The organism is Delftia sp. CH05 (genome assembly GCF_009827015.1).
Lineage (GTDB): Bacteria > Pseudomonadota > Gammaproteobacteria > Burkholderiales > Burkholderiaceae_C > Comamonas > Comamonas tsuruhatensis.
Genome location: NZ_WUMG01000008.1, coordinates 1 through 55,854 on the forward strand (window position 1 = coordinate 1; position 55,854 = coordinate 55,854).

Consider the following 55,854-nt stretch of genomic DNA (forward strand, 5'->3'; position numbering starts at 1 on the left):
TGGCACGCGCTCTGGGCCTGAAGCCCATTAACACTCCCGTCTGCAGCCCGCAGAGCAACGGCATGGCCGAGAGCTTCGTCAACACCTTCAAGCGCGACTATGTGGCGCGCATGGACCTGAGTGACGCGCAGACGGTACTGGCGCAACTGCCAGCGGCCTTCGAGCACTTCAACGAGGTGCATCCGCATTCTTCGCTGAAAATGCGGTCGCCTCGGGAGTTCAGGCGGCAACACGCTGCAGGGGCTGACCAGCTGCTTTATTGCGAATAGGGTGGGGTCGGGAATACGGGGGCGACATCAAAGAGGCGATGCGCAAGCGCTCGGGTCGAACGATATGGAAGAAATGGCGCTACTGCCAACGGCGCAGCGTTGTGGAGACGAAGAAGAACTTGCTTTAAGCGGCTGGGCGAAATGGTGACCGTACGCATGTTCGACTGCCAGCTTGTGGAACTGCATGTCCACGTCGGCTTGCTCAATCGCTTTAGCCAGATTGGCCACTCTCGAGCCGCATTCTGTATGTGCACCAGAACCGACGTCAGTAGGGATGTCTATCTGGAGCGGGCGATGGGAATCGAACCCACGTCTTGAGCTTGGGAAGCTCAGGTCCTGCCATTGAACGACGCCCGCCTTGGCCAAGCCATTGTCGAATCATGCATTTCTTCGCCAAGGGCTTGCATTTCTTGGAAATTTCACGGCGCGCTTGCCGCAGAACCTCAACTTGGCACCCAGCGAATCCATCTTCACTTACGAACTTGGCGTAGGTTCTGGCGTAGGTTTTTGCTCCCTACGCCGTTGGCAATAAAACCTACGCCATGACTCTGGAAGAGATTCTAGTGCTATTCGGTCCGCGTTCTTTCAAGCAGCTTGCTGCGTGGGCACGGGACTCACGGAGTGGTCGAGCATACGAACCTGGGCGGTCTTCGTCAGGGGCTTGCCAGGGGACGGTACGGTCGATGAGGTAGCCAGGAGGAAAGTCTTGGGCGTTATGGAGTTCGCGCGGCACCAGCATGCGCAACGTGATAGCCACGATCCTCCCAAGGCTCGCCCTTGAGCCACACGGTCGCGAACGCCAGGCGGTCGCGCGTGGTGGTCGTGTTCATGGGGTCGCGCAGGTCGCGGGCCGGCGTGCTGTTGAACCCGCCGTTGGCCTGGACCATGAAAGCAGAGGCGAGGTTTTGGCCGCCGCCGCTGGCCGTCGCGGGGCCCAAGGAGCCCTTGATGTATTTGGCGCCGTGGCTCCAGCGCTTGTTGCCGTCCTTGCCCTCGCCGTGTTCCGGACAGGCCAAGTCGTCATAGACAGCTTGATGCTCGTTGTCGGTGTCGCAGAAGACCGGGACCATGCTGCAGGATGGGCAGCGCTCCATGGCGAGCAGCAGCACGGCTGTGCTGTCCTTGCCGCCAGATACGGAAATGACGTGCTTTGTCGCCATGGATTGGGAATTCAGAACATCAAAAGCCCGAGTTGCCTGCACCGTTCGGGCTTCGGGGCGGGTTGCCGGCCTCTTGATGCAAGAGTTAGTGAGCAAATAGATTACCCAAATTGAATCCCAAACTTGACTTGAATTGGAATATCGCAGTCACATGATTGCCAGTTATAGTTAATCGTTTTTTGCAGTTCAAACATCAATGGAGTCGTTATGAATCGTTTTGCCCGTAGTGCTGTGTTCTCTGCGCTCGTATCCTGCCTGGCTACGCCGGCAATGGCGGCCCTGCCTGATTCAGGTATGTGGACGATTGACGGGGAGCTGAACGGCAAGCCAGGACGCGGCATTCAGATCGACAGGCAAAGCGGGCTGAACGTCATCGTCACCTATTACGGCTATAGGACGGACGGGTCGGCACTCTTCCTGCAAGCGGCAGGCCAGTTGAAGGACGAGAAGATCTTCGAGGGGGAGCTGACCGAATACCAGGGCGGTCGCGTGCTGGGAGGTCCGGCGCAGAACGGCGAAGTTGCACAAGTCGTGGGCCCTGTTCGCATCGTCTTCGACACTGAGACATCGGCGTCCATCACGCTCCCCGGCGAAGCCACTCAACTGATGAAGAGATTTCGCTTTGAAGACCACTTGAGCCGCCTTCACACAAAATCTTTCAGCTATTCCACCGCGGAGGAAATGGTCAGAAAGGTGACCCCTGGGACGATCCACATCTACGCAAAGGATGGCATCTTTCGGATGGAAGAAGAGTTGGTCAACGGCGGTTCATGCTTTTACGAAGGTGGACTCGAAGTCTCGGGGCAGTCTGTCAACTCCGCCGGGTCCGTGACCTGCAAGGACCCGTCTACTCGACCGAATGTCCATTCCTACAAGGTTGAGAACCTGCAAGTAGACGAGTATGGGGTCTTGACTGGGCGCTTCAACTGGTCCGGGTGGGACACTGCGGGAAATACGCTGAGCAATACGCGCACCGTGGTCGGCATCTGCCGCTCCAATCTGGAGCCGCTTGACGCAAAGGCCTGTCTTGAAAATGGTCACAGCTTCTATACGAAGCCGAATTGACCCGATTCCTTGATCCCAGGCCCACAGTACCGTGCTGAAAGAAAAAAGCCCCTGGCGCGTGCGCGCCCAAGGGCTTGAGGTGCCGCCTAGACTTGGCGCGCACCTGCCTGCTTGGTGTATCGGCAGTCCGTTGCCTAACTTTTGGCTGTTTCGATCAGAAATTGCTCTCTGTCCTTGCCGTCGATCCAGTTCGAGGTCTGCCTCGGTACTTCGGGGTGCCCACGCTGCCCAGGGGGACGACATCGGCAGCCGGCAGGGCGTCGCCGCGGCGGTGGTCTTCGGGCTGGCTACGGGCGTGGGCGCGGCGATTTGTGCGACAAATCCGAGCCAAGCGGGCTACAGTCGCAAGCAACGTTCCATCCAACCTCGGCAGACAGCATGCAAGACACCGTCTCTTGCGAGAGCACCAACGCAGAAATCCGGCTGAGCGGCTTGCGCGTGCAAAGCATGCGCCTCTGCGATTCCTACGTACGCATGCACATGAATCTCGAAGCCTGTGGCTCGCCCGACGCACTGGGCGTCATGCACCACTTCTTCAACTGCTACTGGCTCAACGACCTGGAGCTGCCCTATCTCACCGATCTGCTGGATTTGCGCAATCCGCAGGTGTGCCCCGTCAGCCTGCGGGAGGACGGCTGGGCGCAGATGGAGCCGGACCGACGCCAGGTACGAATCTGCAGCACCTATGGTGATTCACCCTGCGCGTTGATCGCCTGGGAAGAGTTCAGCGCGGCCATGCAGCTCAAGCACCGCTTTCTTTGCCTGATGCGGCAGTACGAGGGTCAGGGCATCCCTCGCTACAGCATCGCTGAAGGCTTCAGGGTTCGCCTGCGTGCACCTGCTCGTGCATAGGCCGGGTGTCCACCCTGAAGACTAGGGACACGGAAATCTTTCCTCCTGATGCAAGCATGAAAAGGCTTTCAGAGGCCAGGGAGACCAGGTGCAGTTGCACACAGATCATCCTGCATGCAGAAGCCCCTGACGTTTTCGACTGAGCGTCAGCCTGGGGCAAGACCATCCATCCGGCACTCAGGCCATGAGCCCAAGCAGCCAGTCCGCATACTCCACGGTGGCGGGAGTGGTCCCGGAAGGAGGCTTGATGCATGCCGCGCGTGTGGAATTCGCCATGGCGCGTATGTCGCTGGGTGTGTGGCCGAATTTGGCCCGGAATGCGCGGCTGAAGTGGGCCTCACTGGCAAAGCCCAGGCGCGCGGCCACCTCGGCGACACGCAGGCGTCGGTAGGCAGGGTTTGACAGGGCATGGAAGGCCTCTTGCAACCGTCGCTGCTGTACATAGCGCATCACACCCCCCAAAGGTTCGAAAAGGTGGTAGAGCCGGTGACGTGAGATGCCGAAGCACCGGCAAAGCAGCTCGGGCGAGAGGGGAGCAGCCAGGTTTCGCGCGATATGGCGCTTGATACGGTCCAGCATTGCTGCCTGCAATTCAGTCCGAGCCTCGGCCACCGTCCGTAGACTGGGGCGCAGGCAGGCTGCCAGCATCTGGGTAGTGGCATGCACTATGTCGTCAGCCTGCTCCAGGCCGATGGAAGGCAGGCGTCGCTGCAGAGCGCAAAGATGATCTGCCAATAGCCCGGCGAAGATGCTGCTGCGGGTCAACACGGTTCCGTGCAAGCCTGAACTCGATGCACCCATTGCCTGGTCGCCAAGGCTGCGGGGCACGATCAACGAGAGCACATGGGAGTCGTCCGCAACGGTATGCTGGCAGCGAGCCATGTCGAAGAAGACCACATCACCTGCTTGCACCGTCAGCTCGTGACCATCGTCACAGCGCCCTGTGAAGCCGCCTCCCCGGTACCACTGCACCAGATAGTGGTCCAGCCCGTCATGGGCCGCGCGTGCATGTCCGCGCGAGAAGCGCTGTGCACCGAAGCGCAGGTCTCCCAAAAGCAATTGTCCCAAGTGGACTGCATCTACCGAGGCGTGGAAGCCACCGCGCACCGTACCGCGTTCCAGCGGGGTCACATCGAACAGTACAGAGATGCCGCTGCGCCAAGCGTCGAACCTGTCCGCCTCCAGGCACTGCTCGGTGGTGAAGGTGGTGCTCGGCAGGGCTGAGGTCGGAGTCTGCATGTCGAATGATCTGGGCAAAAGAATGCCGTGGTGAAGCCGTCCCTCCGATAGCAGCCAAGGCGTTGCGACACACTCGCCCAGGACGGCTTTCATTTGAGAGCCGCGGCATCGTAACGCAATGTGTGCTGGGGCGAATCGAACTGACGAACGGTAGCCCGTCAAGATGCAACCCAGGCAGTGATGCAGGAAGATGCGCAGAAGTTGGTGCCTCGGCAGGTCCAGCAGCCATTCAGCCTGTGGCGGTGGATAGCGTTCACAGGCCTTGGAGAATCGATGCTTGAGTTTCTCAAGAGTCAAAACGGAGTGTTCCATGACCCCTACCACCGAACAAAAACGTGCCAGCTTCCGGGCCCTGCACCGCCAGGGCTGCTTTGTACTGCCCAATCTATGGGACGCCGGCAGCGCCCGCATGCTGCAGGGCCTGGGCTTCAAGGCGCTGGCCAGCACCAGCTCGGGCCATGCATGGTCGCTGGGCCGGCCCGATGGCGCCATCTCGCGCGACATGACCCTGGCGCATCTGCGCACCCTGGTCGCGGCCACCGACCTGCCCGTGAACGCGGACTTTGAAAGCGGCTTCGGCCTGGGTCCGCAGGAGGTGGCAGAGAGCGTTCGCATGGCCTTGGACACCGGCGTGGCAGGGCTGTCCATCGAGGGCACGGAGCGCGTACCCGCATAGGCCATGAGTTCCAGGCGCTGGCCCGCGCCGAACTGGTGCTGCCAGGCGGCGCCCAGCTGGCGCTGGCGCACGCTTTTGCGCGTATTGAAGCGCAGCGCGCTGGCCGTGGTCTGGCCGGGGTCGGCCTCGAACTCGGCGCGCGTCAGGCCCAGCGGGTCCTGGGCGCTGGCGCGCTGCTCCTGGTACTGCAGCAGCCATTGGTCATCTCCTTGCTGGCGCGACAGTTTCATGTGGGCCGTACTGCGGTCTGCGGCCGATTGGGGGCGCATGCCGTCGGTGGCGAAGCGCTCGATGTGGATGGCATAGCGCCATGGGCGTGCGCCGCATCAGCGTGGGCGGCGCACTGGCGCGCGCAGCCTGGGGCGGCTTTCTGCATGCGGCGCGCTCCATTGCCGAGACGGGGCGCTTCGACGCGTTCGCCCAGGCCACGCCGGGCGCCGAGCTCAATGGCTTTTTTCAGGGCAAGGACTGATCCGCAGCGGCCTGCAGCCGCTGCGCGGTCATGACCCAGACCGCGATATCGAGCAGGGCGGCCGCGCGCTCCACCGGCGCGAGCTGCGGGTCCAGCACGCTGTCCATCTGCCGTGCCAGGGCGGACCAGCCCAGCAGTGCGGCCTGATCGGCCCAGGCCCGGCCTGCGGCCAGCAGCGGTGCGCCGGCACCCACCAGGCCTGCGGCCTGCATATCGGCCAGCCAGACCTGGCCCTGTGCCAGCCAATGGCGCAGCGGCGCCTCGGCGTTTTCGTTCGGTGCCGTGCTCATGGCTGTTTCTCCCTGCTGCCCTGCGCTGGCGGCGGCTTCCAGGCCGTGCTGGGATGGTGCCAGTCCGTACTGTCCCGCCAGCGCACCGATGCCACGGCCATCTGCAATCGCCCGGCCACGAATTCCACGCGGCCAAAGACCTCCTGCAGCACCCGGCCGCACGCCAGCTCCCGGCGCAGGGCCTCGCCCGCCCTGCCGTGCATGCCGTGCAGATCGCCGGCCAGGCATATGACGGGGCCGGAGGTTGGCAGCTGCGGTTGCAGCTCCATCGTCCAGCGCTGCAGCAGCAGGTCAGTCTGCGGCAGGCCGCTGCCGCTCACCTTCCATCGCGCCCAAAGGGGCGGCTGCTGGCGCCAGGGGTCGGCATGCAGCTCCTGCAGATGGCGACGCAGCAGGACCTGGGGGTCGTCGGCCCCCGGCAAGGGGCCGGCCGCCTGGGCCGCCACCAGCCGGGTGGCATCCCGCGCCGAAAGGCGGCCGTCGTCGCTGACCCAGCCGTCCACCAGCACATGAGGACCTTGCAGCAGCTGCCTTGCCGTGAGGCCGCCCAGGGTTTCCGATTCCAGCGCCTGGGCAGGCTCCCATTGCGGATCAAAGCCCTCAGCGCGCGATGCCGACCAGGTCAGGAACCGGCCGCTGGCCGCATCCTGCAAGTGCACCGAAAAACCGCGCTGCCCTCCGCGCGCCAGCCACAGCTCGGCCGCCACGGCATGCAGGCACAGGCCTTGCACGCGCCGGTAGCTGCGCCTATGCACGCCAGCCAGTTCCTGCAGGGGCCGAGGCAGGGGTTGCTGGGACAGGCCGCGCAGCAGCATCCACAGCGCGGCCAGCAGTGGAGCCACGCGCTCGGCCGCGCCGGCGCGGCCCGCGCGCTCGTCGCGCAATGCGCGCACCAGCAGGTTGAGCACGCTGGCGGGGCGCGGCAGGTCGGCCTGGCGCAGTTCGGTGGACAGTGCCTCGCCCTGGTCGAGGAAGGCCGGGCTCATGCCGGCACGGCCCTGCAGCACCCAGCCGGTCAGCCAGAGCCTCACCTGCGCCAGGCGCTGCAGTGCGCCGGCTTCCAGCGCATGCGCAGGCAGCTCGGGCATGGGTGCGCCCGCTGCGCGCCGGGCCTGCAATGCCACCAGGGCGCGGTGCGCGCAGGTGGCGGCCTTGCAGCTGCAACTGGCCGCCGCCAGGCCGCCAGCACGCGGCAGGCGCACGGTCACTTCGTCGGGATTGGAGAGTTCACCGACCAGCGCGGCCGGCGTCTCTTCCAGCACGGCATCGAAACCCTGTGCCATCCAGCGCAGGGCCTTGCGCTGGGCAGCGCTGCCGAAGGCCCGCGCCACGGCCTCGGCATCGCCCTCCAGCCATGGCGCGATAGGGGCCTGTGCTGCCTCATCGGCCGCCCCTCCGCTGGCCAGGCGCGCGCGCAGGCCCAGCAGCAAGGCGCACAGATGGTGGCAGGGTCCATACGCCGGGCAGCTGCATTGCAGCGTGGCAAAGCCCGCGCCGGCCAGGGTCTGGACATGGCCTTCGATATCGGCCCGGGCATGGCTGGCATCCAGCTCCCAGGCCGCCGCATCCAATGTCGCCAGGGCCTTTGCGCCGCGCTTGAGCAGGCCCTTGTTGGCCCAGTCGGCAATGGCGTCATCGTCCAGGGTGCGCAGCCATTGCTGCATCATGAGGATCGCCCTCCCTGCATGGCACAGGCCAGCCAGTCCACCAGATGGTCGGGCGTCATGGCGCCGATCTGCGCACCGCGTTCCACCAGTTGCGCAGCCAGGTCCCGGTCGTAGTCGGGATGGGCGCGGCGATCCAGGGCGGCCAGCACCAGCACGCGCGCACCGCTGGCGATCAGCCGCTCGGTCTCGGCGATGACGCGGGCCTCGTCATGGCCTTCGTAGAGATCGGTGATCAGCACGACCACGCTGCGGCGCGGCGCGCCCAGCTGCCCGGCCGCATGCGCCAGGGCGGCACCGATATTCGTGCCTCCGCCCAGTTGCGCGCCCAGCAGCAGTTCTTCGGGCGCATGCAACTGGCCGGTGACATCGGCCACCTCGTCGGCGAACAGCAGCACATGGGTGCGCAAGGCGCGCACGCGCGCGAAGATGCTGCCCATCACGGCGCTGTGGATGACGGATTCGTACATGGAGCCGCTCTGGTCCACCAGCAGCCACAGGTCCCAGGTCAGGCGCTGCGCCTCGTTCTCCCTGAAGAACAGGCGCTCCAGCACCAGCACCTGCTCCTCGCTCTGGTAGTGGCGCAGGTTGTGGCGCAGGGTGCGCGGCCAGTCCAGATCGCTCATCTGCCCCTGGCCCCGGCTACTGCGGCGCCTGCGCCGCCGCCCGAAGGCCGAACGCACGCGCGAGGAAAGCCGTGCCTGCAGATCCGCCACCACGCGTGCCACCAGCCGCCGGGCCTCGTCCAGCACCTGCACGGGCAGGCTGGCGCGCACGGCCATCAGCGCGGCCACCAATTCAATGCTGGGCGTGGCCTGGGCCAGTACCTGGGGGTCGCCGAGCAGGCCGTGCAGCCCGTAGCGCGACAGCGCATCACGCTGCAGCGTTTCCACGGCGCTGCGCGGGAACAGGTCGCGCACCTCGCCCAGCCAGTGCACGGCCTGCGGCTCGGGCACGCCGCTGCCGCCCTGGCGCGCGGACAGCCCGCCCGTGCCCTGCCAGGCGTCGGTGCCTGCACCGTCGGGCTGCTCGCGCAGGCGGTGCTCGCGCTGGTAGAGATAGTCCAGTGCCGCGTCGCGGCGCGCATCGGCGTCATCGAGCGGCTGCGCCGCAGCCAGGGGCTGGGCCGCCTCGGGCCCGAGGATGAGGCGCCAGCGCCGCAGGGTGGCGGCATCGATTGCCTGTTCCTGCATTGGCGGCTCGTGCATTGGCAGTTCGTGCATTGGCGGATCTTTCCGGCTCATGACAGTCCCCAAGGTTGCAGCAGCCGGCCCACCTGGGCCGCCAAGGCGCGGCTGTGCGCCAGGGCCTCGTCCGATGGCAGGTGCACGCAGGCCAGCGTGGTTGCGCCGGGTGGCGTGGCCGCGCCCGACAAACCGGCCAGCCGCCCGGCCAGTTGCCGCAGTTCGGCACGGGTCAGCTGGGCAAAGGCCAGCCGCAAGGCAGGCAGGCCGGCCAGGAAGGCGTCTTCCGGCCAGTGCGCAATGCCGTCACTGAGCAGGCGCAGCAGCGGCGGATGGCTGAGCAGCCAGCCCTTGGCCACGCGCACAAAGCCCTGCAGGTATTCGCCCATGGCGGCGCCATCGATCTGCGCCAGGCCCAGCATGGCGCGCAGGGCGGCATCGGTCTGCGCAATCTGCCAGCGGCCGGCCATGCTCAGGATGCCGGCCGTGGCGCCGCGCACGCGCGCCGGCGTGCTGCCGGCTCCTGCCTCATGCAAGGCGGCACAGGCATCGTGGAACAGGCCGGCGTCGGCCCAGGGCACGGCGCGGCAGACCATGCCGTGCAGATCGGCCAGGGCATCCAGGGCCTGTGCCTGCTGGGATGCAACGCCCTCGCCCAGCCAGGGCAGGCGCAGGCAGGCCTGGGCAAAGCAGCGCCGCAGCAGCGGCAGCAGGCGCGCCAGGCCCACGCCGCCCAGCGCATGGCGGGCCTCGTAGGCCAGGGCCAGGCAGCCGGTGGCGCGGGCCAGGGCCAGGGCGTCGTGGCTGCGCTCCATCCAGGCCTGCACGGTGTCCAGCACCTGCTGGGCAATGCCGTCCAGGCCCATGACCAGCACTTCCAGCACGCGCTGCGCCGGCTCGGTGTCGGCGGTCTGCGACAGCCGCTCCAGCACGCGGTGGACAGCGGCCTCTTGCAGGCTGGAGCCGTGGCGCATGGCCTCGGTGAGTGCCACCGTGGTCTCGACCTGCCAGCCCAGCGTCCAGACCTCGCGCACGCGCGCCAGGCCGATGCCCGCCACAAAGTCCGGTCCCGCCAGGCATTGCGCATAGGGCACGCCCAGGTAGCGCAGCCGGTGCAGTCCCTGCGACAGGCGGCGGTGACGGGCGCTGCGGTAGATGTCCAGCTCCTTGCGCACGGGTGCGGCAGGCCGCACGGGCAGGCGGTGGCGCAGGCAGAAGGCCTGTACATCGACCAGCAGCGGGGCGGCCGGCGCATTGGGTGGCAGCTGGCCGTAGTCGTCGGCGTCCAGCAGCCATTGACCAGTCTGCTGCCCGGCCTGCGGCTCCATAGGCTGCGGACGCAGGGCCTGGGCATGCTCCTTGAACACGGCGCTGTCCAGCGCTTCCAGCAGCTCGGCCCGGCCGCCGTGGCAGGCGCGCAGTGCAGCCAGGCCATGGGCCAGGCGCACGGCCTCTGCCGCGTCGGGCAGGCTGGCGGGCAGGCCCCGGGCACGCAGGCCGTTCACGGTGCGTGCCGCCATCTCGGGCCAGGCCTGGGCATCGGGTTGCGAGGCGCCCTGCTCCAGCGCCTGCCAAACGCCCTGGTAGTAGCCGGGCATGGGCATGCCGGCCGCGTAGCCGCTGGCACGCTCCAGTCGCTGCAGCGTGTAGGGGATGAGATGCACGCCCACATCGATGGGCTGACCGGCCGCAGCCGGACGCTCGGGCGCCGACAGGCCAGCGGTGATGCCAGCCACGATGCCCGCCACATGAAAGCCGCCGCAGACCACCAGGCAGCGCCCGCCTTCGGCCAGGGCCTCGCGGACCTGGGCGGCCATGTGGGCCTCGCGGGCCCTGTCTTCGGCATCAGGGCCCGCGCCGCCCGCTGCCTCGTCCCGCTCGCGCAGCAGCTGGCTGAAGGCCAGCACGCCGGCAAAGTACGCCTGGGGCGAGGCGTCCTCATTGCCCGATTCGTAATGCCGGTCCCACCATTCGTCGAAGTCTCGGCAGCCGCCGGCCTGGATGAGGCCGGCCAGCACGTCGGGCGCGAGCCGCGAGGGTTCGTCGGCCAGCAGGGGTTCGGGCGCGCAGGCGAAGTAGTCCAGCTGCGTGGCCTGGGCCAGCCGCGCCGCATAGGGCAGGTCGATGAAGCGCACATGGCTGCGCAGCCGCACCGCCTCGCGCAGGGCCACCCATTCAGGAGAGAAGGCCGCAAAGGGCACATAGCAGCGGCAGCGCCAGTCGTCCTCCAAAGCGCCATTCGCGCCATTCGAGCCATTCGTTTCATGTGCGCCATCGCCGCCTGCCACGGTCGCATGCAGGTAGGCCGCCAGCGGCGGACGCGCCTGGGCGTGCTGCAGCGCAGGCAGCAGGGCATCGAGTTCGCCCGGGCCTTCGATCAGCACGTGGGTGGGCTTGAACTCGCGCATCAGCGCGCGCAGGTGATGGGCGCAGCGCGGGCTGTGGTGGCGCACGGGCACCAGGCGCAGCTGCGGCAGCGGCGCCAGCCACGCGGCAGCGTCAGTGCTCACGGCCGCCTGCGACAAAGTCCTGCCAAGCCGGCTGCCCTGCACGCTGGCGTGCCACCACGCGCAGGTATTCGGCGAAGCGGCGGCGGTCCTCGTCGTCGTCCTTGATCACCGTGCCCAGCAGGTGGCGCGCCAGGTGGGCCGGACCCACGCGCTCCTGCCCGAAGTACCAGCACTGGCAGGCGGCGTTGAAGGCCACGTCGATGGCCTCGGCCGTGGACAGCACGGTGCCCGGCCGCTCCACGGCCGTGCCCTCCACGCTGCCGCTGCGCAGCTCCTGGAAGGCCGTGGCCAGCAGGGCCAGCACATCGGGCGCGACGGTGGTGCCGATGCGCTGCTGCGCCAGTGCGCGGCCCACCTCCTGCCCTATCAATGCGGCCTGCGCGGCCACGCCTTCGAGCGGGCGCATGGTCTCGAAGTTGAAGCGGCGCTTGAGCGCGGCCGACATCTCGTTGACGCCGCGATCGCGCAGGTTGGCCGTGGCAATCACATTGAAGCCCGGCCGTGCCAGCAGCCAGGGCTGCTCGTGCTTGAGTTCGGGAATCTGCAGCAGCCGGTCGGAGAGTACGGGCACCATGCAGTCCTGCACTTCGGTGGAGCAGCGCGTGATCTCCTCGAAGCGCAGCAGCCGCCCTTCGCCCATGGCGCGGTGCAGCGGGCCGGGCACCAGGGCCTCGGGGCCGGGGCCGTCACGCAGCAGCAGGGCGTAATTCCAGCCATAGCGGATCTGCTCCTCCACCACGCCGGCACCGCCCTGCACGGTGAGCTTGCTGTCGCCGCTGATGGCGGCGGCCAGCAGCTCGGACAGCAGGGACTTGGCCGTGCCCGGCTCGCCTACCAGCATCAGGCCGCGCTGGCCGGCCAGGGTGACGATGGCGCGCTCGACCAGGGCATCGTTGCCGTGGATCTTGCGGGCGATTTCGGGGCCGCCGCCATCCGGGGCCGGGCCGCCCAGGATGAAGCGCCGAACGGAGCGCGGGCTCAGGCGCCAGCCGTCGGGGCGCGGGCCCTGGTCGGCGGCCTGCAGGGCCGCAAGTTCCTGGGCGTGGGCCATCTCGGCCGGCAGCCGCTGGGCGGCAGGTTCCGGGGTGGGCGCTGCAATGCGTTTGGTGGCCATCAGTCGCTCTCTTTGGTGCTGGCCGATTTGGCGGCGATGGCCGCGAACTGCGCCATCAGCGTGGCCTGCAGCGCGCGCGGCCACTGCTGCGGCTGCAGCCGGGGCCAGCGGCCATCCTCGCCGCGGTGGCTGCTGTCATAGACCACGGCGTGGGCGATGTCCACGCGGTGGTCCAGTTCCATGAACGGCATGTAGCGCCCGTGGTGAAGCTCGATGTACAGCTGCGGGCCCGCCAGGTCCAGCCTGTGCTCGTAGATGCCGGGGCCGTCTTCCACGGGGCCAGGGCGGTAGTTCCACTTGGCCAACAGGCCGGACAGCGCGCCCTGGCGTATCTGCAGCGGGCCGGCAGGGTGCAGGGCATGGTTCTTCCACTGGCTGGCGTCGGGCAGTTGCGCACCCGCGCCCAGCTGGTCGATCAGCGGCTGCAGCTCGTAGTCGGCCAGGCAGGTGCGCCAGGCCTCAACCTCGCCCGCTGCGGCATCGACCGGATGCCAGAGCAGCACCTGCGCATCGTCGGGCAGCTCCACGGCATCGTCTGCGGCATCGAGCAGGGAAAAGTCCTCGGCAATGCGAAAGCTGGCGCCCTGCTCCAGCCGCCAGATCAGGGTGCGGCCCATGATGCGCAGCAGGGGATGCTGCAGGAACAGGCGGCGCCAGCGCGGGACGGACCAGCGCTGTCCCGTCATGAAGGCGGTACCCATGCGCGGCGCCTGCTGCTTGGCGATGGCCTTGACGCCAGCGGCAACGGTCTTGAATTCGGCCTGTGCCGCATTCCACTGAAGGCGCAGCGATTCGTCCTTGAGCGCAGGCAGGGTCTTGGAGGCCTTGCCCTTGTCGCCCACCACGCGCAGGCTCAGGTCGCCCTGCAGCTGCAGGCGGTAGCGCTGCGGGCCCACCTCCAGCACCAGGCCTTCGCCGCCCAGGCCGAAATCGGGCGTCAGCTCGTCATACAGCTCGATCAGGCTCAGGCCGCGCCGCTGGGCGGCTGCCTCCAGCGCGTCATGCGCTGCCGCAATCACCAGGTCCTTGAGCTTGCGCGAGGTGGACAGGGTCTGGACCTGGGACAGCGCATACAGCGTGTCCAGCGCACCGAGCTGCTCCACGGCGATGATGGCGCGCAGCTTCTTGCTCCAGCCCCAGGCCTTCACGGCGGCCACCAGGGTCTGCACCAGGCGGTCGTCGACATGGCCGTTGGCCAGTCGCAGCGCCCAGCGCGCCTTGGGCTCGCCCTCCAGGGCCACCCAGGCATTGACCAGGTGCAGGGACAGCTGGGCGCGGCTTTCGGCCGGCACATGGGCCAGCAACTGCTCCACCAGCGGCGGCAGCTCTTCCTCGGCCGTGGCCACCAGATGCAGCACGGTGCGGGCCGCATGCTCGGACAGCGGCGCGAACAGGGCCAGGGTCTCTGGCTGGTCATAGGCCTTGATGCTGCTGGAAAAGCGCTTGAAGCGCGCCACGCGGGCCTCCAGTGCGTCAAGCGGCACCCGGCCCCCCTCCCCCTGCGCCACGGTCAAAGCACCCGGCACTGGCACACCCAGGGCCAGCAGCCGGCCCTCGACCATGCTTTCGGAGCCCAGGTCCAGGCCCGTGCGCAGCAGCGCCTGCAGCAGCGGTGCGACCCCGGGATCGGGGTGGACCAGCAGGATGTCGCGGCAGGCCAGCTGCATCGCCTTCTCGCGCCGCTGCAGCCAGGCGTTGGACTCGAAGACAGCGCCTACGGCCTGCGCATCCAGTCCCTGCATGAAGCGCGCCACCGCTTCGCGCAGCGCCCGCGAGCTGCTGGCAGCCAGCAGTTCGCCCAGCAGGGGCAGCCGGGCATGCAGCATGGCCGGGTCCAGCTGCGCCAGCAGCGGGGCCAGGCGCACGGTGGGAATCTCGCGCAGATAGTCGGGCTGCTCGGCCAGCATCTGGTTGAGCAGGCCGATGAAGGGCTCGATCCGCGATTTCTGCAATATGCAGCGCAGCAGATGGGGCAAAAGCTCCGGGTAGCGTGCCTTCCAGATCTGCTGGGCGACCACCGCATCGAAGTGGTACTTGGGCTGCCATCCTTCGATCCAGGCGACAAAGGGTGCGGAATCCTCCCGCACCAGGCGGTCGAAAATGGGGATGAAGTAGTCGGCCGGCTCATGGTCCGCCCTGCCCAGCAGCAGGTTGACCAGTTCCAGGCGCCGCTGGGCATCGGCGCCGAGGTCCCAGCGCAGCGCGATCAGGCCCGGGTCTTCGTTGATGGGCTTGTCGTCGAACCAGTCGGGATGGCGGCGGTAGAAGTCGTACCAGGGCGCGCAGCGCTGCGGGTGCGGAACGTCGCTGTGCCGCGTCAGGTAGACATCGCGGATGTCGGCATAGAGCGCGCCACCGCGCTCGGCCAGCTCCATCAGGTCCTGGTCGTCCAGGCTGCCCAGCAGCAGCTTCCAGTCGGCTCTGTCATACCCGCCACCGGACTGGACGTTCAGCTCTGCGGCCCAGTCCAGCAGCTGCATCACCCGTTCACGGCTGATGCCCGGGTACCAGAGCCAGCCGAACATGTCCAGGATGCGGATTTCACGGTAGTCGTTGTCGCCGTCCGGCGCAGGTGGACGGGCCAGGCTGGCGCGCGCCATCTGCTCGAACTCGGCCGCAAGCTCGGGGCTATGGCGTGGAATGTCGCCGTCCAGGCTGCCGTCGATCCTGCACCCGAAGGGGATGGTCTGCCGCGCGAAGGCCAGCCACAGGTCATGGTCATGGGTCCAGGGCAGATCGAAGTTGCCCAGGGCGCGGATGGGGTTGGAATAGTCGTCGAAGGCCTTGCGCGTGAAGGCGCCCACTTCGTCATGCCGGCCCGCGCGCATGCGGCTGGCCAGCACCTGGACCAGTTCGGCGGGTGGCAGCGAGGCGCTCAGTTCCTCCAGCGTGGCCTGGTCGGTGTGTTCTAGGGTCGAAGAGTTCATGGATTCAGGGGTTCTGGAGGGAGTCAAACCTGGGCTGCAGCCGCGCCCGCAGCGCGCGAGGCCAGGGCCTGGAGCATGCCGCACAGCGATGCCTGCAGCGGCAGCGGCCATTCGGCCGGGGGCAGCAGGCGGTCGGCGGCCATGTCACGCAGGGCAAAGCCTTCGATGTCGATCTCATGGCCGGGCTCGTAGTACGGCATGGCCGCGCTGTGCAGCAGTTCCACGCGCCAGCGCTGCACGGCAAAGTCCCGCAGGTGCAGGTAGATGCCGGGGCCATCGCACACGGGGCCGGCATGAAAGCGCCATGGCCCTGCCAGGCCGTCCAGCGCCTGCTGCGTGAGCCGTATCGGTGCCAGGGGCTGCAGCAGTTCCTGCTGCCACTGGCTGGACAGCGGCAGGTCGGCGGGCGCATCGACCTGCTCGACCAGGGCCTTGAGGCCGTAGTCGGCCAGGCATTCGCGCCACTGCGCACGCTCCTGCTCGGTGGCCTGCGCGGGGTGCCACAGGGCGATGCGGCCCTCGGCCGGCAGTTGCACCGCGTCGCTCTCGGCATCGACCAGGGACAGGTCCTCGGCAATGCGCAGGCTGAACGGCTGGCCGGCCGCGGGCTCCACCCGCCAGACCAGGCCCTGTGCCACCACGCGCAGCAGCGGGTGCTCCAGGAAGAGGCGGCGCCAGGTGTCCAGCGGCCAGTGCCGGCCCAGCATCAGGCAGGACTGCAGGCGCGGCGCCTGCTGCTGCAGCACGGCCTTGATGCCCTTGGACAGCGTCTTGAGCCGCGCGGCGGCCGCCTCCCACTCCGTGCGCAGGCCCTCGTCGTCCAGGGCCGGCAGGCTGCGCACCAGCTTGCCGGCCGGCGTGCGCAGGCGCAGCGACAGGTCGCCCTGCAGCAGCACGTCATAGGTCTGCGCGCCCACCTGCAATTGCACGCCCCGGCCCAGGTCGAAGTCCGGGGTCAGCTCGTCGCCGAGGTCGGCCAGCGCCATGCCGCGCCGCGTGGCGGCCTCGGCCAGCACGGCCTGCGCGGCGGCCAGCACGCTGGGCTTGAGGGTCTTGCCGGTGGCCAGGGCCTGCACGCAGGACAGGGCATAGACCGTGTCGAGCCGGCCCAGCTGCTGCAGCGCGACCACGGCGCGCTCCTTGCGCGTCTTGTGCCAGGCCAGGGCGGCCGAGGACAGCACATCGACGATGCGGTCGTCCGCCGCGCCGGGCAGCAGCTTGAGCACCCAGCGCGATTCGGGCGCGCCATCGGCAGCCACCCAGTGCTGGACCAGGGCCAGCGCCAGCCGCGCACGGTTTTCCGCGCCGGCCTGGGCCAGCAGTTGGCGGGCCAGCGCCGGCAGCTCCTGCGGGCTGGTGGCCGCCAGGTGCAGCAGCGCACGCGCGGCCTGGGCCGACAGGGGCGCGAGCAGGTCCAGCAGCGCCGGCTGGTCCAGCGCGGCAATGGCGGGCGACAGGCGCTGCAGGCTGGCGGCCTGGGCTTCAAGCTCTGCCAGGGAGCCGGCATCGCTGCCCGCAGGCACGGCCTCGCCGCCAGGTGACCCGGCTGCGTCCGCAACCGGGGCTGCGGCACCCAGATCCTTCAGTCGCGCCTGCACCGGGCCTTGCTCGGCCACGTCCAGCAATCCACCGGACAGCAGTGCCGACAGCAGGCTGCCAGACGCCGGATCAGGATGGGCCACCAGCACATCGCGGTAGGCCAGCACCAAGTTCTTGTTGGGCTTGGCCAGCCAGCCGGCGGCCTGGGGCGCATCCACGGGCAAGGCAGACAGCGCCTGTGCCAGCGCCGCACGCAAACCCTTGGAGGCACTGCCGGAGGCGGCCTTGCCCAGTTGCGGCAGCAGCCGCTGCAGCGTGTCCACGCGCAGCGCGGGCAGCAGGTGCGTGAGCGGGCCGGCGGCCAGCCGGGCCAGGTCGCCAGGGCGATCGGCCAGCAGGGTCTCGGCCACCGGGGCGTAGCCGGCGCGGTCGGATTCGTGCTTGCAGCCGTCTGCGCAGGCCGGCAATAGCAGCGGCAGCAGGGCCGGCCACCGGGCTTCCCACAGCCGCTGCGCCACGGCGGGATTGATCGCCAGGTGGCCCAGTTGCTTGAACCAGGCGGCCAGGGGCGCAGCGTCGGTCTGCAGCATGCACTCCACCAGGGCACGGTCATGCGGCCAGTCATCGTCCGAGGCAAAGCACAAGGCCTTGAACAGGTCCTGGGCCAGCAGGTCGCGGCGCGCGGCATCGGCCGTCTCCCAGCGCGATGCGATCAGCACGGGCTCGGGCAGGCGCAGCTGGTCAAGCACGGCGGGGAATTGCGCAAAAAAATCCCGCCACAGCGCCCAGCGCTGCGCTGCAGGCCGCGTGCGCTGCAGCGGCAGCTGGCGTTGGACGATGTCGCGGCTGAGCTGGCCGCCGCCGTCCTCGATGGCCATGGCCAGCAGTTCGGGCTCGGGCAGCTGGTGCAGCAGGTGCTGCCACTGGCAGTAGTACTGCGCGCCGGGCGCAATGCCGGCCTTTGCGCTCAGTTCCCGCGCCCAGCGCAGCAGGGCGGTGATCTCGGCACTGGACATGCCTTCATGGCCCAGCACGCCGAACACCTGCCTGAGCACGAGGTCGTAGCCATCGCGCAGTCTCCAGGGCTGGTGGGTGCGGCTGCCCCAGTCATCCAGCCAGGCGCGGGCCAGTGCCGTCAGCTCTGCGGTCAGCTCGGCACTGCGCCGGGGCACGCCCGGGTTGCCTCCATAGAACTGTCCCAGCGGAAGGCTGATGCGCGCCAGCGCCAGCCACAGCGCGTGGTCGCGCTGCCAGGGCGCATGCTCGCCGGGCAACTGGTGCAGCCGCTCCTGGCACAGGCTGCTGCTGTCGCGCAGGAAGTCCGCCACCTCGGCATCGCGCCCCTGGGCCAGGCGCTTTGCCAGTTCGGCGGCAAAGGCCGGCATGCCCTCGCGCCCGGCCGGCGCGGCCGTGTGCAGTTCGTACAAAGCCTGCAGGGGAAGCGCTGCTGTCTCGTTGTTGCTCATGGTCTGTGGAGTCTTCGGTGATGGGCGATCGGCCGGCCAACGTTTCAAGGGAGCAAAGGTTCACAAAGACAAGGGCTCAGGCAGCCGCCTTGGCCGCCAGGGCCAGCCACTGGCCTTGCAGCGTGGCCAGCAGCGGCTTGGGCAGCCGCGCCGGGTCGGCGCTGGCCCCGTAACCCTTGCTCAGGTCGTGCACGCGCAGGCCTTCCACGGCCACGGGCAGGCCCAGGTCCAGGTAGGGCGGGAAATAGCCGTGCGACAGCTCCAGGCTCAGCTCCAGCGCGGGCAGGCGCCACACATGCTCGTTGATGCTGGGGCCATCGCCCACGGGGCCGGGCCGGTAGCCGAACTTCTTGAGCATGGCGCCGAGCTGCTCCTGCGCCAGCGTGATCGGCGCGGGCGGCAGCAGCATGCCGTTCTTGAACTGGCCGGGCGCTGGCTGCTCGGCGCAGGCGCCCAGCTGGTCGACCAGGGGCTCCAGCTCATAGTCGGCCATGTAGGCCTGCCAGGCCTCGCGCTCGCCGGGCTGGGCCGTGGCCGGGTGCCAGAGGCTGATGCTGCAGCCTGCCGGCAGGGCCACGGTTTCATCCTCCACATCGACCAGCGAGAAATCCTCGGCCAGGCGGAAGCTGGTGCGCGCCAGGCCCGGCGCATCCTCTGCGCGCCAGATCAGGCTGCGCCCCACGATGCGCAGCAGCGGGTGGGCCACGAACAGCCGCTGCCAGCGATCCAGCGGCCAGCGCTTGCCGCTGACCAGGGCCGCCAGCATGCGCGGCGCCTGCTGCTTGACCACGGTCTTGAGGCTGGTGGCCAGGGTCTTGAGCTGCGCGGTGGCAGCCTCCCATTCGGGCTTGAGCGCCTCGTCCTTGACCGCAGGAATGGTCTTGCTGGCCTTGTTCCTGTCGTTGATGACGCGCAGGCTCAGATCGCCCTGCAGCTCCACGCGGTAGCTGTGCGGCCCGACCGTGACCGTCAGGCCCTGGCCCAGGCCGAAGTCGGGGGTCAGCTCGTCGAAGAGCTCGGGCACGCTCATCTTGCGGCGGGCAGCGGCGGCACGCAGGGCGCTGCGCGCCGTGCGCTGCACCTGGTCCTTGAGCGAGCGCGATTCGGAGATCTCCTGCACGCGCAGCAGAGCGTAGAGGCTGTCCACCTCGCCCAGATGCTCGACAGCGGCGGCCGCGCGCTGCAGGCGCGGGCGGTTCCAGGCCTGGACGGCGGCCACCAGCGCATCGACCACGCGGTCATCGGCATGGCCGGGCAGCAGCCTGAGCGCCCAGCGCTGCTTGGGTTCGCCCTCGCAAGCAATCCATTGCTGCACCAGGGCCAGCGCCAGGCGGGCACGGTTGTCGGCCGGAATGCGCGCCAGCAGCTCGCCGGCCAGCGGCGGCAGGCCGCCTTCGGCAATGGCGGATACGTGCAGCAGCACGCGGGCCGCGTGCTCGGACAGCGGCGCGCACAGCGCCAGCAGCTCGGGCGTATCGAAGGGCTTGATGGCCGCGCTCAGGCGCTTGATGGAGGCGATCTGGGCTTCCAGCTCCACGCCGCCAGCGGCAGACGCTGGCGATGCGGCATCCGCCTGGCTTTCATCCGATGCCGAGGCGCCCTGCCCTGTCAGGCCCAACTGCTGCAGCCGCTGCTGCACGCTGCTGGCCGAGGCCGCATCCAGCTTGCCGCCGGCCAGCAACTGCGCCAGCAAGGGACCGACGGCGGGGTCGGGGTGGGCCAGCAGCACGTCGCGGCAGGTCAGCAGCAGGTTCTTGGGCGGCTTGTTCAGCCAGCCGGCATCCACCAAGCTGGCCAGCGGAATATGGGCGGCCAGGCCGGCCATGGCGGTGCGCAGGCCCTTGGCGCTGCTGCCTGCGATGAGCGGGGTCAGGGTGGGCAGCGTGGCCTTCAGGCTGGCGGTGTCGAACGCGGGCAGCACATTGACCAGGTCCTTGACAGGCACCTCGGCCAGATCGGCCGGGCGGCGGGTCACCAGTTCGCGGATCGCGCTGCGGTAGCGGCGCAGCTCGTCCTCGCGGTCGCAGTGCTGGGCAATGGCCGGCAGCAGCAGGGGCAGCAAGGCGGCATCGTCCTGCTTCATGACATGCATGGCCAGCGCCAGGCTGATCCGATAGCCGCCGTTCTCACGCAGCTGCCTGGCAAAGGGCGCGGGATCCTCGGCCACCAGGCGGTCCAGCAGCTGCAGCGCACGGGTACGCTCCCCGCCCTGGGCATGGCCCAATTGGCCCATCAGGGTGCCCGCCAGTTCCTCACGCCGTGGGGCATCTGCGCTGGCCCAGCGCTGCTCTATCAGGTCCGGATCGCCTATGTAGGTCTGGTCATACAGCTCGGGATGCGCGGCAAAGAAGCCCATCCAGGACTTCCAGCCCTGCCCCTTGGGCTGCTTGGGTTGGCGCTCTTCGCGGTAGTGCACTATCACGTCGGCGAACAGCTTGCCGCCCACGGCGGCGTAGCGCTGCAGGTCGGCATCGTTCAGCTGGGCGATCAGCCGCTTCCAGGGCGCGTGGTACTCGGTGTCGGGCTTGTACTCACCTTCCTTGCGCAGCGCCAGCGTCCAGTCCAGCGTGGCCGTCACTTCCTCGTAGGGCATGCCTGGATAGCAGAGCCAGGGCACCAGGTTGCCCAGCACCATGCCTATGCCTTTGAAGACCGGCAGATCCGCGCTGCGGGCATGGGCCAGCCATTGCTCGGCCATCACGCGCACTTCGGCGGCCACCTTGGCATTGGTCAGCTTCTCGCTGAGCCCTGCCGGCGCATGGCCGCGCGGCACCGTGAGCCGTGCCAGGGCCAGCCAGCGCTCACCGTCATGTGTCCAGGGCGATTCGCTGCTGTTCAGGCGCCCCAGCATGTAAAGGCAGCGCTCCTCGCAATCACGCAGGAAAACCTGCACCTCATCGGCCCGCCCGTCATGAAGCCGGGCATCAAGTTCGGCGGCAAAGGCCTCTTCGCTGAGGCCTTCGTCCAGCCGGTCATAGAGATCGCTCAGGGAAGCTGCGTGAAGATCGGTAGTGCTCATAAAGATGAGGAGATGAACAATGTGGGCAGCCGCAAACCGGGGCCTGCCGGGATGGAGACGGGGGTGGAGCCTGCACGGGATGGACGCAAAGGTTATTGATCCATTCGGACAGTTCCTCGGAAAACTCACAGATTCATGCCCTGCGTATGTCGTCAGCTTCGGAAAAATCTGTAGCGCCGTCGGCAAGGAATGCGCCATTGTTCAGCGGCACGCGCGCGGCGCGGGCGCCGATCTTGTCAGGTCGCGGACCCGGGCACTTGACAGGCTGTCAAGCAGCCGACTGCCACCGCTGCGGGCAATGGACTGTACTGGGGACTTTTCGCCCAGGCGTACTGCCCGGCCCCGCCATGCCGCCGATACCATGGACCGCGACATGACCCCGGAGACACCCCATGCCCATGCCCCTGTCCCAGACGCACAAGCTCTTTGACGACGACGCCTACCTGGACCGCTGCGAAGCCACCGTGATCGCGGTCAGCCCCGAAGGCATCGAGCTGGATGCCACGGTCTGCTATGCCCGCAGCGGCGGCCAGGCCGGAGACACCGGCACGCTGATCCTGGCCGACGGACGCAGCCTGGCGGTCATCGACACCGTCTATGCCGATGACCGCCAGCGCATCCTGCATGTGCTGCAGACCGATGCGCCGCCCCAGGTCGGCGAGCGCGTGCAGGTAGCCATCGACTGGGACAGGCGCCACCGTCTGATGCGCCTGCACACCTGCCTGCACCTGCTGGGCGTGCTGGTGCCCGTGCCCGTGACGGGCTGCAGCATCTCGCCGGACTCGGCACGCCTGGATTTCGACCTGCCTGAATCCACGCTGGACAAGGCCGATCTGACGGAGCGCCTGAACGCCCTGATCGCCGACAGCCATGCCGTGAACGTGGACCGCATCACGCCCGAGCAATTGGCCGCCCAGCCCGACCTGGTACGCACCGCAGGCGCGGCGCCCCCTGGCGGCACGGCGACGATCCGCATCATCGACATCCCCGGCCTGGACCGCCAGCCCTGCGGCGGCACGCATGTGCGCAGCACGGCCGAGATCGGCACGGTGGCCGTCACCAAGATCGAGAAGAAAAGCCGCACCAACCGGCGCGTGGTCGTGCAGTTCGCCTGAGGCCTGCCAGACCTGCCTGGCCTGCCGGACCTGCCTTGGCTGCCGCCCCGCGCCTCAGGACATCCAGGACCTGGGCGCCGAAGGACCACCCGGCTCACGGGACCCCTCGCCGCCCGGAGCCACCCCTTCGGGCTGGCTGCCGGACTTTCGCATCAGCTGCAGGATCTGATCGAGCTTGTCCTGCTCGACAGCGATCGAGTGCAACCTGAACAGCACGTACGGAATGAGGACGCTGGCACAGGCCATGCCCGCCAGCGCCGTCTGTTGCTGGGAGCTGTCGACGAAGAACGCCGTCAGCAGAAAGATGGCGCCAATGACAACGCCTATGAAAACCATCACTCTCATAAACTCCCTCTATGTTCCGCAATCGTACCCAAATGTGACTGAGGTGAGTAGAGGCATGCGAGCTGTGGGGTTGCCCGTCGCCAAAAGACGACGGACGGCAGGTGATTCCCGGCGACAGCCACCGCGCATACCCTGCCGGCGTGACGCCATCCCGCATGCTTGGAGCGCAGGTCTTCGAACTGTTTTGACTTGATTCAAATCAACCCGCCCTCCCCCATCCTGTCTATGCTGGAGGCAGCCATACAAAGCATCCATGGCGACAGACCGCCTGCCGGTCCATGGCCACCGGATGCCAGCCACCTCACCCGCTTTTCAAGGAGAAAACAATGGCAATGCAATGGAAACCCGTCCTCTTGGCCCTCGCAATGACTGCCGTCGCCGCACCTGTGCTGGCCGCCGACTGCGCCGTCGAGATCGAAGGCAATGACGCCATGCAGTTCAACAAGCCCACCATCAGCGTGCCCGCCAGCTGCAAGCAGTTCACGGTCAAGCTCAAGCACGTGGGCAAGCTGCCCAAGACGGCCATGGGCCACAACTGGGTACTGAGCAAGACGGCCGACCTGCAGCCCGTGGCCAATGACGGCATCGCCGCCGGCGCCGCCAAGGACTTCGTGAAGGACAAGGACGCCCGCGTGATCGCCCACACCAAGGTGATCGGCGGCGGCGAGACCGACTCCGTGACCTTCTCCACCGCCGCCCTGAAGGCGGGCGAGGCCTACAGCTACTTTTGCTCCTTCCCCGGCCATTCCGCGCTGATGAAGGGCACGCTGACGCTGGCCAAGTAAGCCGGCGATCTGCCCTGGCCCGGGACCCTGCGCCCCGCGCCCTACCCGGCGGCACTTCGGTGCCGCTTGTCGTTTCCGCCCCTCACATTTGCGGGACCGGGCAAGCCGCGCTTGCCTGGCCTGCCGGTCCCTGCCGATGCATGCCGATCCGTGCCGTTGTGCGTCGCCTCTCAGTGCCGGCTGGCGGTCCTGCCGTGCGGGCGGCCCTGCATTTCCATGCAACCCTTTTGCATCAGGCGCAGCAGCAGCTGGGTCCAGCTGGCGTCGGCCCATTTGGTGCTTTCCAGCACCAGGGACCGTGCCGACTGCAGGCCGTCGCCGGACTGCAGCTCCACGCGGAAACTGCCGCGTTCACGCTGGGACGTGACGGCCACCACGCTGCCCAGCAGGGCGATATCGAGGGAAGGGCGCGGGCCTTGCGGGCCGTCCAGGTCCACGCGCAGCACGCAGCCGGGGCGAAGTTCGTAGGTCCAGCGGTGGTCGGCATGGCCGGCCGCGCCCATGGCGTTCATTTCGGCAAGCCGCTGCTCCTGCGTCATGTCGTAGGGGCTGATGATGGGCGCCTGCTGCTGCGGGTAGCCCTGCACGCCGTCCAGGCAGGCGGCCATGAAGACCACGGCCGCCGCGCATGCCAGCAGTTTCCAGGCGCAGCGCGGGGCCCGTCGTTCAACGCGGTGCATGGGCTGCTCCTGCGTCTTCGTCGCCGGGCACCTGCAGCGACACGTCAACGCGCATGGCCAGCACCTTGTCGATGGCCTTGCCGTCCATGTCCACCACCTCGAAGCGCCAGCCTTCCCATTGCACGGTGTCGGTGACACGCGGCAGCCGGCCCGTGAGCAGCATGACCATGCCGGCCAGCGTGTGGTAGCGGCCGCGCTCTTCCTCGGGCACGGTGGCCAGCTCCAGCCGGTCCTTGAGCTCGGGCACGGGGATGTGGCCGTCCAGCAGCCAGCTGCCGTCCTCGCGCTGCAGCGCCCAGGAGTTGCGCGGATCGCGGGGCTGGAATTCGCCCGTGATGGCTTCCACCAGGTCCTGCAGGGTGACGATGCCCTGGACCTCGCCGTACTCGTCGATCACAAAGGCCATGTGCACGTCGGACAGCCGAAAGCTCTCCAGCAGCTCCATGCCGGTGATGGTCTCGGGCACATAGAGCGCGGTCTGCATGGGCTGGTCGGTCAGGCCCTGATCCTTGCCCTGCAGCGCGCGCGACAGCCACTGGCGCGCGTTGAGCACGCCGATGATGGAGTCCATGCCGCCGCGCACCACGGGAAAGCGCGCGTGGTCGGACTGCTCGATCACGCGCAGGTTGTCCTCGAACGGCGCATCGGCATCCAGGCAGACCACGTCGCTGCGCGGCACCATCAGCGAGCCGATCTGGCGGTCGTCAAGGCGGAACACGTTGCGCACCATGGTGTGCTCGTGCGATTCGATGACGCCGGCCGTCGTGCCTTCGGCCAGCATGGCGTGGATCTCTTCCTCCGTGACGGCGCTGCCGCTGTTTTCCTTGACGCCCAGCAGGCGCAGCAGCGCATGGGTGGACACGGACAGCAGCACCACGAAGGGCTTGGTCAGATGGGCCAGCCAGTTGACTGGGCGTGCGATCAGGCGCGCAAAGGTCTCTGGGTAGGTCTGGCCGATGCGCTTGGGCACCAGCTCGCCGACGACGATGGAGAAATAGGTGATCAGCACCACCACCAGCGCCGTGGCCGTGTAGCCGCCATAGGGCGCGGGCACGCCCAGGCGCTGCAGCCACTCGGCCAGGGGAGCGGCCAGCGCGGCCTCGCCGACGATACCGTTGAGCACGCCGATGGAGGTGATGCCGATCTGGATGGTGGACAGGAAACGCGTGGGGTCTGCCCCCAGCTGGGCGGCTGCGGCGGCGCCGGCGTCCCCCTCGTCTATGAGTTTTTGCAGGCGCGCCTTGCGCGCCGTCACCAGCGCGATCTCGGACATGGCGAAGACGCCATTGAGCAGGATCAGCGCAAAAAGAATGGCAATTTCCATGATGCTTGTTCTGGGAACCGGGAGCCGCCGCTGCGGCAAAAAGGGCCCATGCTGCGCTGGGTCCGGAGAGATTGGAAGCGATAGGCCAGCCCCGCAGACGGGGCATGCCGGACAGGACCCGGCGAACGGCGTGGATGCCGCATGCGCCGACCCGGAGGAGCCAACGGCCCCGGCAGGTCGCAAAGGGGATCAGGCCGCCCGGGGAGGCCGGTCGGGCGGGGCCAGGCTGCGCCACGGTCCTTCGCGAAGGCTGCTGGCGACATGGCGATCGGCCTGCAGCCGGGGGGCATCCACGCCATCGACGGCATGCATGACATCGGGGAGGTCCTGCTGATCGTCCATCAGCGCATGGTCGAAGTCATCGAGCAGGGAGGCCGTGTCCACCAGCGGCGCTGCCGTGCGCTGCACGCTGGCGCAGGCGGCGCCGGCCGGCTCGCAAGCGGCCCCCGGCAGGGCCCGCCATGGCACAAGCCCCAGCGTGGACAAGGCCACGCTGACGACGAAGTGCAGGGAAAAAGCCACGATGAACCATCTGGACATGGTCCGGGGATTTTATCCATGCGCCGCACCCGCGGGCAGGCACCGCGCCTGCCCACCGCTGCCTGCCACTGTCCACGGCTGTTCGCCGTTTCCTACAAGCGGCGCGCCGGCGCCGTGGAAACATGCGCCACGGCCCACTCTCCGCCCTTTGCCATGAAAGCACTCCATACCCTTTTCACCGTCGTGCACGCGCTCATCGCCCTGCTGTTTTCGCTGGCGGCCATCGCCCTGCTGTGGATTGCAGGCCTCAAGGGCTGGAATGCCATGGCGCATGGCGTGGATGGCGATTCGGGCCTGCGCATCGTCGAGGCGCTGGGCATTCTGGCCTCGGGCGTGGTCGCGCTGCAGATCGCCCAGACCATCACCGAAGAGGAGGTCATACGCGAGGCCCATATCAGCGGCCCCACGCGCGTGCGCCGGTTTCTCTCGCGCTTTCTGGTGGTGCTGGTCGTGGCCCTGGCCGTCGAAGCCCTGGTCGCTGCCTTCAAGACGCAGGAAGAGCCGGCCCACCTGCTCTATCCCGCCGCCCTGGTCAGCGCCGTGGGTGTCCTGCTGCTGGGCTGGGGTGCCTTCATCCACCTCAACCGCTCCGCCGAGGAGCTGGAGCCAGAGGCCATGGAACAGGCCAAGGGCGAGGACCACAAGGTGAACAAGGATTGATGGCAGGCAGCTTCCCTTCGGGTTGCCTGCATTCGTGCGAACAGGCCCTAATATGGGTATCAGCCCTTGAAGCAATTCATGGAAGGTGGATGCCGCCCGCCCCGGCCGGCAACGCACAGGAGCCCGCCATGCCCGAATCTCTTGCCCCGACGGCCGCAACGGCCTTGCCCGACGCGCAGCCCTCCTCGCCACGCCAGGAAAAACTGTCCGATGTCAGCGAGACCTTGCGCATTCCACTGGCCGCCCGCGCCCTGGGCGAGCGGCTGTTTCCCGGCATGGCCGTCAGTGACGCCCACGCCTTGGACACCCTGACCCAGCTGGGCGACGACGGCAGCCGGTGGCTGCAGGACCGGCAGAGCATCTACGGCGTGCTGGCGCGCACGCACTGCTTTCGCGCGCTGGCGCAGGACTTCTTGCAGCGCCAGCCGCAGGGCCATGTGGTGAACCTGGGCTGCGGCCTCAGCGACTATTTCCAATGGCTGGACAACGGGCAGATGCACATGACGGATGCGGACCTGGGACCGGTGACCGCGCTGCGCAGGCAGCTGCTGCCCCGGCAATCGGAGCGCCAGGAGATCCGCGAATTCGACCTGGCCGATGCCGACTGGTGGCAGCGGCTGGGACTGCCGGCCGACAGGTCCGGGCCTGCGGTGTTCATGATGGCCGAGGGCGTTTCCATGTACCTGCAGCCAGAGCAGATGCAGGCGCTGTGGACCACGTTTGCGCAACGCAGCCCGCCGGGCTCGGAGCTGGTGTTCGACGCCATGTGCTGGCTGGCGGCCGGGCGCGCAAGCCAGCACCCTTCGGTCCGGCTCACCCAGGCCCAGTTCCATTGGGGCCTGCGCCGCGAGGCCGATCTGGCGCAAGCCCATCCCCGCCTGCAGCTGGTGGCCGCGCACCAGGTGATGGAAGGCTACGGCCCGCCCTACTCGCTGGTGGGGCCGGCATTCCGCTGGACCTTTGGCGTGCACTTCTATGCCATCTACCAGCTGAAGTCGGTCGAGACGGCGGCTTAGGCCGATTGCGCAGCCGCAACGAAAGATGCCCGGTCAAGCCGGGCATCTTTGCTTCAAGGAAGCAGGATCAGCCTGCGTCGGCCGCGCTGGAAGACAGGGCCAGGGCCAGGCCTTGCACCAGGTCTTTCCCGGGCTGCCATTCGCGCACAAAGCGGTTGCGCGGCGGCCGCAGGGCTTCGCGGCCGGCCGAGACGGGCGTGCCCACATACAGCAGGCCGACGAGCCGGTCATGGGGCTCGAATCCCAGGGCCTCGCGCACGCGCGCATCGTGGCTGTTGGCGCCGCTGGCCCAGAAGCCGCCAAAGCCCAGGATGTGCAGGGCGTTGAGCATGTTCATGGCGGCAGCGCCACCAGCCAGCAGTTGCTCGCTCTCTGGCACCTTGTGCTCGGGCTGCAGGTGCACGCCCAGCGCAATGATCAGCGGGGCGGACAAGGCCTTGGCGCGGAATCGCTCGGCGTCGGCCTGCGGGTCGCGCGCCCTGGCGGCCTGCACGAACACCTCGCCCAGCGCATGGCGCGCATCGCCCTGCACCAGCACGAAGCGCCAGGGCCGCAGCTGCCCGTGGTCGGGGGCGCGCAGTGCGGCATCGATGACGGTGTCGATCACGTCTGCGCCCGGCGCCGGGTCCTGCAGCGGCCAGCGCGACTGGCGCGACATCAGCAGGTCCAGGGCGGCGCGCTGCTCGGGGGTCAGGGATCTGTCGTTGGTGCTCATTCGTTGTCCTGCAGCGCAGGCTGTCTTGCCTGCTCGGGCTGTGCCGGTGATTCGGGTGGCAGCCGCGAGCACGCGCTGCAATGGCCGTACAGGGCCAGGCGGTGGTCGGCCAGGCGGTAGCCGTGGGCCTGGGCCACCTGGTGCTGCAGCGCCTCGATGTGGTCGTTGCTGAATTCATCCACGCGTCCGCACTGCAGGCAGATCAGGTGGTCATGGTGCGGCCCCTCGTTGAGCTCGAACACCGCCTTGCCGCTTTCAAAGGTCTGGCGCAGCAGCAGGCCCGCCGCCTCCAGCTGGGACAGCACGCGGTAGATGGTGGCCAGGCCCACTTCGGCACGCCGCTCGGCCAGCAGGCGGAACACGTCCTCGGCATGCAGGTGGCGCGATGCGCTCTGCCTGAAGATTTCCAGCACCTGCATGCGCGGCAGCGTGGCCTTCAGGCCCACGCTGCGCAGTTCGGGTTCGCCACCCGGGCTCAGGGGCATCTTGCTGCGTGTCATGCGGTCGTGTCTCCGTGGCTCAGCGTCATGGCGGGGTTGTCGCCGCCGTCGGCGCCCCGGTGTATGCGGACGATGCGCAGCGCATCGGGCTGCTCCACCAGCACGCAGGTCTTGCCCGTGCGCTGGCAATGGTCCTGCACGCGCCAGTACTCGCCGTGGCTCAGGCAGCCGGTCTGGCAGATCACCAGGTCGGCCTCGCGCAGGCTGGCCTCGAAGGCCTCGGCGTCCTGTTCGGGCTCCCGCGCATGCGCGCCCGCTGCAGGCACGGCGGGCTGCGCCAGGGGCGCGGCCGATTGGCGCTGCCAGCGTGCGCGCTCGCGCAACAGGTCCTGCACGCGCACCAGCAGCGACTCCACGCGCCGCGCCAGCGTGACGCGGCGCGAGAGGCCGGGAATGGCCTTCTCCAGCGCCTCGCGCTCCTCGCGCGCCCACAGCAGCTGGGTTTCCTTGGCCATCAAGGCCGCGCGCTGGCGGATCACCAGCCTTTGCAGCCTCTCTATTTCCTGGGCTTGAAGGCACAGCAGCTCGCTGCTGCGCAATTGGGCGTGGCCGTAGCCACGCAGCAGCACCTGGTGCTCGTGCGCCAGCTGCTGAATGTCGTCCAAGGTCTGGGTCATGGTTTCCTCGGCAAACCTGAGCATCGCGCGGCGGTCGCGCGAAGGCCTTTGCGCGTGGCCGCGTGCGGCACGGGCCGGGCTTGCCGGCAAGGCGGTGTGCTGCGGTGCAAGCCGGATGCGTCGGCAAATCAGTGAGAATGATTCTTATTAAATCATGAAATGCCGGCCGTCAAACCGATGACCGTACGCCGTCTGGTGCAAAGGCCGCACCGGCGCAGATGCGCTTGCAGGGCGGCCGTCAGCGCCCTGTCCCTTGCAGCAACGCAGGCCTGCGCCCGGCCTGCCGTTGCCTGTCCGATCCGCTCAAAGACCCTTGAGCAGCCGCCCGTTGACCTCGGTGCCGTACAGCGAGTACGGGTTGTCGTGGAACTGCTTGCGCGTGTCGGCCACGTTGCCGGTGAAGCGCGGGTCCTGGGGGCGCTCCATGCTGTTGATGTAGGTGGCCACGTCCCAGGCCTCCTGGTCATCCAGCGTGGGGTTGCCGTAGGGCATGTTGCCCTTGATGAAGCTGGCGGCCTTGTCCACTTCGTGCGTGCCCGCGCCCCAGTTGTAGGACTGCTTGCCCCACAGCGGCGGGAACACGGTCACGCCGCCTACTTCCTGGCCCTGGCCCTGAGGGCCGTGGCACAGCGCGCACTTGGCCTCGTACACCTTGGCGCCGCGCTCGAAGCTGGGCTCCTGCACGGCCTTGCCCACCTTGGTGAAGCCCGCGCCGGGCAGCTTCTCGCCCGTGGGCGCCTTCTGCGCCATCCAGTAGGCATAGGCCTCCAGCGCCACGAGGATGTCGTGGCCGTCGTCGGGGGCCTTGCCGTTCATGCTGTACATGAAGCAGCCGCGCACGCGCTCGGCGAAGGTGTCCACGTGGTTGGTCTTCTTGCGGTAGGCCGGGTACAGCGGGTAGGCACCCCACATGGGTGCGGCGCCCTTGAGCCGGCCTGCGTCCAGGTGGCAGTTCACGCAGTTGAGGGTGTTGCCCGAAAAGCCCACGGCGTTGGCCGGCGTGCGCAGGAAGATGGCCTCGCCACGGCGGATCCACTCGCCCATGGGGGTGTCCGGAATGTCGCGGGCACCGGGCGGCGTGAAGGCTGCGCCGTCGGCAGCCCCCTGAACGGGCTGGGCATCGGGCTTTGCGGGGACAGCAGCGGGTGCGGCGGCCACGTTGACCGGCACGTCGGGCCGGGCAGGACGGCTGACGTACATGCCATAGGCGAGTGTGCCCGCCAGACCGGCGAACAGGCAGGCAACGACGATGTATTCGGCGGTGTTGGAACTGCCGGGGGCGGGATTGCGTGGTGTGTCGGACATGATCGGCTCCCGGTCCATCAGGGTTTGGCCGGCGCGGAGGCCGTGGCTGCGGTGGCTGTGCCCGCGCCATGCAGGCGGGCGTAGTAGGACGCCACCGCCTGGATGTCTTCGGGCGTGAGCTTGCGGGCGATCTTGCCCATCAGACCCAGGGGGCCGGCCTCGCGCTGGCCCTTGTTCCAGGCGGCGACCTGGCTTTGCATGTAGTCGGCCGTCAGGTGGCCGATGGCGGGGAAGTCCGCTCCCACGCCCACGCCGCCAGGGCCATGGCACTGGGCGCAGGCAGGAATGCCGTCGGCCCAGCGGCCACGCTCGACCAGCCAGGCGCCGTCATCGTCCTTGCCCTTGGGCAGCGGGCCGCGCACGGGCTGGATGGGCAGCGGCAGGCTGGCGTAGTAGGCCGAGACGTCGGCACGGTCCTGGGCCGACAGGGCCTTGGCCATGGGCGCCATCACGGGCGCCTGCCGGCTGCCGTCGGCCAGGTGCTGCAGCTGGCGCGCCAGATAGCCGGCGTGCTGGCCGGCCAGGGCCGGAAAGCCCGCCATGCCCTCGCCCTTGGCGCCGTGGCAGGTGGCACAGGCCGCCGCGCCCTGGGGCGTGCCCGCCTGGGCGATCTTCTGGCCAGCGGCAGCGTTGCCTTGCACTGCCGCCTGCGCAGCGGAGGTGTCTTGTGCCCAGGCGCCGCCCATCGGCATGCAGATGCCGACAGCAATGGCGATGCACGACCGGGACAGGGTCTGTTTGTTCATGCGGTTCATCGTGGGAAGAGGCTGTTGCCCTGCCATGCGCGGGCGCCGGCAGGTGCGCGGCAGCGGCGGACAGGGTCAGTTCTGGATACCTGCGGCTGCCCCCGCACGGCGCAATGCCTGCGCGGCTGGCCAGCCAGGTCGGCACAATACGCAGCGCAGATTAAGTCGGCGTTAATGCGCCGGCGCCGGTGCGCTCTCGTCAGTGCGTCGGCACCAGTGCGCCGGCGCCCGCCGCCAACGGCAGATAAAGGCGTGCGACCAGCCCGCTCGCATCGCCTTCTTCGGGCCTCCACAGGCTGCGCGGCTGCAGCAGCAGGCAGCCGCCTGCGCATTCGGCGATGCGCTGCACGATGGGCAGGCCCAGGCCGCTGCCATGCTCCTGGGGACGCTTGCGCCAAAAGCGGCGCGTGGCCTCTTCGCATTCCTCGGCGCTGAGCCCCGGGCCATGGTCGGCCACGGTGAACTCCACATAGCCTGAGCCCGGCTGCTGTGTCTTGCCCGGCATGGCGCCAATGGGCCGCACCACCAGTTCCACGGCATGCTGCGGCGCATGGCGCAGGGCGTTTTCCAGCAGATTGCGCAGGGCCGAGACCAGCAGGGGCTCGGAGATGGCCAGCGGCCAGGCGCCGTTGCCGGGCTGCTGGTGCGTGTCCAACCATTGGCGCTGCGCCGGCGCCGGTGCTCCGGCGCTCACGGCATTCACCGCCAGTTGCCAGGCCTTGTCCAGCGCCTGCAGCGCATCGGCAGGCGCATCGCCGCAGGCCAGCGCATTGGCGGCACCCGGTTCATGCTGCTCCAGCCGCGCCAGCAGCAGCAACTGCTCCAGCGTGTGCTGCAGGTGCTCCACGCCCTCGCCCGCCTGGGCCAGCGAATCGCGGGCCATGGAGCCGGGCGGCGCGGCCAGAAGGCCAGCAGGCATGCCGGGCGCCGCCAGCGCCATCTGCGCCACCTGCACATGGGTCTTGATGGCGGTCAGCGGCGTGCGCAGCTCATGGGCGGCGTCGTCGCTCCAGCGGCGCTCGCGGTCGATGGCCGCGCGCACGCGGTGCAGCAGCTGGTTGAGCGTGCCCACAAGCGGCGCCAGCTCGCGCGTCTGCAGGCCCTGGGCCACGGGCGAATCGTCGCCGGGCGGGCGGTGCGCCAGCTCGCGCCGCAGGGCCTCCAGCGGCCTGAGGCCCTGGGTCACGGCCCACCACATCAGCCCCATGCTGGCCAGCAGGGCCAGCACGAAGGGCAGGACGATGGTGTAGGCAAAGCCGTGGACCAGGCCCTCGCGCACATCGATGCGGTCGGCCGTGGCGATGCGCACGCCGTGGTCCTCCAGCACATAGGTGCGCCAGGGCTTGCCCCCCTTGATGATGGTCGAGAAGCCCAGCGGCATGCTCTGCGGGAACACGGGGCTGCCCTCGGTCTTGGCCAGCACCTGCGGCAGGGCCGATTCGGGCCGCACGGGCTGGACCTCGCCGCGCACCAGGCTGACCTCGCAGGCCACGCCGTCGCGCGCGATCACGTTGAGCATGGGGCTCCAGTCCTGCGGCAGCTCCCGGGCAGGCCGGAACTGGTGGACGATGCCGGCCACCATGCGCGCCGAGGCGATCAGCCGGTCATCCAGCACGGTGCGCAGCTCGTTGCGCATGTCCGAGAACATCCAGGCCGCCACCCCGCCCCACAGCGTGCACAGCGCCAGGCACAGACATGCCAGCAGGCGCACGCGCAGGCTGCGCATCATGGGTGCAGGCCCAGGCGGTAGCCCTCGCCGCGCACCGTCTCCACCAGTTCATGGCCCAGCTTGCGGCGCAGGTGGTGCACATGCACGTTGACGGCATTGCTCTCCACGTCCTGGCTGTAGCCGTAGAGGCTGTCGCGCAGTTGCTCGGTACTCAGGATGCGGCCCGGCGACTGCAGCAGCGCGCGCAGCAGCGACCACTCGCGGCGCGACAGCTCCACGGTGCGGCCCTGGCGCTGGATATGGCCGGCAGCGGGGTTGATGCGCACCTCGCCCAGCTCGATCCAGTCCACGCTGCGGCCGGCCGCGCGGCGCAGCAGCGCATGCAGGCGCGCCGCCAGTTCGTGCAGGTCAAAGGGCTTGACCAGGTAATCGTCGGCGCCGGTCTGCAGGCCTTCGATGCGCTGTGACACGGCATCGCGCGCCGTCAGCACCAGCACGGGCACCTGCAGGCCCTGGCCGCGCCAGCGCGCCAGCAGCGAGAGGCCATCCTCGTCGGGCAGGCCCAGGTCCAGCACGCAGGCATCGAAATGCGAGGAACGGATGGCCGCATCCGCCTGCCCGGCCGAGGCCACGGTATCCACGCCAAAGCCCTGCAGCTGCAGGCCGGCCCGCACGCCGCTGGCCACCAGCGCGTTGTCTTCCACCAAGAGAACATGCATGTTGTTGTCCGCAGGGCCTGGCGCCAGGCCCCGCCGTCTGTATCCAAGTCGGGAACGAAAAGCGACTGAGCATCGCAGATTTGCCGCGCTGGCGCGGCGGTGCGCCGAATTTCGCAGGCACGCGCACAAGAATGCGGCCAGGCGGCCCGCTCAGGGCCGGGCCAGCAGCCCGCCCAGCAGCAGGTCCAGCGCCGCCGCGCCGCGCTCCAGCCGCAGGTCGGCGTCCTCGCCCTCGGCAATCCAGAAAGCCGCTTCGGCCAGGCTGCCGTAGATCAGCGATGCCAGCGCCTGCGGATCGGCCCGGGCCACGATGCCCTGCGCCATGAGGTCCGCAATCAGTGCCTGCATGGACGCAATGCAGTGGCGCTGCGATTGCGGCAGCGCTCCGCCCAAAGCCGCGCGCGCATCGCGCAGCACGATGCGCTGGATTTCAGGCTCCAGCGCCATTTCCAGGTAGGCCCGGCAGCGGCTGCGAAAGCCCTGCCAGGGATCCCGGGCATGGGCGGTGATGGCCTTCAGGCGTTCATCCACCTCGGCATCGATCTGCTCGACCACGGCCGCCAGCAGGCCCTGCTTGTCGCCGAAATGGTGGTACAGCGCGCCCCGCGTCAGGCCCACCTGCGCGGTGAGATCGTCCATGGAGGCATCGGCGTAGCCCTGCTCTCCAAAGGCCTTGCGGGCCGTGGCCAGCAGCGTGGCGCGGGTTTCTTCCATCTCGGCGCGGGTGCGGCGGACCATGGCCAATCTCCTTACATACGGCGTGCATGATTGTTTACATACGATGCGTATGTATATAGGATTCTATTCATACGCAGCGTATGTATTTTCTCTGTCCCGCGACGGCGGTGCAACACCCCCCCACCTGTTTGAAGGGATCTGGACCATGAATTCGTCTTCCTCCACGCGGCCCGAACCCGCCGCGCGCCGCCCGTGGCTGGCCGTGTCCGCCGTGGGCCTGGCCACCTTTTCCGTGGTGACCACGGAAATGCTGCCGGTCGGCCTGCTCACATCCATTGCTGGCAGCCTGGGCACCTCCATGGGCAGGGCCGGCCTGATGATCTCGCTGCCGGCGCTGCTGGCCGCGCTGTTCGCGCCGCTGGTGGTGATGGCGGCGGGCGGCATGGACCGGCGCCGCATCCTGTGCGGACTGCTGGCCCTGCTCGTGCTGGCCAACCTGGCCTCGGCGCTGGCGCCGTCGCTGATCTGGCTGCTGGCCGCGCGCGTCCTGGTGGGCTTTTGCATGGGCGGCATCTGGGCAATCGCGGGCGGGCTGGCGGCACGGCTGGTACCCCAGGCGTCGATGGGCCTGGCAACCTCCATCATCTTTGGCGGCGTGGCGGCGGCCTCGGTGCTGGGCGTGCCGCTGGGCGCGCTGATCGGCGATTTCGCGGGATGGCGCTGGGCATTCGGTGGCATGGCAGGCTTCAGCGCACTGGTGCTGGCGCTGCACATGGCCGTTCTCCCCGCCCTGCCTGCCACAGGCTCGGCCAGCCTGCGCCAATTCAGTCATCAGCTGGCCAACCGCAGGCTGCAGGCCGGGCTGGCACTGACGCTGCTGCTGGTGGCCGGGCATTTCATGTCCTTCACCTTCGTGCGCCCGCTGCTGCTGACGGTGTCGGGGTTCGATGCGCAATGGATGAGCGCGCTGCTGCTGGCTTACGGCATCGCGGGCATTGCGGGCAACTTCCTGGCGGGCATCATCGCGGCGCGCCGCACGGTGCCGAGTCTGGCGGCGATCGCCCTGGGCCTGCTGCTGGCGCCTGTGCTGTTCCTGTCCGTGGGCGACTCGCCAACCGGTGGTGGCGCCGTGCTGCTGGTCTGGGGCCTGGCCTACGGCGGCGTATCGGTGGGCCTGATGACCTGGATGATGCAGGCTGCGCCACGCGCCGTGGAAATTGCCACGGCGCTGTACGTTGGCGTCTTCAACATCGGTATTGCGCTGGGCTCATGGGCAGGCGGCCAACTGGTCGATGGCTGGGGGCTGCACGCCACGCTCTGGCTGTCTGGCGGCTTGGCCGCTGCGGCCTTGCTGCTGTCTGCGGCCATGGGATTGATTGGGACTGGAAGCAAAGCAGATTGGGGCCATCAACAGGCAAAGAATCACCAAGTCTGAATTACGCAGGAACTTCAGGACAAGTCCTATGTCACCTCGGAAATATCCTGAAATATTTCGGAATTTTCCTTGTCATCCACAGCGGAAATTCGCGCAATTACCAATGCACAATCCAAGCCTTGCCCTCACGGATTCGCATCGCTCGCGACCCCGTATTCCGCTTGATGGAAGGATATGCAATGAACGAACTTCAGACACGGCTTATCGTCGTGTGTGTGCTAACCCTTGTCGTCGTCATGCTCGTTTCCAAATACAAGATAGTGAAGCCATCGACTTCATCGAAAAACAAGCTGGTTTTCAAGGCATCCCTCTTCATTGCCATTTCTTTCGGTGCATTTGCAGCACTCTGGAATAAGTTCTGACACTCGATCCATGAGGTGGATTTTCTTGCGAGCGCAAGAGGTGGCGCTGCCGCCCGGCAAGCCAGGTGAGGCCGTGAGGCCATCAGGCCGTTAACCCCCCGTTAATTCCCCGCTGCCAGCATCCACGGCCTGTCAGCCCGCATGGCTGAAACTCCCTTCCATGCATCTCCGGTCATCCCCTCTTCTTTCGTCCTTCCTGCCCTTGCTTGCCGGCCTGCTGCTGGCGCCTTCGCCTGTTCTTGCCGGAGCGGCAGAGCCTGGCGGGCCGTCAGCGCTATCGGCGCTGGGCGCCTGGCTGCACCTGCCTGCCAGCCTGGCGCTGGGGCCGCTGGTCCTGCCGATGGGCGTGGTGGTGGCCATGCTGGCCTGGCTGCTGGCGCAGTGGCTGGCGCGCAGGAATGAAAGGCGCACGGGCCAGGCCGTGGATGCGCTGCTGTGGCAAAGCACCCTGGCCGGCCTGCTGGCGGCGCGCCTGGCCTATGTCGCGCAGTGGTGGGCCGAGGTCGCGCCGGCCCCCTGGGATTGGAGCGGGATGCCGGCCTTCGCAGGCCGCATCATCGATATCCGCGACGGGGGATGGAACCTGTGGGCCGGCCTGCTGGCCGCGCTGCTGTACATGCTGTGGCGCAGCCGCCGCTCCCCGGTGCTGCGCCGCGCCACAGGGCTGGCGCTGGGCGCGGGGGCGGCCCTGCTGGTGCTGGGCAGCCTGCTGCAGGCGCTGCCCTCCGCAGATGCACCGGCCCTGCCGGCCTTCACCCTGGTCAACGGACAGGCGCAGCCGGTCTCGCTGCAGCAGTTGCAGCAGGCCGATGGCAAGCCCATGGTGATCAACCTCTGGGCCACCTGGTGCCCGCCCTGCCGGCGCGAGATGCCAGTGCTGGCCCAGGCCCAGCAGCAGCGGCCCGATGTGCGTTTCATCTGGATCAACCAGGGCGAGACGGCAGAGGCCGTGATGGGCTATTTGCGGCGCGAGCAGGCGACGGCCCCGCTGCCGCTGGCCCAGGTGCTGTTCGACCCGCAGCAGCAGGCCGGCCGGCACTGGCGCCAGCGGGGCCTGCCTTCCACCTATTTCTATGGCGCCGACGGCCGGCTGTGCGGCATGCGCATGGGCGAGCTGTCGCGCGCCAGCCTGGCCCAGCATCTGAAGGAATGTTCATGAGCGCTTCCCCCCTGTTCCCCCTGCCTGCACTGGCAGGAGCCCTGGCACTGTCGGCAGCCTTGGCCCTGCCGGCTGCGGCGTCCGAGCTGCCATCGGAGGATTTCCTGGCCCAGCAGGGACTGACCCTGGTGGGACCGCTGCCGGCCGTGGGCGGACTCAAGGCCTGGGCCGCCTACCGCGACCGCCAGCCCGTGCCCATCTACCGCATGCCTGACGGCAAGCACTGGGTGCTGGGCACGGTGATCGACGCCCAGGGCCGCGACGTGAACGCCCAGGCCCTGCAGGCCGCCGTGCAAAAGCCCATGGGCGAGCAACTGTGGAGCGATGTGCAGCGCGCCCAGTCCATACCGGATGGCCGCGCCGACGCGCCGCGCACGGTCTATGTGTTCACCGACCCCAACTGCCCCTATTGCAACCAGCTGTGGAACGATGCCCGGCCCTGGGTGGAGAGTGGCCAGGTGCAGTTGCGCCACATTCTGGTGGGCATCCTCAAGCCCAGCAGCGAGGGCAAGGCCGCCGCCATGCTGACCGCGCGCCAGCCAGAGCAGGCCCTGGCCGAGCACGCACGCGCCTATGCCAAGGCCGGCCGCGCCAGCGCAGAAGGCGCGGGCGCCACGCCGCTGGCCCCGGTGCCGCAGGCCACGCGGCAGGTGCTGGCCAGCCATGCCTCGCTGATGTCCACCTGGGGCCTGCGTGCCACGCCGGCCCTGGTCTGGAAGGATGACAAGGGAGTGGTGCAGGTGCGCACCGGCCTGCCGCCAGGCCTGCTGGAAGAGGTCATGGGGCCGCGTGGCAGGAAATGACGAGGACGACCATGAGCACAAGCCGTTGTCCCGCCGCTTCCACCGCTTCCACCGCCTCCACCGCCTCCAGCGACTGGAGCGACCTGTTCCCTACCCGGCCGGATGCGCCGCCGCTGCGCATCGTGCTGCATGCGCCCACGCCCGGCGCCCTGGCCCGTGCACGCAGCAATCTGGCCAACCTGCGCCAGGACCGGCCCGATGCCGAAGTCCGCATCGTCATCAACGGCCCGGCCGTCGAGACGCTGCTGGATGCCGCGCCGGGCACGCCGCAGCATCTGGATGCAGAGGCCCTGGCCCATGCGCTGGTCTGCCCGAACACGCTCAGGAAGCTGGGCCGCGAGGCGCCTGCCGGCATGCGCGTGCTGCCGCAGGGCGGCATCGAGTCACTGGCCCTGCTGCAGCAGTCGGCCTGGTGCTACGTGCGCTGCTGAGCGGCCTGCGCCAGCGAGGCCAGGCAGCGCGCCTGCCATTGGTATTCAGGCTCGAAGGACTCGCGGTCCGTGACGGCGCCGTGGCCGCCCTCGCCATAGACCATGGCGTAGGCCGCGTAGTCGGCCGCCTGCAGCGCCCGGCCCGCCAGCCCATGGGCCGTGGCATAGGTGGCGGACACGGCGGCATGGCCGCAGCCGTCGAGGGAGCGTGATCCCTGGTGGTGGTTGGCCAGGCTGGCGGCCTCGCGGGCCAGGCGGTCCAGCTCCTGCCTGTCGATCTGGCCGTCCAGGTAGCGGCGAAGGCCTTGTGCGCAGCGGATGACGTCCGGGTCTTCCAGCAGGTGCGCGATGCGGTCCACGCAGGCCTGTGTGAATTGCAGCCTCAGGTGCTCGCCGGCTTCGGCGGCAAGGTCCAGTTCCGAAGCAAGGCTGTTCAGGGCGTGGTTCATGGAGAACTCCTTGGCAGTGGCGACACAAGCAGCGTAGACCGGGGCCGCGCGCGGAAACAAGAGGGTGATTTCCGATACGCGCCCCGCATTCCCGAGGAATGCAGTCACCCTGTTAACCCCGTCTTAATCCCTGCGCCACACGCTATGGAGTGCCTTGGGCGCCTGTCCATGGCAGGCAGTTGGTGGCGCTTTGCAAGCCCATTGCTTGACTCACATCAAGCCGCCAAGGCCCTGAATTTCATATATTAGATTCAATATAAAAAGCATATTTTTAATGCTTTATTGAGTTTGAGCGACCACGATCCGTGGCCGCAGGACGATGAAAGACAGGCCATGCCAAAAACATCCCGCGCCGGCAGCGGCTGCAACGACTGCAGCTGCAAGCCCTCCACCCAGGACATCCTCGCCCCTACCCTCTCCCATGCGCAGCCCGCCGCAGGCAAGCGCGGCTTCCTGCAGGACCTGCTGGCCGCCGCCATGGCGGCCGTGGCCCTGCCCGTGGCGGCGGCCGCGCCCAGCACCACGGGTTTCCAGCCGCCGCGCCGCCCCGGCGAGGCCGGCAAGCGCTACGGCATGCTGGTGGACCTGCGCCGCTGCATAGGCTGCCAGGCCTGCACGGTGAGCTGCTCCATGGAGAACCTGCCGCCGCTGGGCCAGTTCCGCACCACGGTGCTGCAGTACGAGGTGCAGCACGCGGGCAACGAGGACCTGCCGCCGGCCATGCTCAACCTGCCGCGCCTGTGCAACCACTGCGACAACCCGCCCTGCGTGCCGGTCTGCCCGGTGCAGGCCACCTTCCAGCGCAGCGACGGCATCGTGCTGGTGGACAACGAGCGCTGCGTGGGCTGCGGCTACTGCGTGCAGGCCTGCCCCTATGACGCGCGCTTCATCAACCACGAGACGCAGACCGCCGACAAGTGCACCTTCTGCGAGCACCGCCTGGAAGCCGGCCTGCTGCCGGCCTGCGTGGAAAGCTGCGTGGGCGGCGCCCGCGTGATCGGCGACCTCAACGACGAGGGCAGCGAGATCCGCCAGCGCATGCGCGAGCACGCCAAGGACCTCAAGGTGCTCAAGCCCGCCATGGGCACGGACCCGCATGTGTACTACCTGGGATTGCCCGACGCCTTCGTCGACGGCGTGGACGGGCAGGCCAGCGTGCGGCTGGTCACTTCCCACTGAACGCAAGGAGCACCCCATGCACATCGTCGAACTCCTGACCCCCGCCTACGAATCGGCCTGGCTGCCCTGGGCCGTGCAGTACTTCTTCCTGGCCGGCATTGCCACGGGCGCCGCCCTGCTGGCCGCCGCCTGCGCCTGGGCGCCGCGCGCCAGCGCCATGGCGCGCCTGCTGCCGGCCGCCGTGCTGGTGCTGGCCGTCAGCGCCATCGCGGCGCCCGTGTCGCTGCTGGCCGACCTGCACCAGCCTGCGCGCTTCTGGCATTTCTATGCGCACTTCACGCCGTGGTCGTGGATGTCGGTGGGCGCCCTGCTGCTGCCGGCCTTCGTGGGACTGGCGCTGGCCTTCGTGCTGGCCTGGTGGCTGGGCCGGCCGCAGTGGCTGCGCTGGCTGGCGCCGCTGCTGGCCGTGTCGGCGCTGACCATCACCGCCTATACCGGCGCCGAGCTGATGGCCGTGCGCTCGCGCCCGCTGTGGAACACGCTGTGGGTGCCGCTGAACCTGGCACTCACGGGCTGGCTGGCCACGGTGGGCTGCATGCTGGTGACGGCGCGCTTTCTGCCCGCCCGCCACCGCCCCGATGCCGGCGCCCTGCAGGCGCTGCGCATGCTGGGCCTGGCGCTGGCGCTGTGCCTGCTGGCCATGGTGGTGGTCTGGGCCGTTGCCGGCTGGCTGGGCCAGGGCCGCTCCTTCCAGGCGGCGCTGCAGCTGTGGCAGCAGTTTCCGGTCTGGCGCCTGAGCATGCTGGGCTCGGCCGTGGCCGGTGCCGCCCTGCTGTGGGCCCTGGTGCGGGGTGGGCAGCGCATGGCCTGCCCGCGCTACACGCTGGCCCTGGGGCTGGGCCTGGCCGCCGCGGCCTGGGCCTTCCGCTGGGCGCTGTTCATGGGCGTGCAAGGCGTGCCCAAGTACGGCGCGGGCCTGTACATCTACCACATGCCGCTGGGCGGCGACGGCCTGCTGGGCATGCTGGGCGTGGCCGGCCTGTGCATTGCACTGGTGACGCTGGCCACCTGGGCGCTGGAGCTGTTTCCCGCGCGCTCGGCCGCGGCCCGCGCCCTCTGACACCGCCGCCCTGACGACCCCTCACCCATTCACGGAGCGCGGCCCGCCACCGGCCGGCCGCGCCACAGAAAGCCTTTCATGACCGACAAGAAGAAACTCCCCCAAGCCCCCGAAGATTCCCTGGATGCCGAGGCCACACGCCGCCGCCTGCTGCTGCGCGGCGGACTCACCGCCGGTGGGCTGGCCGCCTTTGCGGCCGGCTACGGCGAGACGCTGGCACGTGGCGCCAAGGGCCTGGTGACAGGCAGCTCGGGCACGCCCACGGCCAGCGCCACGCGCGGCAATTCGCTGACGCCCGAGTTCCGCATCGACCCGGCCACGGGCGCGCTCGCCACCCAGCCCGGCCAGGTGGTCAGCCCGTCCAGCTGCCTGGGCTGCTGGACGCAGTGCGGCGTGCGCGTGCGTGTCGATACCGCCAGCAACCGCATCCTGCGCGTGGCAGGCAACCCCTACCACCCGCTGGCCACCACGCGCCCGGCCGCCATGGAAGAACCCGTGCGCGAGGTCTACGCCAAGCTGGGCAAGGAGCTGGGCCTGGAGGGCCGGGCCACGTCCTGCGCGCGCGGCTCGTCCATGCTGGAGCACCAGAGTGCACCGCACCGCGTGCTCACCCCGCTCAAGCGCGTGGGCCCGCGCGGCAGCGGCCGCTGGCAGAGCATTTCCTTCGAGCAGCTGGTGCAGGAAGTCTGCGAGGGCGGCGATCTGTTCGGCGAAGGCCAGGTCGATGGCCTGCGTGCCATCTGGGACACAAAGACGCCGCTGGACGCCGACAACCCCGAGTTCGGCCCGCGCTCCAACCAGTTGCTGGTGACCGACGCCTCCAACGAAGGCCGCGCCCAGCTGCTGCGCCGCTTTGCGGGGCCGTCCTTCGGCACCGTGAACGTCAGCAACCACGGCGCCTACTGCGGCCAGAGCTTTCGCGTGGGTGCGGCAGCGGCCCTGGGCGACCTGCCCGGCATGCCGCACGGCAAGCCCGACTGGAGCCATGCCAGCTTCGGCCTGTTCATCGGCGCGGCGCCCGCGCAGTCCGGCAACCCCTTCCAGCGCCAGGGCCGCGAACTGGCCGAGGCCCGCTCGCGCGAGGACAACCGTTTCCGCTACGTGGTGGTCTCGCCCGTGCTGCCCATCTCGTCCAGCCTGGCTGCGGGCAGCGGCAACCGCTGGCTGGCCGTCAAGCCGGCCAGCGACCTGGCCCTGGCCATGGCGCTGATCCGCGTCATCCTGGACGAGGCGCGCCATGACACGGGCTTTCTCGCCCAGCCCGGCCCGGCCGCCATGCAGGCGGCGGGCGAGGCGTCCTGGAGCAATGCCACGCACCTGCTGGTCAACGAGCCCGGCCACCCGCGCCATGGCAGCTTTCTGCGCGGCGCCGACCTGGGCTGGGCCCTGCCCGCGCCAGCCGAAGACGGCAAGCCGGCCCAGGATGTGTTCGTGGTGCAGCGTGCCGATGGCCGCCTGGCGCCGCACACCCAGGCCGAGCCTGCACAGCTGATGGTGCGCACCCGCGTGGCCGTGCCCGGCCTGAAGGCCGAAGGCGCGGACCAGGCCCCCGAACTGTCGGTCTGCTCCTCGCTGGCCAAGCTGCACGAGCAGGCCAGCCTCAAGACACTGGACGAATACGCGGCGCTGTGCGGCGTGGCGCGCGGCGAGATCGAGGCGCTGGCGCGCGAGTTCACCAGCCATGGCAAGCGCGCCGTGGCCGATGCGCATGGCGGCACCATGAGCGGCGCGGGCTTCTACACCGCCTACGCCATCAGCATGCTCAACACCCTGGTGGGCAACCTCAACGTGCAGGGCGGCCTGGTGCTGGATGCGGGCCCGTTCGGCCCCTTCGGCCCGGGCCCGCGCTATGACTTCGCCAACTTCGACGGCAAGGTCAAGCCGCGCGGCCTGGCGCTGTCACGCCACCGCCAGCCCTACGAGAAAAGCGCGGAATTCCAGCGCAAGCGCGAGGGCCAGCCCGAGGGCGCGAAGGACTACCCCGCCGCCCAGGCCCCGTGGTACCCGGCCGTGGGCGGCCTGTCCAGCGAGATGCTGGCCAGCGCGCTGGCCGGCTACCCCTACCGCGCCAAGGCCTGGATCAACCACATGAGCAACCCCGTCTACGGCATTGCGGGCTTTCGCAACGCGCTGGTGGACGATCTCAAGGACCCGAAGAAGCTGCCGCTGATCGTCTCCATCGACCCCTTCATCAACGAGACCAGCGCGCTGGCCGATTTCATCGTGCCCGATACCGTGACCTACGAGAGCTGGGGCATCTCGGCGCCCTGGGCCGACGTGGTGGCCAAAAGCTCCACCGTGCGCTGGCCCGTGGTGCAGCCCGCCGTGGCGCGCACGGCCGGCGGCCAGCCCGTGAACGTGGAGAGCTTCCTCTTTGCCGTGGCAGAACGGCTGGGCCTGCCCGGCTTTGGCGAGGCCGCCATCAAGGACGCCCAGGGCCAGCCCCATGCGCTGCGCTCGGCCGAGGACTTCTTCATCCATGCCCTGGCCAACGTGGCCTGGGCAGGCGGCAAGCCCGTGCCGGCGGCCAGCGATGACGACATCGCCATCACTGGCGTGGACAGGCTGGTGCCCGCGCTGCGCCAGCGCCTGAAGGACGATGAATGGCGTCAGGTGGCCATGCTGCTGACGCGCGGCGGGCGCTTCGACCGCATCGAGGACGCCTGGAAGGACGGCCACACCCGCAAGGCCCACGCGCCTGCCCTGCAGGTGTGGAGCGAGGAGCTGGCCCGCATGCGCCACGCCATGACGGGCGAGCGCTACAGCGGCTGCCCCACTTGGTATCCGGCACGGCTGGCCGACGGCAGCGCCATGCGCACGCATTTCGGCGAGCAGCAATGGCCGCTGCTGCTGACCTCGTACAAGTCCAACCTGATGAGTTCCATGTCGATTGCCGTCTCGCGGCTGCGCCAGGTGCATCCGCACAACCCGGTGTCCCTGCACCGCGATGACGCCGAGCGGCTGGGCATCGCCAACGGCGACACGGTGCGCATCCGCACGCCGGGCGGCGCGGTGACGGCCGTGGCCATGGTGCGCGACGGCGTGATGCCGGGCACCGTGGCCATCGAGCACGGCTACGGCCACCGCGAACTGGGCGCGGGCCGCCACAGCATTGACGGCAAGCCCATGCCGGTGAACGCCGAGCATGCCAATGGCGTGAACCTCAACGACCTGGGCTTTGCCGATCCCACGCGGCCCGGCTGCAAAAACGTATGGGTGGACTGGGTGTCCGGCGCCACGGTGCGCCAGGGCCTGCCTGCGCGCATCGAGAAGGTCTGATCAGCGGGCGGGGCTGGCGACAGGTGCAGCGACGGGTGCGGCCACTGGTGTGGTGGCGGCCTGCCAGCCGCCGCCCAGCGCCTGGTACAGCGCAATGGCGTTTTCCAGCTGGCTCTGGCGCAGGCGTATGACTTCCTGCTGGGCCTGGTAGAGATTGCGCTGGGCGTCCAGCTCTTCCAGGTAGCTGGCGTAGCCGGCCTCGTAGCGGTCCTTGGCAAAGCCCAGGGAACGCTGCAGCACCGCCTCGCGCTCGCTGGCGTGCTGCCACTGCGACTGCAGGCGCCGGGTGCCGACCAGGGCGTTTTCCACATCGGCCAGGGCCTTGATCACCACGCCACGGTAGGCATAGGCGGCCTGGTCGCGCTGGGCGGTCACGGCGTCGAACTGGCCCTGCAGTCGCCCGCCCGTGAACAGCGGCGCCAGCACGCTGCCGCCCAGGGCCCAGACCGTGGCCGGGTGGTATTGCAGGGCATTGACCAGCAGGCTGCCGGCGCTGGCCGTCAGCGAGACCTGGGGCAGGAAGGCGGTGCGCTGCACGGCCAGGCTTTCGTCGGCGGCCGCCAGCTGCAGCTGCGCCCGTGCAATGTCAGGGCGGCGCTGCAGCAAGGCAGAAGGCAGGCCGGCGGCCGGCGCAGGCGGCGGTGCGCCCAGCGCAGCGGACTGGCTGTCGGTTGTTGCCATGAGCGCGGCTGCCTGCTCGTCACCCTCGCCACCGGCCAGCAGCAGGAGCGCCGTGCGCTGGCGCGCCAGCGACAGCTCCAGCTGCTCCACGGCCTGCTGCACGCCCTGCAGCTCGGCCTGGGCCTGGGTGAGCTGCAATTGCGAGGTGTAGCCGACGCGCGCCTGCTCATCGGCCAGGCGCAGGGCCTGTTCGCGCGAGCGGGCCGTGGCCTGGGCCACTTGCAGCTGCGACTGCAGCGAGCGCAGGCCCACATAGGCCTGCGCCGTGGTGGCGGCCACGGCCAGGGCCACGGCGTCGCGGTCGGCCTCGCTGGCCTGCAGGCGCAGGGCGGCGGCCTTTTCCAGGTGGGCGATGCGGCCCCACAGATCAGGCTCCCAGCTGGCCTGCAGGCCGGGCTGAACCGAGCGCGTGTGCGCCAGGCCCCGCGCGCCCAGGCTGCGGCCCGTGGAGGCGCCGGCCGTGGCCGAGAGCTGGGGCAGGCCCGCAGCGCCTGCCACATCCAGGTTGGCCCGCGCCTCATCCACGCGCGACAGGGCCAGCAGCACATCGTTGTTGCGGGACTGGGCCAGTTCCACCCAGCGCGTGAGCAGCGGATCGCCAAAGGCCTGCCACCACGATGCCTGGACGGCGGCGGCCGGCTCCTGCCCTGCCCCGCTCCACTGGGCGGGCATGGCGGGCCGGGCCGCTTCAGGCGCGGTGCTCAGCGGCGGCACGCTGCAGCCGGCCAGCGCGGTGGCGCAGGCAACGGCCATGGCCAGTGCGCGGGCGGTCATGGGCGGGCCTCCGGTTGGGGTGCGGGCTGCTGTGCGGGTTGCTGTGCGGGTTGGGGCTCAGGCTGCGCCGTATCCAGCCGCACCACCACCGACATGCCCGCGCGCAGCCTGGCGGCCAGCTCCTGGTCGGGATCGATTGCAATCTTGACCGGCAGGCGCTGCACGACCTTGGTGAAGTTGCCCGTGGCGTTGTCGGCCTTGAGCACGCTGAATTCCGAGCCCGTGGCAGGCGCGATCTCCAGCACGCGGCCCGTGAGGTGGGCGCCGCCCAGCGCATCGACGCTGAAGCGCACAGCTTGTCCTATGCGCACCTGGGCGGTCTGGGTTTCCTTGAAGTTGGCCACCACCCACAGCGTGTGCGGCACCACGTACATGAGCTGGGAGCCGGCCGTGACGTACTGGCCCCGGCGCACGCCGACCTCGCTGACCTGGCCATCGCCTGGCGCGTGCACCACGGTGTTGTCCAGGTTGATCTGGGCCTGGCGCAGCTGGGCCTCGGCCATCTGGACCTGGGCTTCGAGCGAGGCGCGGTTCACCGTCGTCGCCTTGATCTTCTGGGCATTGATCTCGATGTCGGCCTGGGCCTTGGCCACGTTGGTGGCCGCCAGGCGCGCGGTGGCACGCACCTTGTCGCGCTCGTTGAGCGAGACGGAGCCGCGCTCGGACAGCGCCTGCACGCGCTGCAGCTCGGCTGCGGCGCGGTCGGATTCGGCCTGCGCCGCCGCCAGGCCGGCGCGGCTGGCGCCCAGCGTGGCGCGGTTCTGGGCCTGGGTCTGGTCGGCATTGGCCAGCTGTGCGCGGGCATTGGCCAGCTGGGCCTGCGCCTGTGCCTGGGCGGCTTCGTAGGTGCGGGCGTCGATGCGCACCAGGGGCTGGCCGGCCTTGACGTTCTCGTAGTCCTGCACCAGCACCTCGGTCACATAGCCGCTGACCTGGGGCGCGAGCACGGTGACGGCGCCGCGCACATAGGCGTTGTCGGTGCTGACCACGGTGCCCGCGAAGGGGAACAGGTTCCAGGCACGCAGCACCAGCAGCACGCCTGCCAGTGCGACCACCAGCATCACCAGCACGCTGCGCAGCGAGGGCTTGATGAGCTTGGGCGATGGCGATGGCAATGGCGATGGCGATGGCGATGGCGCCGCAGCGGGAGCCGGCGCAGGCGAGGCAGAGGCGGCCGTGCCGCCATTGGAATTTTCGGAGTCACTCATGTTGTTGTCTTTTCTCTGGGCGAACGGTTTCAGGCGCGGGCGACGGGTTGGGTAGGCGGCTGGCCCGGCGCGTCCTGCGGCGCGGCGGCATCGGTGCCGCGCATGGCCGAGGCATCGGCAGCGGCGGCGCGCATGCGCTCCACGAAGGCGCGCTGGCGTGCGCGGCCGGCCAGGGCCAGCATCCACAGCAGGTAGAGCACGGCCACGCCGGCCGTGAGGGCGAACACGTCGTTGTAGGCGCGCACATTGGCCTCGCGGCGTGCGGCCTGCGCCAGCTGGGCCGTGCCCTGGGCCGCACGCAGGGCCGGGTCGGCGATGACGCGGGCCAGGCTTTGCTGCTGCAGGCGCAGGCGGTCGGCCACGATGGGGTCGGTGGGATCGACGTCGGCCACGATGGCGGCCGAATACACCTGCTCGCGGTGCATCTGATAGGTGCTCAGCAGGGCCGAGCCCATGAGCGCGCCCATGGCCTGCGTCATGGAGATGGTGACGATGGCCGTCAGCATGTAGTGCGCGCCGAACTTCAGGCCCTGCACCACGCCGATCAGCATCAGCGGCCCCATGAACAGGCCCGCGCCCACGGCCATGAGGAACTGGCTGCCGAAGAAGTCCTCGGGCCGGGCCAGGCTGGTGCGGCTGTGGTCCAGCCAGGCCGCCAGCGCGAACAGCACGATGGAGCCCACGATCTGCTTGCCCATGTTCTCCAGCCCGAAGGTCAGCGCCGACACGGCAATGCCTGCGATGGTGCCCAGCAGGATGACGATGAACAGCGGCTGCATCTGGTCCACCGTCATGCCCAGCATGCGCTGCATGCCGATCACGCCATAGGTCTGCTCGGTGGTCAGAAAGCGCAGCAGCAGCGCACCGATCACGAAGCGCACCGTGGGCGCCAGCACGAACCAGCGCGTCTGCAGCATGGGGTTGCGGCGGTGGTGCTCGATGTAGAGCGCCACGCTCAGCAGGACGATGGAGCCGATCAGCATCCAGGCCAGCCAGGGCGTGTCCAGCCACCAGTGGTTGTAGCCCTGCACCAGCACGGAGATCAGCAGGCCCACGCCGGGCACCATGAGGAAGAAGGTCAGGAAGTCCAGCCGCTCGAAGCTGCGGATATGCACGCCCGGCGGCAGCTTGAGCACCACCACGCCCGCGAACGAGATCAGGGCCAGGCCGGCCTCAAACAGATAGAGGTTGTGCCACTCGCTGTTGAACAGCAGGCCCGGCGACAGGATCCAGGCCAGCGGCGTGGCGATCTGCCCCAGCCCCAAGCCGATCACCAGCATCTTGAGCACATGCTTGCGCGGCGCGGCCTGCAGCATGTAGAGCGTGCCCAGCGTGCTGCAGGTGGCGCCCGCCAGGCCGCTGGCCGCGCGCAGCATGAGCAGGCTGGTGTAGCTGCCCAGCACCAGGTGCAGCAGCGTCAGCAGCGCATACAGGCCCAGGCCGATCTCGGCGAACAGCCGCATGCCGAACTGCTGGCGGAACTTGTAGACCAGCAGGTTGGCCGTCATGTTGAGCATGACGTAGGCGCCTGTCAGCCAGGCGGCCTCGGAAGACGTCAGCCCCATCTGCCCCTGGATGGTGGGCAGGTTGGCCGTGAACAGTGCATTGCCCAGGCCACCCGTCAGCGCCACCAGCACGGCGATCAGGCCATAGGCGGCGCGCACGGCCGGCTGGTGCAGCGGCATGGACGGCGAGCCCGGCAGGCTGGGCTTTTCATGCTCTTCCCAGTCCGGCGGGGGCTTGAGGTAGACGACGGGGGGCGACGGGGGCAGCACGGGCCCCGGTGGAGTGGGTGTGGTGGCCATGTCAGGCCTTCAGGCCTTGCCAGACGATCTGCAGCGCCTTGCGCGCCAGGGTGCGGCGCTGCTGCGGCGTCTCGCCGCGCAGCGAGGCGCCCAGCATGCCGAAGACCAGGGACAGCTCGGCCTGCGTCAGCGGCTGGCGGCAATGGCCACAGGCCACGGCCCGGTCCATGGCCGGCCGAAAGATCTGCCACATGGCAACGCGGGCCTGGGCGATGACCTCGTCGCCGCGCTCCACGGTGCGCCAGTAATCGGTGATGGGGGCCGAGACCGCAATGCGCTCGGCCAGGCGCGACAGCAGCTTGTAGAAGGCATCGTCGTCCTCGGCCATGGCTTCGGCCGCGCTGCGCATGCTGTCCAGCGAACGCTCCAGCAGCGCCAGCATCAGCGCACGCCGGTCAGGAAACTGCCGGTACAGCGTGGCGCGGCCGACCTCGGCGCGCTCGACCACCAGGTCCAGCGGCGCGGTCACGCCATGCTCGGAAAACACGGCATCGGCCGCGTCCAGCAGCTGGGCGCGGCGGATATCGGCACTGGGTCTTTTGGAAGTCATGCGGACAATTATCGGACAAAGTTGTCCGTTAAATGTCCGCAACCGGCCTATCCCATGGCGGGGCCATGGGCAAAAAACCAACGGTTTCCGGCAGTGGAAAGCCTCTACAGGTCGGTCAGCGGCAGCAGCTGGCGGCGGCTGTCAAAGCGCCGCGACTGGCCGTCCAGAGGATCGGTGAAGGCCAGGCTGCGCGCCAGCAGCTGCAGTGGGCGCGAGTAGTCGCCCTCGGGCAAGTCATGCACTTCGGGATAGAAGCCGTCGCCCCACAGCGGCAGGCCCAGGGCGGCCATGTGCACGCGCAGCTGGTGGCGCTTGCCGCTTTCGGGCTCCAGCCGGTAGCGCGCCCAGAGGCCGCGCTGCTCCAGCACCTGCATGTGGGTGCGGGTGTTGGGCGTGCCGGCCACCTCGTGCATGCGAAAGAAATGGCCGCTTTCCTCCATGCGGCTTTCATGCGTGCGCGGGAAAACCACGTCCTCGCGCCAGGGGGCCACGGCCTCGTAGGTTTTGTGTATGGCGCGGTCGCGGAACAGCGCCTGGTAGATGCCGCGCGTGGCGCGCTGCACCGAAAACACCACCAGCCCCGCCGTGTCGCGGTCGATGCGGTGGATGGGCGACAGCTCGGGCAGGTCGAACTCGCGCTTGAGCCGCACCAGCAGCGTCTGCTGCAGGTACCTGCCGGCCGGCACCACGGGCAGGAAATGCGGCTTGTCGGCCACCAGCAGATGCGCGTCGCGGTGGATGACCTCGGCCTCGAAGGGGATGGGCGGCTCGGCCTGCAGCTCGCGGTAGTAGTAGTAGCGCAGGCCCGGCGCAAACGCCGTGCCTGCATGGGCGGCACGGCCGTGCTCGTCCACCACCTCTTCCTGCGCCATGCGCCGCAGCCAGTCCTCGCGCGCCACGGCCGGCAGGCGCTCGGCCAGAAAATCGATCAGCAACCCGCCGCCCTGGCTGGGCAGCACCACGCAGCTGGGGCTGACGCCGTCGCGTATGGGAAGAACCTTGGGGTCGTGGGCGTTGTGCATGTGTTTCAGCCCTCAGAGCGCCTGCCGCGCAGCCCATTCATCGGGCGTCACGATCAGGCCGGGAAACTCGTCGCGCAGTGCCAGAAGATCGCCATCACCCGTGATGAGCGCCTGGGCCCGGCCCACATGCGCCAGCACCAGGAACACCTGGTCCTTGTCGTCCCGGCACAGCGGCAATGCAGGCCAGGGCTGCGACAGTGTGACGACATCGGCCCAGGGCAGGAAATCCTCCAGCAAGGCCTGTTGCTCGGCCGTTGACAGCTTGAACTTCGGATAGGCGAGCACACGCAGCAATTCGCTGGCCGTTTCCCTGCAGACCAGGGGCTTCAACTGCTGGTGCTGCCAGGCCCGGCGTATCCACGCAAAACGGCCGGACGTGAACAGCAATGCCGAGAGCACGACGTTGGTGTCCAGGACGACACGCATCATTTGCGCGCCCAGGAGGTCGCCTCCTGCACATCCTCTTCGGTGATGCCCATCTGCTGCAGCTTGTCGCGGACGGCCTGTGCGCGCTGGACGCGCTGCACGTGCACGGGCGTGAGCACGATGCGGCCGTTTTCCACGGCCACCTCGAAATACTCGGTGGCCTCCACCTCGGACACCACGGCCTTGGGCAGGGTGATCTGGTTCTTCGACGTCAATTTGGCAAGCATGGCCGGCTCCTGCAAATCAGAGAAAACACGGAAATCTTACTTCCTTACTTCATTCCTCTGCGGCTCACCGGCTTTCTTCGCCTGGCGAGGCGGGGCCGTTCAGTCCACTCACGCCGTTCAACCCGCTGTCCGCCGTCACCAGCACGCCCGCCGAAACAATGTAGTCGGCCGCGCTTTCGATGTCGCCGCGCAGCGCCTCCTTGGCGGCGGGCGCATCGCCGCGCCGCAGGGCCTCGACCAGGCGCGCATGGTGGCCGACCGCCACCTGTTCGCTCACGCGGCGCGAGCCCGAGCGCATGTCGTGGTTGAGGATGGGGCCTATGCGCAGCCACAGCGCCTCGATCATCTGCAGCAGCATGGGCATGCCGGCCGCGCTGTAGACGGCGAAGTGGAAATCCTTGTTGAAGGCGATGAGCCGCGCGCCGTCCGGCGAGGCACTGGCCATCTCGGCCGCAAAGCGGTCCTGCAGTGCGGCGATGCGTTCCAGCCCGGCGGCCGGCAGTTGCCGGGCCGCCTGCTCCGTGGCCAGGCCTTCGAGGTTGACGCGGATGCGGGTGATCTCGCGGAAGGCGCTTTCCGTCATCAAGGGCACGCGCAGCGCGCGGTTGGGCGTGAGTTCCAGCGCCTGCTCGGCCACCAGCCGGTGCACGGCCTCGCGCACGGGCATGACGCTGACGCCCAGCGCGCTGGCCGTGGTGCGCAGCGAGATCTGCTCGCCCGGAATCATCTGGCCCGTGATCAGCAATTCCCTGAGCTGTGCATAGACATCGCTGCTGAGGGTCTGCCGTTTGAGTGGGGTGACTAGTTCGTTGATGGCCATGGCGGCGATGGTAGCGCGGCGCCGCCGCTGTCATGCCTCATAGGGTATTCACCATATTTGATCTGTGATCACAGATACAAAATCCAAACCCAACCCGAATCCCTTTCACCTTTGTTTGAGTTCCCAAGGAGTCCCCGCATGTGGAAAAACGATCTTCTGGCCGGCCAGCGCGTCCTGGTGACGGCGGGCGCCGCCGGAATCGGCCTGGAAATCAGCCGCGCCTTTGCCGAGGCCGGCGCGCGCGTCATGGTCTGTGACGTGGCCCAGGCCAGCCTGGATGCGCTGGCTGCCGCCCTGCCCGGCGCCAGCGGCCGTCTTGCCGATGTGTCGGATGCCTTGCAGGTGCAGGCCCTGTTCAAGGCCGTGGACAACGAGTTGGGCGGCCTGGACATCCTCGTCAACAACGCCGGGGTGGCCGGCCCCACGGGCGCGGTGGAGACGCTGGAGCTGGCCGACTGGCAGCGCACGCTGGATGTGAACATCACCGGCGCCTTCCTGTGCACGCGGCTGGCCGTGCCCCGGCTTCGGCAATCGGCACGCGAGGGCCGGCAGGCGGCCATCGTCAACCTGTCTTCGGCGGCAGGCCACCTGGGCATGCCGGGCCGCTCGGCCTATTCGGCGTCCAAGTGGGCGGTGATCGGCCTGACCAAGTCGCTGGCGCTGGAGCTGGGCGCCGACGGCATCCGGGTGAACGCCATCCTGCCGGGCGCCGTGGACGGCCCGCGCATCCGCGATGTGATTGCCGCCAAGGCGCAGGCGCGCGGCCTGCCGCTGGAAGACGTCACGCGCAGCTACACGCACCAGGCCGCGCTGGGCCGCATGGCCACGGCGCGCGACATTGCCAACATGGCCGTGTTTGCCGCCAGCCCGCTGGCCGGCCATGTCACGGGCCAGGAACTGGCCGTCGATGGCCTGACCCAGGCGCTGAGCTGAGCGCCCTCTCCTCGTCCTCCCCCCACCTCTACTCCTCTCGCCTTTTTCACCGTTCGCAAGGACCTTCCATGGCCACCCGCACCAAAGCCATCATCACCTGCGCGCCCACGGGCGCCATCCACACGCCCAGCATGTCGCCCCACCTGCCGGTGACGGCCGAGCAGATTGCCCGCGCCGCCATCGATGCCGCCGAGGCCGGCGCCGCCATCGTGCACCTGCATGCCCGTGATCCCCGCGACGGACGCCCTTCGCAGGACCCTGAGCTGTTCCGCCCCTTTCTCAAGGCGATCCGTGCCGAGTGCGATGCCATCGTCAACATCACCACGGGCGGCAGCCCGCACATGACGGTGCCAGAGCGCATGCGGCCCGTGACCGAGTTCCAGCCCGAGCTGGCCTCGCTGAACATGGGCTCGATGAACTTCGGCCTGTTCCCCATGCTGGAGCGCTTCCCGAACCTGGAACACGCCTGGGAGCGCGAGCACCTGGAAAACAGCCGCAACCTGGTCTTCAAGAACACCTTTGCCGATATCGAAGGCATCCTGCGCCTGGGCCAGGCCCAGGGCACGCGCTTCGAGTTCGAGTGCTACGACATCAGCCACCTGCACAACCTGGCGCATTTCGTGGACCGGGGGCTGGTGCAGGGGCCCGTGTTCGTGCAGTCGGTGTTCGGCATCCTGGGCGGCATCGGCGGCCACCCGGAGGACCTGATGCACATGCGGCGCACGGCCGACCGCCTGCTGGGCAGCAACTACCAGTGGTCCATCCTGGGCGCCGGGCGCAACCAGCTGCCGCTGGCCACCATGGGCGCGGCCATGGGCTCGCATGTGCGCGTGGGGCTGGAAGACTCTCTCTGGATAGGCCCGGGCCAGCTGGCCACCTCCAGCGCCGAGCAGGTGCGCCGCATCCGCACCGTGCTCGAGGCCCTGAATGTCGACGTCGCCACGCCTGACGAGGCGCGCAGCATGCTGGGCCTCAAGGGTGCGGCCAACGTGGCCTTCTGAACCGCCTTCCCGGGCCAGCCCCCATGCCACCGAACAGGAGACTCCCATGCAGATCGATATCGTCGCCGACCTCAAGACCACGCTGGGCGAAGGCCCGCTGTGGGACGTCGGGCAGCAGCGCCTGTACTGGATAGACAGCTTCGACGGCCGCATCTTCCGCTGCACGGCCGACGGGCGGGAACTGCGCGCCTGGGAAGTCGGCCAGAAGATTGGCTCCATGGCACTGCGCCGCGACGGCCGCTCGGCCCTGGTGGCGCTGCACGGCGGCGTGCACACGCTGGACCTGGAAAGCGGCGAGCTGGAGCTGGTCGTCGCCCCCGAGTCCCACCTTCCCGGCAACCGGCTCAACGACGGCAAGGTGGACCGGCAGGGCCGCTTCGTCTTCGGCTCCATGGATACCCTGGAGGAGCAGCCTTCGGCACGGCTGTACCGGCTGGACACGGACCTGAGCCTGCATGTGCTGGACGAGGGCATCATCTGCTCGAACGGCCCGTGCTGGAGCCCGGACGGCACGACGCTCTATTTCTCGGACACGTGGAGCGGCGAGATCCGGGCCTACGACTACGACACGGCCACGGGCCATGCCAGCGGCCGCCGGACCTTTGCCCCGGTCGACACCAGCGATGGCGGCGCGGCCGACGGGGCCACGGTCGATGCCGAAGGCTGCCTGTGGCAGGCCCTGGTGTACGCGGGCCAGCTGGTGCGCTACACGCCGGACGGCCGGGTGGACCGGGTGATAGAGATGCCGGTGCGCAAGGTGACCAGCGTGATGTTCGGCGGGCCCGGGCTCGACACGCTGTACGTCACCTCCATGGGCAAGCCGCCGTTGCCGCGTTTCCCGGGCGACGGCCAGTCCCGTGGCGCGCTGTTTGCCGTCAAGGGGCTGGGCGTGCGTGGCCTGCCCGAGCAGCGCTTCGGCGCCTGAGCGCGGAGCCGGGCATGCAGGCCCGGAGCCTTCGCACCGCAACGCCGCCCGCCCCGCGAAGCGGCGCCTTCATCCACACAACAATGAAACGGCACCCACCGCTGGTGCCCGGGAGACCGCCATGGCCCAGGCCCCGCGCGCTTCGCTGCGCCAGATCCACCGCTATTCATGGGTATCCCTGCTGGTCTGCTGGCTGATCTGGGTACTGAATGCCTACGACCGCGAGATCGTGCTGCGGCTGGGGCCGACCATCTCCCGGCACTTCGGCCTGTCGGCCGACGAATGGGGCACGGTGGCCACCATCGTGATGCTGGCCCTGGCCGTGCTGGACATTCCCGGGGCGATCTGGAGCGACCGCTACGGCGCGGGCTGGAAGCGCGCACGCTTTCAGGTGCCCCTGGTGCTGGGCTATACGGCGCTGTCGTTCGCCTCGGGCTTCAAGGCGCTGAGCGGCAGTCTGGCGGG

50 protein-coding genes, 1 tRNA gene and 1 pseudogene (1 of these 52 only partly in view) are annotated in these 55,854 nt (G+C 68.9%); 20 read left to right on the forward strand and 32 right to left on the reverse strand.

Annotated elements, in window-relative coordinates; genetic code table 11:
- On the forward strand, window positions 1-269 hold a 269-nt coding region (locus GRX31_RS08975; RefSeq protein WP_160852274.1), incomplete at its 5' end, for an integrase core domain-containing protein.
- A gap of 283 nt (window positions 270-552) precedes the next feature.
- On the opposite strand, the gene GRX31_RS08980 is transcribed toward GRX31_RS08975, so the two are convergent.
- Together GRX31_RS08980 and GRX31_RS30780 are read right to left on the reverse strand one after the other, a co-directional pair.
- Window positions 553-626, reverse strand: a tRNA-Gly gene (locus tag GRX31_RS08980).
- A gap of 356 nt (window positions 627-982) precedes the next feature.
- A complete protein-coding gene (locus GRX31_RS30780) occupies window positions 983-1,429 on the reverse strand; it encodes a phosphoadenosine phosphosulfate reductase family protein (protein ID WP_237426639.1) in 447 nt (148 codons plus the stop codon).
- A gap of 207 nt (window positions 1,430-1,636) precedes the next feature.
- Between GRX31_RS30780 and GRX31_RS08995 the strand changes: the two genes are divergently transcribed.
- A complete protein-coding gene (locus GRX31_RS08995; protein WP_237426640.1) occupies window positions 1,637-2,494 on the forward strand; it encodes a hypothetical protein in 858 nt (285 codons plus the stop codon).
- A gap of 480 nt (window positions 2,495-2,974) precedes the next feature.
- A complete protein-coding gene (locus GRX31_RS09000; RefSeq protein ID WP_237426641.1) occupies window positions 2,975-3,346 on the forward strand; it encodes a hypothetical protein in 372 nt (123 codons plus the stop codon).
- A 177-nt stretch (window positions 3,347-3,523) separates the two neighbouring features.
- Here the strand turns inward: GRX31_RS09000 and GRX31_RS09005 are convergent, their stop codons facing one another.
- Window positions 3,524-4,897, reverse strand: a complete 1,374-nt coding sequence (locus tag GRX31_RS09005) for a helix-turn-helix domain-containing protein (RefSeq protein ID WP_227740991.1) — start codon at window positions 4,895-4,897, stop codon at window positions 3,524-3,526.
- Between GRX31_RS09005 and GRX31_RS31150 the strand changes: the two are divergent.
- A pseudogene (locus GRX31_RS31150) lies at window positions 4,896-5,733 on the forward strand (isocitrate lyase/PEP mutase family protein). The gene GRX31_RS09005 and the pseudogene GRX31_RS31150 sit on opposite strands and share 2 nt — an antisense overlap.
- On the opposite strand, the gene GRX31_RS09025 reads toward GRX31_RS31150, so the two are convergent.
- The 8 genes from GRX31_RS09025 to GRX31_RS09060 form a co-directional block, all read right to left on the reverse strand.
- Window positions 5,718-6,023, reverse strand: a complete 306-nt coding sequence (locus GRX31_RS09025) for a hypothetical protein (RefSeq protein ID WP_154834182.1) — start codon at window positions 6,021-6,023, stop codon at window positions 5,718-5,720. The pseudogene GRX31_RS31150 and the gene GRX31_RS09025 sit on opposite strands and share 16 nt — an antisense overlap.
- A complete protein-coding gene (locus tag GRX31_RS09030) occupies window positions 6,020-7,690 on the reverse strand; it encodes an SWIM zinc finger family protein (protein ID WP_160852278.1) in 1,671 nt (556 codons plus the stop codon). The genes GRX31_RS09025 and GRX31_RS09030 overlap by 4 nt, the downstream gene beginning before the upstream one ends.
- Window positions 7,687-8,880: a VWA domain-containing protein gene (locus GRX31_RS09035; RefSeq protein WP_160852280.1), complete on the reverse strand. Its 1,194-nt coding sequence runs from the start codon at window positions 8,878-8,880 to the stop codon at window positions 7,687-7,689. The genes GRX31_RS09030 and GRX31_RS09035 overlap by 4 nt, the downstream gene beginning before the upstream one ends.
- A gap of 47 nt (window positions 8,881-8,927) precedes the next feature.
- Window positions 8,928-11,381, reverse strand: coding sequence for a DUF5682 family protein (locus tag GRX31_RS09040; protein ID WP_160852282.1), 2,454 nt, complete (start codon window positions 11,379-11,381; stop codon window positions 8,928-8,930).
- Complete coding sequence (locus tag GRX31_RS09045) at window positions 11,371-12,495, reverse strand: ATP-binding protein (protein ID WP_046241649.1); 1,125 nt, start codon at window positions 12,493-12,495, stop codon at window positions 11,371-11,373. The genes GRX31_RS09040 and GRX31_RS09045 overlap by 11 nt, the downstream gene beginning before the upstream one ends.
- Complete coding sequence (locus tag GRX31_RS09050) at window positions 12,495-15,422, reverse strand: DUF4132 domain-containing protein (RefSeq protein ID WP_160852284.1); 2,928 nt, start codon at window positions 15,420-15,422, stop codon at window positions 12,495-12,497. The genes GRX31_RS09045 and GRX31_RS09050 overlap by 1 nt, the downstream gene beginning before the upstream one ends.
- Before the next feature lie 23 nt (window positions 15,423-15,445).
- Window positions 15,446-18,427 (reverse strand): DUF4132 domain-containing protein, encoded by a 2,982-nt coding sequence (locus GRX31_RS09055; RefSeq protein WP_160852286.1) that lies wholly within the window; start codon window positions 18,425-18,427, stop codon window positions 15,446-15,448.
- 76 nt (window positions 18,428-18,503) lie between these two features.
- Window positions 18,504-21,446: a DUF4132 domain-containing protein gene (locus GRX31_RS09060; RefSeq protein WP_160852288.1), complete on the reverse strand. Its 2,943-nt coding sequence runs from the start codon at window positions 21,444-21,446 to the stop codon at window positions 18,504-18,506.
- A gap of 392 nt (window positions 21,447-21,838) precedes the next feature.
- Between GRX31_RS09060 and GRX31_RS09065 the strand changes: the two genes are divergently transcribed.
- A complete protein-coding gene (locus tag GRX31_RS09065) occupies window positions 21,839-22,561 on the forward strand; it encodes an alanyl-tRNA editing protein (protein WP_017403871.1) in 723 nt (240 codons plus the stop codon).
- Between the two features lie 54 nt (window positions 22,562-22,615).
- On the opposite strand, the gene GRX31_RS09070 is transcribed toward GRX31_RS09065, so the two are convergent.
- Complete coding sequence (locus GRX31_RS09070; protein ID WP_160852290.1) at window positions 22,616-22,906, reverse strand: hypothetical protein; 291 nt, start codon at window positions 22,904-22,906, stop codon at window positions 22,616-22,618.
- Window positions 22,907-23,232: 326 nt separating this feature from the next.
- Between GRX31_RS09070 and azu the strand changes: the two genes are divergently transcribed.
- A complete protein-coding gene (gene azu, locus GRX31_RS09075) occupies window positions 23,233-23,691 on the forward strand; it encodes an azurin (RefSeq protein ID WP_016446217.1) in 459 nt (152 codons plus the stop codon).
- A gap of 170 nt (window positions 23,692-23,861) precedes the next feature.
- Here azu and GRX31_RS09080 read toward each other — a convergent pair whose 3' ends face one another.
- From GRX31_RS09080 to GRX31_RS09090, 3 genes are all read right to left on the reverse strand, one after another.
- Window positions 23,862-24,371, reverse strand: coding sequence for a hypothetical protein (locus tag GRX31_RS09080; protein WP_016451614.1), 510 nt, complete (start codon window positions 24,369-24,371; stop codon window positions 23,862-23,864).
- A complete protein-coding gene (locus GRX31_RS09085) occupies window positions 24,358-25,695 on the reverse strand; it encodes a hemolysin family protein (RefSeq protein ID WP_016446219.1) in 1,338 nt (445 codons plus the stop codon). Before GRX31_RS09085 ends, GRX31_RS09080 begins: the two co-directional genes overlap by 14 nt.
- 189 nt (window positions 25,696-25,884) lie before the next feature.
- Window positions 25,885-26,235, reverse strand: coding sequence for a hypothetical protein (locus GRX31_RS09090; RefSeq protein ID WP_016451613.1), 351 nt, complete (start codon window positions 26,233-26,235; stop codon window positions 25,885-25,887).
- A 153-nt stretch (window positions 26,236-26,388) separates the two neighbouring features.
- On the opposite strand from GRX31_RS09090, the gene GRX31_RS09095 reads away from it, so the two are divergent.
- Both GRX31_RS09095 and GRX31_RS09100 read left to right on the forward strand, forming a co-directional pair.
- Complete coding sequence (locus tag GRX31_RS09095; protein WP_026061999.1) at window positions 26,389-26,895, forward strand: hypothetical protein; 507 nt, start codon at window positions 26,389-26,391, stop codon at window positions 26,893-26,895.
- 128 nt (window positions 26,896-27,023) lie between these two features.
- Window positions 27,024-27,911 (forward strand): class I SAM-dependent methyltransferase, encoded by an 888-nt coding sequence (locus tag GRX31_RS09100; protein ID WP_016446222.1) that lies wholly within the window; start codon window positions 27,024-27,026, stop codon window positions 27,909-27,911.
- Between the two features lie 67 nt (window positions 27,912-27,978).
- Here GRX31_RS09100 and GRX31_RS09105 read toward each other — a convergent pair whose 3' ends face one another.
- The 8 genes from GRX31_RS09105 to GRX31_RS09140 all read right to left on the reverse strand — a co-directional run bounded on the left by GRX31_RS09105 (window position 27,979) and on the right by GRX31_RS09140 (window position 34,920).
- A complete protein-coding gene (locus tag GRX31_RS09105; protein WP_133072914.1) occupies window positions 27,979-28,626 on the reverse strand; it encodes a nitroreductase family protein in 648 nt (215 codons plus the stop codon).
- Entirely contained in the window at window positions 28,623-29,126 is a 504-nt protein-coding gene (gene fur / locus GRX31_RS09110; RefSeq protein WP_160852292.1) for a ferric iron uptake transcriptional regulator, read from the reverse strand. Before fur ends, GRX31_RS09105 begins: the two co-directional genes overlap by 4 nt.
- Complete coding sequence (locus tag GRX31_RS09115) at window positions 29,123-29,743, reverse strand: DUF2325 domain-containing protein (protein ID WP_016446225.1); 621 nt, start codon at window positions 29,741-29,743, stop codon at window positions 29,123-29,125. Before GRX31_RS09115 ends, fur begins: the two co-directional genes overlap by 4 nt.
- Window positions 29,744-30,046: 303 nt before the next feature.
- Window positions 30,047-31,048, reverse strand: a complete 1,002-nt coding sequence (locus GRX31_RS09120) for a c-type cytochrome (RefSeq protein WP_047327448.1) — start codon at window positions 31,046-31,048, stop codon at window positions 30,047-30,049.
- A gap of 17 nt (window positions 31,049-31,065) precedes the next feature.
- Window positions 31,066-31,803, reverse strand: a complete 738-nt coding sequence (locus tag GRX31_RS09125) for a c-type cytochrome (protein ID WP_016446227.1) — start codon at window positions 31,801-31,803, stop codon at window positions 31,066-31,068.
- Between the two features lie 190 nt (window positions 31,804-31,993).
- Complete coding sequence (locus tag GRX31_RS09130) at window positions 31,994-33,523, reverse strand: ATP-binding protein (protein ID WP_160852294.1); 1,530 nt, start codon at window positions 33,521-33,523, stop codon at window positions 31,994-31,996.
- Complete coding sequence (locus GRX31_RS09135) at window positions 33,520-34,182, reverse strand: response regulator (protein ID WP_012206042.1); 663 nt, start codon at window positions 34,180-34,182, stop codon at window positions 33,520-33,522. The genes GRX31_RS09130 and GRX31_RS09135 overlap by 4 nt, the downstream gene beginning before the upstream one ends.
- Window positions 34,183-34,332: 150 nt before the next feature.
- Entirely contained in the window at window positions 34,333-34,920 is a 588-nt protein-coding gene (locus GRX31_RS09140; protein WP_016446229.1) for a TetR/AcrR family transcriptional regulator, read from the reverse strand.
- 145 nt (window positions 34,921-35,065) lie between these two features.
- On the opposite strand from GRX31_RS09140, the gene GRX31_RS09145 reads away from it, so the two are divergent.
- From GRX31_RS09145 to GRX31_RS09165, 5 genes are all read left to right on the forward strand, one after another.
- Window positions 35,066-36,295 (forward strand): MFS transporter, encoded by a 1,230-nt coding sequence (locus GRX31_RS09145; protein WP_160852297.1) that lies wholly within the window; start codon window positions 35,066-35,068, stop codon window positions 36,293-36,295.
- Between the two features lie 179 nt (window positions 36,296-36,474).
- On the forward strand, window positions 36,475-36,657 hold the full coding sequence (locus GRX31_RS09150) for a hypothetical protein (RefSeq protein ID WP_034366011.1): 183 nt from the start codon (window positions 36,475-36,477) through the stop codon (window positions 36,655-36,657).
- A gap of 160 nt (window positions 36,658-36,817) precedes the next feature.
- Window positions 36,818-37,816: a TlpA family protein disulfide reductase gene (locus GRX31_RS09155; RefSeq protein WP_160852299.1), complete on the forward strand. Its 999-nt coding sequence runs from the start codon at window positions 36,818-36,820 to the stop codon at window positions 37,814-37,816.
- Entirely contained in the window at window positions 37,813-38,619 is an 807-nt protein-coding gene (gene dsbG / locus GRX31_RS09160; protein WP_016446232.1) for a thiol:disulfide interchange protein DsbG, read from the forward strand. The genes GRX31_RS09155 and dsbG overlap by 4 nt, the downstream gene beginning before the upstream one ends.
- An 11-nt stretch (window positions 38,620-38,630) precedes the next feature.
- The gene (locus GRX31_RS09165) at window positions 38,631-39,050 is read left to right on the forward strand and encodes a DsrE family protein (RefSeq protein WP_160852301.1); all 420 of its coding nucleotides are present in this window, start codon (window positions 38,631-38,633) and stop codon (window positions 39,048-39,050) included.
- Here GRX31_RS09165 and GRX31_RS09170 read toward each other — a convergent pair.
- Complete coding sequence (locus GRX31_RS09170) at window positions 39,035-39,499, reverse strand: hypothetical protein (RefSeq protein ID WP_012206046.1); 465 nt, start codon at window positions 39,497-39,499, stop codon at window positions 39,035-39,037. The genes GRX31_RS09165 and GRX31_RS09170 overlap by 16 nt on opposite strands.
- Before the next feature lie 333 nt (window positions 39,500-39,832).
- On the opposite strand from GRX31_RS09170, the gene dsrO reads away from it, so the two are divergent.
- The 3 genes from dsrO (at window position 39,833) to GRX31_RS09185 (ending at window position 45,017) form a co-directional block, all read left to right on the forward strand.
- Window positions 39,833-40,678 (forward strand): sulfate reduction electron transfer complex DsrMKJOP subunit DsrO, encoded by an 846-nt coding sequence (gene dsrO, locus GRX31_RS09175; RefSeq protein ID WP_046985198.1) that lies wholly within the window; start codon window positions 39,833-39,835, stop codon window positions 40,676-40,678.
- Between the two features lie 16 nt (window positions 40,679-40,694).
- A complete protein-coding gene (gene nrfD / locus GRX31_RS09180; protein ID WP_016451602.1) occupies window positions 40,695-41,738 on the forward strand; it encodes an NrfD/PsrC family molybdoenzyme membrane anchor subunit in 1,044 nt (347 codons plus the stop codon).
- Window positions 41,739-41,816: 78 nt separating this feature from the next.
- Window positions 41,817-45,017, forward strand: coding sequence for a tetrathionate reductase subunit A (locus GRX31_RS09185; protein WP_160852303.1), 3,201 nt, complete (start codon window positions 41,817-41,819; stop codon window positions 45,015-45,017).
- On the opposite strand, the gene GRX31_RS09190 is transcribed toward GRX31_RS09185, so the two are convergent.
- From GRX31_RS09190 to GRX31_RS09225, 8 genes are all read right to left on the reverse strand, one after another.
- A complete protein-coding gene (locus tag GRX31_RS09190; RefSeq protein WP_160852306.1) occupies window positions 45,018-46,472 on the reverse strand; it encodes an efflux transporter outer membrane subunit in 1,455 nt (484 codons plus the stop codon).
- On the reverse strand, window positions 46,469-47,680 hold the full coding sequence (locus GRX31_RS09195; RefSeq protein ID WP_160852308.1) for an HlyD family secretion protein: 1,212 nt from the start codon (window positions 47,678-47,680) through the stop codon (window positions 46,469-46,471). Before GRX31_RS09195 ends, GRX31_RS09190 begins: the two co-directional genes overlap by 4 nt.
- A 29-nt stretch (window positions 47,681-47,709) precedes the next feature.
- Complete coding sequence (locus GRX31_RS09200; protein WP_160852310.1) at window positions 47,710-49,485, reverse strand: MFS transporter; 1,776 nt, start codon at window positions 49,483-49,485, stop codon at window positions 47,710-47,712.
- A gap of 1 nt (window position 49,486) precedes the next feature.
- A complete protein-coding gene (locus tag GRX31_RS09205) occupies window positions 49,487-50,035 on the reverse strand; it encodes a TetR/AcrR family transcriptional regulator (protein ID WP_016446240.1) in 549 nt (182 codons plus the stop codon).
- Window positions 50,036-50,139: 104 nt separating this feature from the next.
- Complete coding sequence (locus tag GRX31_RS09210; RefSeq protein ID WP_160852312.1) at window positions 50,140-51,057, reverse strand: pseudouridine synthase; 918 nt, start codon at window positions 51,055-51,057, stop codon at window positions 50,140-50,142.
- 12 nt (window positions 51,058-51,069) lie between these two features.
- Window positions 51,070-51,486, reverse strand: coding sequence for a putative toxin-antitoxin system toxin component, PIN family (locus GRX31_RS09215; protein WP_160852314.1), 417 nt, complete (start codon window positions 51,484-51,486; stop codon window positions 51,070-51,072).
- Window positions 51,483-51,710 carry an AbrB/MazE/SpoVT family DNA-binding domain-containing protein gene (locus tag GRX31_RS09220; RefSeq protein WP_016451595.1) on the reverse strand — a complete coding sequence of 76 codons (228 nt, stop codon included), beginning with the start codon at window positions 51,708-51,710 and terminating at the stop codon, window positions 51,483-51,485. Before GRX31_RS09220 ends, GRX31_RS09215 begins: the two co-directional genes overlap by 4 nt.
- Before the next feature lie 64 nt (window positions 51,711-51,774).
- The gene (locus GRX31_RS09225) at window positions 51,775-52,530 is read right to left on the reverse strand and encodes a GntR family transcriptional regulator (protein ID WP_160852316.1); all 756 of its coding nucleotides are present in this window, start codon (window positions 52,528-52,530) and stop codon (window positions 51,775-51,777) included.
- Window positions 52,531-52,668: 138 nt separating this feature from the next.
- On the opposite strand from GRX31_RS09225, the gene GRX31_RS09230 reads away from it, so the two are divergent.
- From GRX31_RS09230 to GRX31_RS09245, 4 genes are all read left to right on the forward strand, one after another.
- Window positions 52,669-53,463 (forward strand): SDR family oxidoreductase, encoded by a 795-nt coding sequence (locus GRX31_RS09230; protein WP_047327423.1) that lies wholly within the window; start codon window positions 52,669-52,671, stop codon window positions 53,461-53,463.
- Window positions 53,464-53,531: 68 nt separating this feature from the next.
- Window positions 53,532-54,464: a 3-keto-5-aminohexanoate cleavage protein gene (locus GRX31_RS09235; RefSeq protein ID WP_017403843.1), complete on the forward strand. Its 933-nt coding sequence runs from the start codon at window positions 53,532-53,534 to the stop codon at window positions 54,462-54,464.
- A gap of 46 nt (window positions 54,465-54,510) precedes the next feature.
- Entirely contained in the window at window positions 54,511-55,389 is an 879-nt protein-coding gene (locus tag GRX31_RS09240) for an SMP-30/gluconolactonase/LRE family protein (protein WP_160852318.1), read from the forward strand.
- 121 nt (window positions 55,390-55,510) lie between these two features.
- Window positions 55,511-55,854 carry the beginning of an MFS transporter gene (locus GRX31_RS09245; RefSeq protein ID WP_160852320.1) on the forward strand. It continues 976 nt past the right edge of the window, so 344 of the gene's 1,320 nt are visible here — the first part of the coding sequence; its start codon is at window positions 55,511-55,513; the stop codon falls past the right edge of the window.

Excerpts from the sequence above, each read along its gene's own strand:
- GRX31_RS30780 (WP_237426639.1), bottom strand. The coding sequence starts at position 1,429 with ATGGCGACAAAGCACGTCATTTCCGTATCTGGCGGCAAGGACAGCACA.
- GRX31_RS08995 (WP_237426640.1), top strand. The coding sequence starts at position 1,637 with ATGAATCGTTTTGCCCGTAGTGCTGTGTTCTCTGCGCTCGTATCCTGC.
- GRX31_RS09000 (WP_237426641.1), top strand. The coding sequence starts at position 2,975 with ATGAATCTCGAAGCCTGTGGCTCGCCCGACGCACTGGGCGTCATGCAC.
- GRX31_RS09005 (WP_227740991.1), bottom strand. The coding sequence starts at position 4,897 with ATGGAACACTCCGTTTTGACTCTTGAGAAACTCAAGCATCGATTCTCC.
- GRX31_RS09025 (WP_154834182.1), bottom strand. The coding sequence starts at position 6,023 with ATGAGCACGGCACCGAACGAAAACGCCGAGGCGCCGCTGCGCCATTGG.
- GRX31_RS09030 (WP_160852278.1), bottom strand. The coding sequence starts at position 7,690 with ATGATGCAGCAATGGCTGCGCACCCTGGACGATGACGCCATTGCCGAC.
- GRX31_RS09035 (WP_160852280.1), bottom strand. The coding sequence starts at position 8,880 with ATGCAGGAACAGGCAATCGATGCCGCCACCCTGCGGCGCTGGCGCCTC.
- GRX31_RS09045 (WP_046241649.1), bottom strand. The coding sequence starts at position 12,495 with ATGGCCACCAAACGCATTGCAGCGCCCACCCCGGAACCTGCCGCCCAG.
- GRX31_RS09050 (WP_160852284.1), bottom strand. The coding sequence starts at position 15,422 with ATGAACTCTTCGACCCTAGAACACACCGACCAGGCCACGCTGGAGGAA.
- GRX31_RS09055 (WP_160852286.1), bottom strand. The coding sequence starts at position 18,427 with ATGAGCAACAACGAGACAGCAGCGCTTCCCCTGCAGGCTTTGTACGAA.
- GRX31_RS09060 (WP_160852288.1), bottom strand. The coding sequence starts at position 21,446 with ATGAGCACTACCGATCTTCACGCAGCTTCCCTGAGCGATCTCTATGAC.
- GRX31_RS09065 (WP_017403871.1), top strand. The coding sequence starts at position 21,839 with ATGCCCATGCCCCTGTCCCAGACGCACAAGCTCTTTGACGACGACGCC.
- GRX31_RS09070 (WP_160852290.1), bottom strand. The coding sequence starts at position 22,906 with ATGAGAGTGATGGTTTTCATAGGCGTTGTCATTGGCGCCATCTTTCTG.
- azu (WP_016446217.1), top strand. The coding sequence starts at position 23,233 with ATGGCAATGCAATGGAAACCCGTCCTCTTGGCCCTCGCAATGACTGCC.
- GRX31_RS09080 (WP_016451614.1), bottom strand. The coding sequence starts at position 24,371 with ATGCACCGCGTTGAACGACGGGCCCCGCGCTGCGCCTGGAAACTGCTG.
- GRX31_RS09085 (WP_016446219.1), bottom strand. The coding sequence starts at position 25,695 with ATGGAAATTGCCATTCTTTTTGCGCTGATCCTGCTCAATGGCGTCTTC.
- GRX31_RS09090 (WP_016451613.1), bottom strand. The coding sequence starts at position 26,235 with ATGTCCAGATGGTTCATCGTGGCTTTTTCCCTGCACTTCGTCGTCAGC.
- GRX31_RS09095 (WP_026061999.1), top strand. The coding sequence starts at position 26,389 with ATGAAAGCACTCCATACCCTTTTCACCGTCGTGCACGCGCTCATCGCC.
- GRX31_RS09100 (WP_016446222.1), top strand. The coding sequence starts at position 27,024 with ATGCCCGAATCTCTTGCCCCGACGGCCGCAACGGCCTTGCCCGACGCG.
- GRX31_RS09105 (WP_133072914.1), bottom strand. The coding sequence starts at position 28,626 with ATGAGCACCAACGACAGATCCCTGACCCCCGAGCAGCGCGCCGCCCTG.
- fur (WP_160852292.1), bottom strand. The coding sequence starts at position 29,126 with ATGACACGCAGCAAGATGCCCCTGAGCCCGGGTGGCGAACCCGAACTG.
- GRX31_RS09115 (WP_016446225.1), bottom strand. The coding sequence starts at position 29,743 with ATGACCCAGACCTTGGACGACATTCAGCAGCTGGCGCACGAGCACCAG.
- GRX31_RS09120 (WP_047327448.1), bottom strand. The coding sequence starts at position 31,048 with ATGTCCGACACACCACGCAATCCCGCCCCCGGCAGTTCCAACACCGCC.
- GRX31_RS09125 (WP_016446227.1), bottom strand. The coding sequence starts at position 31,803 with ATGAACCGCATGAACAAACAGACCCTGTCCCGGTCGTGCATCGCCATT.
- GRX31_RS09130 (WP_160852294.1), bottom strand. The coding sequence starts at position 33,523 with ATGATGCGCAGCCTGCGCGTGCGCCTGCTGGCATGTCTGTGCCTGGCG.
- GRX31_RS09135 (WP_012206042.1), bottom strand. The coding sequence starts at position 34,182 with ATGCATGTTCTCTTGGTGGAAGACAACGCGCTGGTGGCCAGCGGCGTG.
- GRX31_RS09140 (WP_016446229.1), bottom strand. The coding sequence starts at position 34,920 with ATGGTCCGCCGCACCCGCGCCGAGATGGAAGAAACCCGCGCCACGCTG.
- GRX31_RS09145 (WP_160852297.1), top strand. The coding sequence starts at position 35,066 with ATGAATTCGTCTTCCTCCACGCGGCCCGAACCCGCCGCGCGCCGCCCG.
- GRX31_RS09150 (WP_034366011.1), top strand. The coding sequence starts at position 36,475 with ATGAACGAACTTCAGACACGGCTTATCGTCGTGTGTGTGCTAACCCTT.
- GRX31_RS09155 (WP_160852299.1), top strand. The coding sequence starts at position 36,818 with ATGCATCTCCGGTCATCCCCTCTTCTTTCGTCCTTCCTGCCCTTGCTT.
- dsbG (WP_016446232.1), top strand. The coding sequence starts at position 37,813 with ATGAGCGCTTCCCCCCTGTTCCCCCTGCCTGCACTGGCAGGAGCCCTG.
- GRX31_RS09165 (WP_160852301.1), top strand. The coding sequence starts at position 38,631 with ATGAGCACAAGCCGTTGTCCCGCCGCTTCCACCGCTTCCACCGCCTCC.
- GRX31_RS09170 (WP_012206046.1), bottom strand. The coding sequence starts at position 39,499 with ATGAACCACGCCCTGAACAGCCTTGCTTCGGAACTGGACCTTGCCGCC.
- dsrO (WP_046985198.1), top strand. The coding sequence starts at position 39,833 with ATGCCAAAAACATCCCGCGCCGGCAGCGGCTGCAACGACTGCAGCTGC.
- nrfD (WP_016451602.1), top strand. The coding sequence starts at position 40,695 with ATGCACATCGTCGAACTCCTGACCCCCGCCTACGAATCGGCCTGGCTG.
- GRX31_RS09185 (WP_160852303.1), top strand. The coding sequence starts at position 41,817 with ATGACCGACAAGAAGAAACTCCCCCAAGCCCCCGAAGATTCCCTGGAT.
- GRX31_RS09190 (WP_160852306.1), bottom strand. The coding sequence starts at position 46,472 with ATGACCGCCCGCGCACTGGCCATGGCCGTTGCCTGCGCCACCGCGCTG.
- GRX31_RS09195 (WP_160852308.1), bottom strand. The coding sequence starts at position 47,680 with ATGAGTGACTCCGAAAATTCCAATGGCGGCACGGCCGCCTCTGCCTCG.
- GRX31_RS09200 (WP_160852310.1), bottom strand. The coding sequence starts at position 49,485 with ATGGCCACCACACCCACTCCACCGGGGCCCGTGCTGCCCCCGTCGCCC.
- GRX31_RS09205 (WP_016446240.1), bottom strand. The coding sequence starts at position 50,035 with ATGACTTCCAAAAGACCCAGTGCCGATATCCGCCGCGCCCAGCTGCTG.
- GRX31_RS09210 (WP_160852312.1), bottom strand. The coding sequence starts at position 51,057 with ATGCACAACGCCCACGACCCCAAGGTTCTTCCCATACGCGACGGCGTC.
- GRX31_RS09215 (WP_160852314.1), bottom strand. The coding sequence starts at position 51,486 with ATGATGCGTGTCGTCCTGGACACCAACGTCGTGCTCTCGGCATTGCTG.
- GRX31_RS09220 (WP_016451595.1), bottom strand. The coding sequence starts at position 51,710 with ATGCTTGCCAAATTGACGTCGAAGAACCAGATCACCCTGCCCAAGGCC.
- GRX31_RS09225 (WP_160852316.1), bottom strand. The coding sequence starts at position 52,530 with ATGGCCATCAACGAACTAGTCACCCCACTCAAACGGCAGACCCTCAGC.
- GRX31_RS09230 (WP_047327423.1), top strand. The coding sequence starts at position 52,669 with ATGTGGAAAAACGATCTTCTGGCCGGCCAGCGCGTCCTGGTGACGGCG.
- GRX31_RS09235 (WP_017403843.1), top strand. The coding sequence starts at position 53,532 with ATGGCCACCCGCACCAAAGCCATCATCACCTGCGCGCCCACGGGCGCC.
- GRX31_RS09240 (WP_160852318.1), top strand. The coding sequence starts at position 54,511 with ATGCAGATCGATATCGTCGCCGACCTCAAGACCACGCTGGGCGAAGGC.